The sequence below is a fragment of the Streptomyces sp. NPDC006655 genome, from assembly GCF_040703965.1.
Classification (GTDB): domain Bacteria; phylum Actinomycetota; class Actinomycetes; order Streptomycetales; family Streptomycetaceae; genus Streptomyces.
This window is the reverse complement of sequence record NZ_JBEYJU010000072.1, coordinates 1-46,601: the sequence shown is the minus strand read 5'-3', so window position 1 is coordinate 46,601 and position 46,601 is coordinate 1. Positions and strand designations below refer to the sequence as shown.

Sequence of the window (46,601 nt, the reverse complement as noted above, 5' to 3'; positions counted from 1 at the left end):
GACGGGAGCGCCGGGGAGCGGCGGTGGTGCCGGAGGCGGCGGGCGGCCCCACTCCGCCCGCCCGCCCCCGGTGCGAGATCGCAGGTTCCCCGCTCCAGAGGCCGCACTCCCCAGTTACGGACCTGTTCGGCAGGCACGAGCACCGTGCGATCCCGGGTCTCAGAAGGCGAAGACGCTCGCCCCGTAGGCGTCCCGCATGCAGGCGTTGCCGAAGGTGTGCTCGTAGGAGACGCGCTTGCCCTGCCAGACGCCCTCGACCGTGACCACGACGGGGTCGTAGAGCTTGGTGCACCACACGTCGCTTCTGGGCGCGAGGGCGTCGAAGTCGCCGCCGGCGCCGCGCAGTTCGGCGCAGGCCTGGGCGGCGGCCGGGTGGGTGCCGGAGGGGGCCGGCGCACAGGTGAGGGTCACCGCGCGCTCGGGCGTGGCGGTGGCCGCGTCGCTGCCGTGGCCGGTGGTGAGCACCAGGGCCGAGGGGGCGTAGAGCGAGCTCGGGGCGGCGACGGCGGCCCCGGTCAGGGGTCCGCAGACGGCGGCGGCCGTGAGGCCTAGGGCCGCTGCCCAGCGCGCGGTGGTTCGCATTGTGTGCATCCTTCCGCTCGATTCGACGGGTGCCGCCCTCGGCCCGGTGGGTGCCGGGGCGGCGGGCGCCACTCTGCCGACTCCGCCGCCGAAACACACATCGAACCCACGGGTTTGAGTAACCTTGCGTATTGAATCAGTGGCGCGAAGTCACGGAAATCGAACGCGTCGACCGCTCAACGGAGCGGTTCTTGATCGCTCGAAGCGGCCGGATGGCCGAATCCCCTCGCCTCGTTAATCGTCCTGAAACATTCCGCTTCCGCTCCCGGCGCACCGGAGTCCGACCCGCACATACCGTCGAGTACGGTCGCCACGGCGCGTACTCGACGTGGAGAGGCGGGACGTACGGATGGCGAAGCACTGGGCGGACTTCCAGTACGAGATCTATCTCAACGGGATGACGGGGGCGGTCCCGCGGCTGCCCACCGACCTGACCCGCCTGGAGGAGCTGACCGAGCGGCGGCTCGGGCCCGGCCCGGTCGGCTACGTGGCGGGCGGCGCGGGCGACGGTTCCACCCTGCGCGCCAACCGGGCCGCCCTGGCGCGGCGCCGGATCGTGCCGCGGATGCTGCGGGACGTCGGCGAGCGGGACCTCGCCGTGGAGGTGCTGGGACGCCCGCTGCCGGCCCCGCTGGCCCTGGCGCCCGTCGGCGTGCTGTCGATCATGCATCCGGACGCCGAGCCGGCCGCCGCCCGGGCCGCCGCCGCGCTGGGCGTGCCGTTCATCCTGTCCTCGGCCTCCAGCACGCCGATGGAGCGGGTGGCGGAGGCGATGGGGGACGCCGAGCGGTGGTTCCAGCTGTACTGGGGCAGGGACCGCGAGGTGACGAAGAGCTTCCTCGCGCGGGCGCGGACCGCCGGGTTCTCGGTGCTGGTCGTCACGCTCGACACGCCGTTGCTCTCCTGGCGCCCGCGCGATCTCGACCAGGCGTACCTGCCGTTCCTGCACGGGGTGGGCACCGCCAACTACTTCACCGACCCGGCGTTCCTGGCGGGGCTCGCCCAACCGGTGCACGAGGACCCGAACGCGGCCGTGCTGCACTTCCTCGGCCTGTTCGGCGACCCGAGCCACACCTGGCCCGACCTCGCCTTCCTCCGGGAGCACTGGGACGGGCCGATCGTCCTCAAGGGCGTGCTGCACCCGGACGACGCCCGGCTCGCCGCCGACGCCGGGATGGACGGGGTGGTGGTCTCCAACCACGGCGGCCGTCAGGTGGCCGGTTCGGTGGCCGCGGTCGACGCGCTGCCGCGGGTCGCCGAGGCGGTGGGCGACCGGCTGACCGTGCTCTTCGACAGCGGGGTGCGCACCGGGGACGACGTCTTCAGGGCGCTCGCGCTCGGCGCCCGGGCGGTGCTGCTCGGACGGCCCTACGTCTACGGCCTGGGCCTCGACGGACAGGCCGGCGTGGACCACGTGATCCGTTCGCTGCTCGCGGAGTTCGACCTCACCCTCGCCCTGTCCGGACACTCCACCCCCGCCGCGATCAGCGCGGCCGACCTGGTCGAGGAGTCCGCGTGAGCGCTCCCGGGAACGCCCTCGCCGCCATCCCGCCGACGTCCACGGCACCGTCGTGGGGTCGGCCGGCGAGGATCCGGCGGCGGCGCGCACGGCGCGGGTCCTGATCACCGCGCCGGCCGCGACGATAGGCGTCTGCCCGTCAGGCGGCGCACGTCGCCTGACGCAACCCGCCCTAGTTCCCGGTCAGTTCAGCAGGCCGTGCCGATGGGCCGCCCGAACCGGCGACGGAGAGCGAGCCGGGGCTCTGGGACGGTGCCGGTGCGTCGGTCAGCCAGCGCTGGCTGCTGGTGCGGTCGCGGACCTTGACCACGATGTCGTCACCGGGGTTCACACCGGCCGTGGCGAGGGCGAGGGTCTCGTCCCAGCGGGGCAGCAGCTCGCCCTGCGTGGTCAGGTCGTAGCGGACGTCCTTGCCGCGGCCGGCGTCGGCCTCGGCGCAGGTGCCGAGGATGACCACCCCGGCGTCCGCGTGCGAGTCCAGGCACAGGCCGTCGCCGGCCACGCTGCGCAGTTCCCCGTCGCTCTCGAACGTCCACTGCTGGGTGTTGGCCGTGGAACACACCGCGAGCACGACGCTCGCCCCGGCCTTCGGCTCGCCGTTGATGTCGAGGCAGAGCTGGGCCGCGGCGTTGCGCAGCCGGGTCGCGTGGTCGGCGGCGGGCAGCCCGGCCGTCCCGGAGGTGGGCGTGGCGTCGGGCGTCGCCTCGGGGTCGGTGCCGCCGGGCACCAGTCCCGCGGTCGCGACGGCGTCGCTGCCGTCGCCGCCGCCCGACAGGGCGCTGACGGCGAGGACGGAGGCCAGCAGTCCGGCACCGGCCACTCCGACACTGGTCAGCAGTGTCTTCGAGGACCAGGGGCCGGGCGGGCGGCGCACCGGGATGCGGGCCAGGATCCGGGTGCGGGCCGCGGCGCGCCGCCGGCCGCCCCCTCCGGAGCGCCGGGCGGCGCGGGTCAGCGGCTCCACCTCGCTGCCCTTGCGTCCCGGACGTGAGTCGAGGTAGCGGCGGGCCCCCCAGCCGAGTACCGCCTCGACGAGCAGCAGTCCCAGGCCGTCCTCGACGAACCCGAGCTGCTCGGCGGCGGCCCGGCAGTAGGGGCACTGGGCTAGGTGCTCCTGGACGTCCGGCAGCAGGGCGCCGCCACGACGGATCGGAACGTCGAGCAGCCGGTTGTAGTAGCGGCACTCCTGGGACGGTGCGAGATCGCGGTGCGCGCGGACACAGCCTTCCCGGAATTTCTCCCGGGCGTCCTCCAGCGCCGCCGACGCCGTTGTCGTGTCCATGCCCAACAGACCGGCGGGTACGGTTATCGGCTCGGCCTCGACCTCGCTGTGCCAGAGCAGGCTCTGGGCGAGCGCCGGAAGGCCCAGGAATGAACGCTCCGCGAGGGCGCGGTTTTCCGGCGCGGTGGGCTTGGTGGCGCGCATACCGCGACCACCGGCCGGTTTCCCGAGGTCGGGGAGAACCTCGGCTATTCGGTCCTCGGCGGACCAGTTGGCGACCGTGTCACGGACCGAGAGCAGCAGCCGGGGCCGGATCGCGTCGGCCGTCTCACCGAGGGCCACCCGGTCGAGGACCTGGTGGAAGGCGGCGGCCGCGACCATGTGCGCGACGGGCCCGGAGGCGGCCAGGCAGATGACCGCGTATTCCTGCACGGGCCGCCAGTGCCGGGCCATGAGGAGCGCGGCGGACCGGGAGGCCTCGATGTCGGAGCCGGCTCGCAGCGGGGCGGCGAGGGACTCGTCGGACTCCCCCGCACCACCGCCCGGCGGCGGATAGGGCGGGCGAGGCGGATGGGGGGTGGGCACTGAACGGTTCCTTTGGTGCGGTGGTGCGTACCTCTTCGGTGCGCGGGCGGGGGCGGGAATTCGCCGGCCGGATGTCGGCAGTGTTCCCCAACTGTCGAATTGATCCCGGCCATTACCCCCCGCGTGGATGATTAACCCTCGCACAAGTCTCACACGAGCAACAAGGCGCCTGTACAACATCGACAGCATTGACAGAAAGTCAGAAAGGCGGCGGTGGCTATTGCCCCTTCATGGCCGCATTCACCATTCCGCGCACCCCGTGCGAACCGCGCGCACGCACAGGTCCCGCGCGCACACTCCCGGTCCCCGGGGCCCGGGTGGTCCACTGATGACCGGCCCTCCTCGAAAGGCCCCGCGCAGAACGGCGGCTCTTCTGCGCGAAACAGGCCGCCGGCCCCGTTCCTCCCGCCCTCGGCCGGCGGCCACGGGGAGGGCCGACGGCACGCCGCCGTCAGATGTCGAGTCTGCTGATCCGCACCGCCCCCGAGGGCTGCCCGGGACGGGCGCTGGTCAGGGTCAGCCGGAGTCTGGAGCCCCGTACCGCGGGGAAGGTGACGACGGTCGGGGCGTCCGAGGCGGTCGCCCACTCCACCGCCGTACCGGTGACCGGCCGGTAGGCCGTTCCGTCCCAGACCGCCACCTCCACCGCCGCGGGCAGCGTGTGGGTGGCGTCCACGGTGAAGGAGACCTCGGCCCGGTCGAAGGCGCGGGTCCGCCCGAAGTCGACCGACACCCAGTCCGATGTCCGGGCACCGCTGAACGCGGGCAGCAGGGCGGTGGCGGACTTGGCGAAGGCGTTGGACCAGCCGGTGGTGGGGTCTCCGTCGAGCATGGCGGCCGGCAGGGTGTCCGCGCGTCCGGAGTAACTGGCGTCCGCGTGGGGGTGGTCCGGCGGCGCCGGAAGGTCGGGGCCGAACTGAGGCGCGGGGGTGCCGGCCACCGTGTGGGCCGGGGTGGTGCGCAGGGTCGCGGTGCCCGCGCGCAGGCCGTCCACGCGCGCCGTCACCCTCAGGCGGCCCGCCTCGGTGCCGGAGCGGACGATGGCGAGCGCCTTGCCGCGGAAGGCGGTACGGGTGACGGCCTGGTAGCGCTCGGCGCTCTCCTCACGGCCGTTGTCGAGACCGGCGATCGAGCCGCCGGTCACGCCGAAGGAGATGAGGTGCTCGGCGTCGGGAACCAGCACGCCGTGCGCGTCGACGATCTCGGCGGTCACGAAGGCGAGGGACCGGCCGTCGGCGGCGAGGGACCCGCGGTCGGCGGTGAGGCGTACCGCGTGCGGGGCACCGGCGGTGCGCAGCACGTCGGTGGCGACCACCCGGCCGTCGCGCCGGGCGACCGCCCGCAGCTCGCCCGGCCGGTACGGCACCTTCCAGGTCAGGTGCAGCTTGCCCGTGCTCCCGTTCGGGCTGGTGTAACTGCCGGGGTAGGGGCCGGTGGTGAAGGTCTTGTCGTCCCCGGTGGCCTCGGTGGTCTCCAGGTAGGTACGGCCGTCGGTGGTCGTCTTGGTGTCGAACTCCCGCACGCCCAGGGACTTCCCGTTGAGGAACAGCTCGACGGAGGGCACGTTGGCGTACGCCCACACCTCGACCGTGTCCCCGGGCTCGTGGTTCCAGGTCATCGGAACCAGGTGCACCATCGGCTCGCTCACCCACTGGCTGCGGAAGAGGTGGTACATGTCCTTCGGGAAGCCCGCGGTGTCGACGGCACCGAAGAAGGACGACTTCACCGGGAACACGTCGTACGGCGTCGGCTCGCCGATGTAGTCGATGCCCGACCACAGGAACTGGCCCGCGAACCACTTCCGGTCCCGGTCCTTCTTGTGGCCGTACTCGCCGCTCATCGTCCAGGAGGCCAGGTTGTTGTCGTAGGAGGAGGTCTCACGGCGGCCGGGGGTGTGGTTCTCACCGGTGTTGAGGTGCTCCGGCTCCTGGTACGCGCCGCGGGTCGAGGTCTCCGAGGAGGACTCGGACTCGAAGAGGAAGAGCCGCGGGTAGGCCGCGTGCAGCGCGTCCACGGACCTGGCGGTGTTGTAGTTGAGGCCGAGGCCGTCGAGCTTGGCCAGCATCAGGTCCGCGGCCGAGCCCCTGGACGGCACCCCGTGGTACTTGTTCGAGCCGATGACCACCGGGCGGGTGTCGTCGGCGGCCCTGACGGCGGCGATGATCCGGTCGGCCATGGCGAGGCCGGCCGTGGAGGTGGAGTCGGGGATCTCGTTGCCGATCGACCACAGGACGACGGCGGGTGAGTTGCGGGCGGCCAGGACCATCTCCGTTGCGTCGCGCTCGCACCACTCGTCGAAGAACCTGCCGTAGTCGTACCTGGTCTTGCCGGTCCTCCAGCAGTCGAAGGCCTCCACCATCATCACGATGCCCAGGTCCTCGCAGACCTCGATCATCTGCGGCGAGGGCGGGTTGTGCGAGGTGCGGAAGGCGTTGACGCCCATCGACTTCATGATGGTCATCTGCCTGCGCACCGCGTCGGCGCTGATCGCCGCGCCGAGCGCGCCCTGGTCGTGGTGGAGGTCGACGCCCTTGATCTTGGTGTGCACGCCGTTGAGCGAGAAGCCCTCGTCGGGGTCGAAGCGGAAACCGCGGACGCCGAAGAGCGTGCGGTAGGTGTCGACGGTACGGCCGGCGACCCGCAGTTCGGTGTGCAGGGTGTAGCGGTACGGGCTCTCGAAACCCCACAACCGGGGTTTCTCCAGGCTCAGTTCGTGCGTCTCCGTGGTCTCGCCGGAGCCGGCCACCGTGACCGTGGTGGCGGTACCGGTGACGGTACGGCCGTCGGCGTCGGCGATCCGGGAGACCACCTCGACGTCGGTGCCGTCGCCGGACTCGTCCACCACGGCCGTCCGCACCCGTACGACCGCGCGCTCGGCGGTGATGTCCGGCGTGGTCACGTACGTCCCCCAGCGCGCCACGTGCACGGGGTCGGTCATCACCAGGCGGGCCTCGCGGTAGATGCCGCTGCCCGAGTACCAGCGGCTGCTGGGCAGCTGGTTCTGCACCTTGACCGCGAGGACGTTCTCGGTGCTGCCGTCGGTGTGCAGCAGCCCGGTGAGGTCGAGGGCGAAGCCGGTGTACCCGTAGGGGTGACGGCCCACCTGGATGCCGTTGCAGTACACGTACGAGTCCATGTACACGCCGTCGAACTCCACCGAGATCCGCTTGCCGGCACAGCCGGGCGGCAGGGTGAAGGCCAGCCGGTACCAGCCGAGGCCGCCCGGGAAGAAGCCGGTGCCGCTGGTGGTGCCGTGGTCGGTGGTCGGGGTCTGCTCGATGCTCCAGTCGTGCGGTACGGCGACCTGGCGCCAGGCCGAGTCGTCGTACCCGGGGTCGGCCGCGTCGGCGTAGGCGCCGGTCGGGTCGGTGATGCCGCCCGGGTCGACCAGCGCGAAGCGCCAGCCGTCCCGCAGGGCGACCGTGCGCCGACCGGTGACCTGCGAGGACGTCCCTCCCCCCGGGGCCGCCCAGGCGCCCGGTGCGCCCAGCAGGGCGCCGGCCGTGGGGGCTGCCGTGGCTGCTGCCAGAACCGATCTGCGCGTGACCGTCATGGTGCGGCTCTCCCTCATCAGGGCTCAGAACTACTCACAACTGATCGTGAACAAACAGATTCTGACGGGGTGACATGTGCGGCCGTCAAGGGTCCGGAAGGGTCCGGCGGCGCCTGCGGTCCCGTCGGCCGGTCCTCGTTCGGCACCCCGGACGGCACGCCGCCCCGCCCGGCCGAGCGCCGCCGCTTGCCGGTCGCGGGCGGTCCCGACGCACTACCCTGAACACCAGTGGTGCACCAGTTGACTGTGAGTGTGCGCTTGGGAGTGGCGAGATGAGCCGGGTCTATCCGTTCGACGATGCGGCGACGGCCCGGGCTGTCATCGACGAGAGCGGCACGCTGGTCGAGTGGAACGAGGGCGCGCGACGGCTCCTCGGCCACCCGGCCGACGAGGTCGTGGCCCGGCCCGCAGCGCGGCTGCTCGCCGCTGACACCACACCGCCCACGCCCACCGGCGCCCGCTGGGACGGCGTCCTCGGGCTCCGCCACCGGGACGGCCGTACCCTGCCCGTCTGGCTGCTCGCCCACCACCACACGGCGAACGACGGGCGTCCCGGCCACTGGCTGGTGGTCTCCCCGCTGGACGGCAGCGGTCCGCGCGGCCCGGACGACCCGCTGGGCACCGCGGTCCTGATGCAGTCGCCGTGCGCCGTCGCCGTCTACGACGAGCACCTGCGGCTGCGCCGGGTGAACGAGGCGATGGCCGAGGTCATCGGGCTGCCCGAGGAACACATCCAGGGGCTGCGGATCGTGGAGATCGGCGGCCAGCCGCAGAGCGAGGAACTGGAGCGGAACATGCTCCGGGTGCTGACCTCGGGACGCCCGCTGGACGTCCAGACGTACCTGCGCACCGGCGGCGAGGATCTGGCACACGCCTGGCTGGCCCGGATGGCGCCGATCAGCGACACGGCGGGACGGGTGCGCGGGGTGTGCCTGGCCGCGCACGACTTCACCGAGAACTACCTGGCCAGGGAACGTCTCCAGCTGGTCAACGAGGCGAGCGTACGCATCGGCAGCACCCTGGACGTCACCCGTACGGCGCAGGAACTGGCCGACGTCTGCGTCCCCGCGCTCGCCGACTTCGTCACCGTCGACCTGCTGGACCCGCCGGAGACCGGCGCCGACCTGCCGGTGCGGCTGTCGGCGCCGGTCACGCTGCGCCGCACCGCGCACCGGTCCGTGCTGCCCGGCACCCCCGAGGCGGTGCTGAAACCCGGGCACGCCGAGTCGTACCCGGCCTTCTCGCCGCAGGCCGACTCGCTGATCGCGGGCCGTACGATCGTGGCCTCGGTGCCCTCGGGCGACATGACGAAATGGCTGACCTGGCACAAGGTGCGCCGCGAGCGGGTGCGCGAGTTCGGCGTGCACGCCTCGATGGCGGTGCCGATCCAGGCGCGCGGGGTGACCCTCGGGGTCGCGGTGCTCACCCGGCACCGGCGGCCCGACCCGTTCAGCGCGGACGACGTGCTGCTGGCCGAGGAGATCACCGCGCGGGCCGCCGTCTGCATCGACAACGCCCGCCGCTTCTCCCGCGAGCGCGAGACCGCCCTGGCCCTGCAGCGCAGCCTCCTGCCCCGGACGCTGCCGCACACCGCCGCCCTGCGGGCCGCCTCGCGCTATCTGCCCGCAGCCCGCGCCGGGGTGGGCGGCGACTGGTTCGACGTGATCCCGCTGTCCGGGCTGCGGGTGGCCATGGTGGTCGGGGACGTCGTCGGCCACGGTGTGCAGGCCTCGGCGACCATGGGCCGGCTGCGCACTGCCGTGCGCACCCTGGCCGACATCGACCTGGCCCCGGACGAGCTGCTCACCCACCTCGACGACCTGGTGCTCCGGCTCTCCGAGGAGCAGGGCGGCGAAGGCAGCCCCGGGGAGGTCGGCGCGACCTGCCTGTACGCCGTCTACGACCCGGTGTCCCGGCGCTGCACGCTGGCCCGGGCCGGTCACCCGCTCCCGGTCGTCCTGCGCCCGGGGGGCCGCCTGCACGAGGTGGACCTGCCGGCGGGTCCCCCGCTGGGCCTGGGCGGACTGCCGTTCGAGTCGACCGAGATCGAGTTGCCCGAGGGCACGGTGCTGGCGATGTTCACGGACGGGCTGATCACCTCCCGGCACCGGGATCCGGACACCGGTCGCCGTCTGCTCCACGAGGCGCTGGCGGCGTACAGCGACTCCCTGGACGAGACCTGCGACCGGATCCTGCACGCCCTGCTGCCGTCGGGCGGCGCCGCCGACGACGTGGCCCTGCTGCTGGCGTGCACCCAGAGCCTGCCGCCGTCCCGGGTGGCGACCTGGGACGTCCCGGCCGACCCCGCACTGGTGGCGCGGATCCGCAAGGAGGTCGGGGAGCAGCTGGACGTCTGGAACCTGAGCACCGCCGCCTTCACGGTGGAACTGGTGGTCAGCGAACTGGTCACCAACGCCCTCCGCTACGGCGCCCACCCCGTCCGGCTGCGGCTGATCAACGACCTGACCACCCTGATCTGCGAGGTCTCCGACACCAACCACACGGCACCGCACCTGCGCCGGGCCAAGACCTGGGACGAGGGCGGCCGGGGCCTGCTGCTGGTGGCACAGCTGACGCAGCGCTGGGGCAGCAGGCACACGCCCGAGGGCAAGACGATCTGGGCCGAGCTGTCGCTGCTCGACCAGGACGGGAGCTAGTAGGCGCCGCTCGTGAGGACCACCAGTTGCCGGGTCGCCCTGGTCATCGCCACGTAGCGGTCCACGGCGCCCTCGACGCCCTCGCCGAACTCCTCCGGGTCCACGAGGACGACCAGGTCGAACTCCAGTCCCTTCGACAGCGCCGGGGACAGCGAGCGGACCCGCTCGCCGGCGGTGTGGGCGGGAGCGCCGATCACACACGCGATGCCCTCGGCATGGGTGGCGAGCCAGGTGTCGACGATCGTGTCCAGCTCCGACACGGCGCCGTGCACGACGGGCAGCCCGCCGACGCGGATCGAGGTCGGCACGTTGGCGTCGGGCAGCACGGCCCGGATGACCGGCTCGGCCTCCGTCATGATCTCTTCGGGTGTGCGGTAGTTGATGCTCAGGGAGGTCAGGGTGATCCGGTCGAACCCGACCCGTTCGAGGCGCTCGCGCCACGACTCCGTGAAGCCGTGCCGGGCCTGGGCGCGGTCCCCGACGATGGTGAAGCTGCGGGACGGGCAGCGCAGCAGCAGCATCTGCCACTCGGCGTCGGTGAGTTCCTGGGCCTCGTCCACGACGATGTGCGCGAAGGGCCCGGCGAGCAGGTCCGGGACCGCGGTGGGCAGTTCGGACTCGTCGACCAGGCTGACCTCGGCGTCCGCGCCGCGCAGCATCCGCACCAGGCCCTCGCCGTCGTCACCGTCGGCACCCGAGTCGGCGGCGGCGCCGATCAGGTTGTCGACGACCTGCGCCATCCGCTCGCGCTGTGCGGCGAGGACGGCCTCCTGCCGCTGCCGGCGCCGGGCCGCCTGCGGATCGCCGAGCCGCTGCCGGGCCGCGTCCAGCAGGGGCAGGTCGGACACCGTCCACGCCTGCGCGTCGGCGCGCCGCAGCTTTTGCACGTCGTCCGGGCCGAGCCAGGGGGCGCACATCCGCAGGTAGGCGGGCACCGACCAGAGATCCCCGACCAGGTCGGTCGGCTCCAGCAGGGGCCAGGCCGCGTGCAGGGTCTCGACCAGCTCACCGTCCTGCTGGATCGACGCGCGGAACTGTTCGGGCGTGACGTCGTCACCGGCGTACTTGTCCAGCAGGATGGCGGCCAGCTCGTCCCAGATCTGGTCGCGGGCCTCGTTGTGCGGGGTGCCCGGCGCCGGTGCGCGGAACGCGTCGGCCCAGTCGTCGGCGGTGAGCCGCAGGTCGGCCCAGTCGGTGCTGACCGTCGTCCCCTCGGCGGGCGGCTCCTCGTAGAAGCGGACCGCCGTCTCGATCGCCCTCACCATGTCGGCGGACGCCTTCAGCCGCGCCACCTCGGGGTCGGGCTCGGGTGCCGCGCCGGCTCCCTCGTCGACGAGGTCGGCCAGGACGCAGGTCTGCACTCCCTCCTCGCCGAGGCTGGGCAGCACGTCGGAGACGTAGTTCAGGTAGGGCCGGTGCGGACCGACGAACAGCACGCCGCCGCGCCGGTGTCCGAGGCGGGGGTCGGCGTACAGGAGGTGGGCGGTGCGGTGCAGGGCGACAACGGTCTTGCCGGTGCCCGGGCCGCCGTCGACGACGAGGGCGCCCCGGGATCCGGCGCGGATGATCGCGTCCTGGTCGGCCTGGATGGTGGCGAGCACGTCGCGCATGCGTGGTGACCGGTCGGCGCCGAGGCTGGCCACGAAGGCCGACTGGTCGTCGAGCGCGGCATGCCCTTCGAGACCGTCCGCGGTGAACACCTCGTCCCAGTAGTCGCTGATCCGGCCGTCCGTCCAGCGGTACCTGCGCCGGCTGCGCAGCCCCATCGGGTCGGCGTGGGTGGCCGCGAAGAACGGTTCGGCCACGGGGGACCGCCAGTCGACCAGCAGCCGGCGGCCGTCGGCGCCGGTGAGACCGAGCCGGCCGACGTAGACGGGCTCGGGGTCGTCGGCGCGGACGAAGTGCCCGAGGCACAGATCGAGGCCGAAGCGGCGCAGGGTGCGCAGCCGCCCGGTCAGCCGGTGGACCTCGTTGTCCCGGTCCATCGCGGCCCGCCCGGTGCCGCCCGGCGCCCTGAGCTCGGCGTCGAGGCGGTCGGACAGCTCCGCGATCGACTGCGCGAGACAGTCCGCGACGGCGGCGAAGTGCCGCTCGTCACCGGCGATCAGTGCCGGGTCGGCCTTGGCGGAGAGACGTTCGGGCAGGGCGAAGGCACGGGTGGTCAGGGGGGTCACTGCATCAGCTCCATGGAGGGGCGGTACGACCGGGGGCGCCCACAGCGGGCGCCGGGACACGGCGGGAGTCACGAGTGGAGGGCGAAGGAGTGGAGGGGCGAGGAGTGAAGGGGCGAGGAGTGAAGGGGCGAGGAGCCTGTGGGGGCGAAGGAGTGGAGGGGCCGCACCGGGCTCGGGGCCCGGCGCCCCCCTGTTCACGGCACGTACGGGTTCAGGCGCCGTCCAGCAGCAGCCTCGCCGCCACCGCCGCCCCGTCGGTGCGCATCGTGCGGGCCACCTCGGCGGCGCGGGTGCGCGTCCCGGGGGTGAGGGCCTGCGCGAGGGCGGTCGAGAGGGACTCGACGGTCGGGGCGGGGCCGTCGTGGGCCGCGCCGATGCCCAGTTCGGCCACCCGGGCGGCCCAGTGCGGCTGGTCGACGATCTGCGGGACGACCACCTGGGGCGTCCCGGCCAAGGCCGCGGTCGTCGTCGTGCCCGCGCCGCCGTGGTGCACGACGGCCGCCACCCGCCGGAACAGCGCCTGGTGGTTGACCTCACCGATCACGAAGCAGTCGGCCCCGTCGTCGGCCGCGGCGAGCCCCGCCCAGCCGTGCGCGACGAGCACCCGCCGTCCCTGGGCCCGTACCGCCTCGACGGCCACCTTCGCGGCGTCCGGCGCGCCGCGCAGCGCCATGCTGCCGAAACCGACGTACACCGGCGGCTCACCGGCCGCCAGGAACGCCGACAGGTCCTCGGGCAGCGGACGTTCGTCGGGCAGCACCCACGCCCCGGTCTGGACGAGGTCGAGGTCCGTGAGGTCCTGCCACGGACCCAGGACCGGGTCCGCCGCCAGCCACGCCCGGCCGGTGAGGACGTGGTCGCGGACGTTCTCGACGGGCGGCAGGCCGATCGCCGCCCGGTGGGTGTTGAGCGCCTCGCCGTACAGCGCGTTCACCTTCTCGCCGTCCACCTTCCACAGCGTCCGCAGATCGGCGTCCGGCGGGGCCGGGCGCCCCGGCCGTCCGGCCGGCCGGAAGTGCGAGGACGGCATGCCGAACGGGTGCGGGCAGGCGAACACGTACCGGATGCCCAGCTTCTCCGTCACCGACCGGGCACCGGCCGGCATCAGCCCGCTCGCCACCAGCGCGTCACATCCCTCGGCCGCCGGGGCGACCGTGTCGAAGTGTGCGGCGACCAGCTCGGGCGCGAGCTTGAAGGCGTCCTCGGGCGACGGGTTCGGCCTGGTCACCAGGGCGCGCACGGAGGGCCCGAACGGTACGTGCGTCACGCCCGCGCGGGCCAGCAGCTCCGCGAACTCCTCGTCCGGCGGCGCGCACACCCGTACCTCGGCACCGAGGGAGCGCAGCGCCGCCCCCAGTCCCGCCAACGGCTCGACGTCTCCGCGCGACCCGTATCCCATCAACAGCACACGCATGTCCCGTACCCCCCTAAAAACCGCAGTTCCTGATCTCGGCCTGCGATTCTGCGGGACGAGGGGGGCCTTGCCGCAAGCCCCCCGGTGCGCTATACGTTGAAAAGGGAAAGGGGCCGCACGGATGCGGCCCCTCAGTGCTGTCAGGTCACGGTGCGCTCAGCCACGGCCGGACCTGCTTGCGTGCCTCGTGCAGCCGCGACTTCAGCGTCCCCAGCGGAATCCCCACCCGCTCCGCGACCTCGGCGTAGTCCAGCTGGCAGATGTCCCGGTAGACGAGCGGCGCGACCAGTTGCGGGTGCTCGCGCTCCAGCCGGTCCAGCGCCTCCAGCAGGTCGATGCGGGACCCCGCGATCACGCTGGTGGTGCGCGGGTCGACGTACTGGGCGGGTTCGATGGCCGCCGGCTCCTCCGCCGCCCGCCGCTTCAGGTCCCGGTACTTCTGCCGGGAGCAGTTGGCGACGACCGTGTAGAGCCAGGTGCTGAACCTGCTGCGGCCCTCGAAGGTGGAGATCTTCCGGGAGATCTGCAGCAGCACGTCCTGGGCCGCTTCCTCGGCGTCCTCACGGCACGGCAGGAAGCGTCCGCAGCGCCGTACGACGTCGGGCCGGACCTCGGTCAGCAACTGGTTCAGGGCCAGCTGGTCACCGGCGGCGGCCCGCCGGGCGAGGTCTTCGGTCAGCGCGGCGTCCGGCACGGGAGGTCCCCCTCGAAGTCGATCTCAGGCCAGGCATGATAGTCGTATGCAACCCCTGGAGCGGATCGGCCGCTATCGCCTCGAACGGCGCCTGGGCACCGGTGCCTTCGGGACGGTCTGGCTCGCCCACGACGACCAGCTGGACGCCCCGGTCGCGGTGAAGGTCCTCGCGGACAACTGGTCCCACCGTCTCGACGTCCACGACCGTTTCCTGTCCGAGGCGCGGCTGCTGCGCCGGGCCGACTCCAAGCGGGTGGTGCAGGTCTACGACATCGGCGAACTCCCGGACGGACGGCCGTACTTCGTGATGGAGTACGCCGACGCGGGCACCCTCGCCGATCTGCTCGCCGGCGGCCCGCTGCCGGTGCCCGACGCGCTGCGGCTGACCGCGCTGGCGGCGCGCGGCGCGGCCGACCTGCACGAGGCGGGGATCGTGCACCGGGACATCAAACCGACCAACGTGCTGCTGCGCACCGCGCCGGACGGCACCCGTCGGGTGCTGCTGGCCGACCTGGGGCTCGCGAAGAGCCTGGCGCAGGCGTCGGGGCTCACCCTGGCCGCCGGCTCGGCGGGCTACCAGCCGCCGGAGCAGGCCCAGCCGGGCGCCGGCATCGACGCCCGCGCCGACATCTACGCCCTGGGGGCGGTGGGCTACGAGCTGGTGACCGCGACCGTGCCGGGCGCGCCCGGCCAGGTGGTGCGGCCCGACCGGCTGCGGCCGGACCTCGAGGAGGACGTGCAGCGGGCGCTGATGCGCGCTCTGGAGCCGGACCGGCAGCGGCGCTGGCCCACCGCGCACGCGTTCGCGGACGAGCTGGACCGGCTGGCGGACCGTTCGGCGGCCCGTCGGCCGAGGCGCCTGGACGGGATCCGCCGGCGGCTCAACGCGGTCACGCTGACCCTGGCCGCGGTCCTCGCGGCCGGCGGCACGGCGGCCGCGGTCACGCTGGTGCAGCACGGCGGGACGGCGGGCGACCGGACGCGGGTCGCCGACTCGACCGGGCGCGTGGTCGCCGAGGTGCCCTCGGGGTGGGCGGGCGAACTGCGGGACGCCGGCTGGAACCCGCGGGCCCTGGGGCTGGCGTCGGGTCACGAGCCGGGCCTGGTGGTCGCCGACGACGTGTCCGCGTGGCAGGACCTGACGACCGCGGTGAACGGCGTCTTCATCGGCCTGAGCGAGCACGGGGACGTCGCCGCCGAGGTGACCGCGCTGACCCACTCGGGCTGCCGCTACGAGGGCAGCCGTACCTACACCGGCACCTCGTGGAAGGGCCGGGTGCGGACCTGGAGCGGCTGCTCCGGCGCGGGCGGTTCGATCCAGGAGGCGGCCCTCGGTCCGGCCGACGGGGGCGCCCAGCCCCAGGTGTACGTGCAGGTGCGGCAGAAGGGCGCCGCCGACAGCAGTACCACGGACGGCATACTCCGCTCGCTGCGGGTCACCTGACCCGATGAATCCACGGCGTGCCCCCGAACTTTTCCGCCGTTCGTCCCATCGGATGGGGTGGACGGCGCACGGAGCGCCTCGGGGCACGTCCCGTACGCGTGCCATGACATCCAGGAGTGGTGAGACAGATGGCGCACACGTCCCAGTCCTTGCGGCGCGGGGCGGCCCTGCTCGCGAGCACGGCCGCCGCCCTGGGCCTCCTGACCGCCTGCGGCGACGGCGGTCAGGGCAAGTCCCCGGAGTCGGTGTCGGGCACGGCCGCGCCCGCGACCGACGGCTCGGCGGGTTCGGCCGGCTCGGGCACCGCTTCCGCACCGGACGGCACCGGGGCCTCGCCGACCCCGCGGAACACCGGCACGGCGACCGGTGGGGCGGCGACCGGGGCATCGACGGGCGGCGGCACCACCACCGCGTCCGGTACCCGCTGCCACACCTCCGAGCTGACCGCCTCGGTGGGCCGCAACGACCCCGGGGCCGGGCAGGAGAACTTCCCGATCGTGCTCACCAACACGTCGGGCCGGACCTGCACCGTGCGCGGCTATCCCGGCGCCGCCTTCGTGGACGCGTCCGGCACCCAGCTCGGCCCCGATCCGCAGCGCGAGCCCGGCGCCACCGCGACGACGGTCACCCTCGGGCCGGGCCGGAGCGCCTGGGCGGGGCTGACCTTCTCCAGCCCGGACATCAGCGGTGCCAAAACGGCGACCCCCGCCTCGCTGGTCGTCACCCCGCCGGACGAGAAGGACTCCCTGAAGGTGGCGTGGAAGGGCGGCCCGGTCCCGGTGTCCGGGAACTCCTCCGCGGTGCGCCTGAACGTGTTCAGCGCCGGCACCGGCGCCTGACCACCCCCTGACCGGACCCCGCCGCCCCCTCCCCCCCTGACCGGACCCCGCCGCCCCCTCCCCCCGGGGCGGCGGGGTTCGTCATGTCCGGGCCACGACTGTCACAGACGTGCAACACGCGCGGCCGCCTCCGATCTTTTCCGCCGGACCGCCCATCGAACCCGACGACCACGCAGCAGGCGGCTCCACGAGGGGCCGGCACGACGGAATCGGGGCGGACATGGGCGGCATCTCTCGCAGGCGGGTGCTGACGGCGGGCGCGACGGCGGGGGCCCTGGGTGCCCTCTCCGCGTGCTCGAACGGCAACTGGTCGCTGGGCGGCGGCGGTTCGGCCGACGGCGTGAAGGACGGCGGCGCGAACGGGAGCGCGCCGGCCAGGCCGCTGAAGCTGATCGGCGACGGCTCCACCGCCGACACCGGGGCCCAGCCCCACCAGCCGAAGGCCGCCCGCCTCGCGGCCGGCGCCAAGCCGCCGCAGTTCGTGGTGTTCTCCTGGGACGGCGCGGGCGAACTCAGCAACCAGCTGTTCTCCCGCTTCCGCAAGGTGGCCGCCGACCACGGCGCGAAGATGACGTTCTTCCTCTCCGGCATCTACACGCTGCCGGAGGCCAGGAAGGACCTCTACCGCCCGCCGCGGCACGCGGTCGGCGCCTCCGCGATCGGGTACCTCGCCGACCGGCACATCCACGCCACGCTCCAGCAGGTGCGGGCCGCCTGGCTGGAGGGCCACGAGATCGGCACCCACTTCAACGGGCACTTCTGCGGCTCGGACGGCGTGCGGAACTGGTCCCCCGCCGAATGGCGCAGCGAGATCGACCAGGCCGTGGACTTCGTCACCAAGTGGAAGACGAACACCGGCTTCACCGACCTGGAGCCGCTGCCCTTCGACTACCGCAAGGAGCTGGTCGGCGGCCGCACCCCGTGCCTGGAGGGCCAGGCCAACCTGCTGCCCACCGCGGCCGCGCTCGGCTGGAAGTACGACGCCAGCTCCCCCGGCGGCCTGCAGATCTGGCCGGGCAAGGTGCAGGGCAACCGCATCTGGGACTTCCCCCTGCAGTCCATACCCTTCCCCGGACACTCCTTCCAGGTCCTGTCGATGGACTACAACATGATGTACAACCAGTCCGCCGGCAACCCGCTGGGCGACAAGGCCCAATACGACGCCTGGCGCACGCAGGCCCGGGACAGCTACGTCGCCGGGTTCGAGCGGGCGTACTCGACCAACCGGGCGCCGTTCTTCATCGGCAACCACTTCGAGCGCTGGAACGGCGGCATCTACATGGACGCCGTCGAGGAGGCGATCGGCCGGATGGCCGACCACGACGACGTGCGGTTCGTCTCCTTCAAGCAGCTGGTGGCGTGGCTGGAGGCGCAGGACCCGGCGGTGCTGCGCAAGCTGCGCACGCTGAACCCGGGGCAGGAGCCGACGGGCGGCTGGGCAGAATTCCTGGGCGCAGCGGGTAACCGGTCCTCGTAACCTCGGTCTGCTTTCATGGGCGGGCCGCACTTGATCACGTCCTGAGGAACGCGCCCTGAACACCCCGCTCGCCGAAACCCTGTCCGTCGTCCTGCTCGCCGCCGTGCTCGCGTGGGCCGTGATCCGGCCGCGCGGCCTGCCGGAGGCCGTGCTCGCCGTGCCCGCGGCGGGCATCGTGATCGCCACCGGGGCGATCTCCCTCGACCATGCCCGGGCGGAGGCCGAGCAGCTGGGCCCGGTCGTCGGTTTCCTCGCCGCCGTCCTGGTGCTCGCCCACTTCTGCGACGTGGAGGGGCTGTTCCAGGCCTGCGGGGCGTGGATGGCCCGCTGGTCGGCGGGGCGGCCGGTGCGGCTGCTGACGGCGGTGTTCACGCTGGCGTCGGTGATCACGGCCGTACTGAGTCTGGACGCGACGGTGGTGCTGCTGACGCCGGTGGTGTTCGCGACGGCGGCCCGGTCCGGGGTACGGGCGAAACCGCACGTCTACGCCTGCACGCACCTGTCGAACACCGCCTCGCTGCTGCTGCCCGTGTCCAACCTGACGAACCTGCTGGCGTTCGCGGCCAGCGGGCTGAGCTTCACCCGCTTCGCGGCGCTGATGGTGCTGCCCTGGCTGGTGGCCATCGGCGCGGAGTACCTGGTGTTCCGTAAATTCTTCGCCACGGATCTGTCCTCGGCGGCCCCGGGTGCGAAGGACACCGGCGAGCCGCCCCGGCTGCCGGTGTTCGCGCTGGTGACGGTCGGCTGCACGCTCGCCGGGTTCGTGCTCACCTCGGCGCTGGGCATCGACCCGGCGTGGGCCGCGTGCGCGGGTGCGCTGGTGCTGGCCGGCCGTGCGCTGGTGCGGCGGCGGGCGACCCCGCTGACGGTGGTGAAGGCGGCGTCGCCCGCGTTCCTGGCGTTCGTGCTGGCGCTCGGGATCGTGGTGCGGGCGGTCGTCGACAACGGACTCGCCGACGCGCTCGGGCACGTCCTGCCGGGCGGGAGCGGACTGCCCGCGCTGCTCGGCGTCGCCGCGCTCGCCGCCGTGGTGGCGAATCTGATCAACAACCTGCCGGCGGTGCTCGTGCTGCTGCCGCTGGCGGTGCCCGGCGGCCCCGGCGCGGTGCTCGCCGTACTGCTCGGGGTGAACATCGGACCGAACCTCACCTACGCCGGGTCGCTCGCGACGCTGTTGTGGCGCAGGATCGTGCACCAGCACGACCACGGCGTGGACCTCGGCGAGTTCACCCGGCTGGGGCTGCTCGCCGTGCCGGCCGCGCTGTGCGGGGCCGTGGTGGCACTGTGGGGGGCGCTCCAGGTGGTCGGTGTGTAGACAGGACGCAGACAGGAGGCCATGGAGATGCGGGTGATCGTCTGGCTGGTCGAGGGGACCTGGCCGGCCTCTGTGGACGCGGCGCGCGAGCACGCGCGGGCGGCGTCCGAGGTGGTTCTGCTGCATGTGACCGAGCCGGGGGTGGCCGGGCTCGCGCACGGCGCGTTCTCGGGTCTGCTGGGCCGGGCGGGCTCGGGACCGGACCCGGAGCGGCGGCTGGTGGAGTTCGGCGGGCAGTCCGCGGTGGAGCTGCTCGACGCGGCCGAGGCACGGCTGGGGCTGCCGTGCACCCGGCTGGAGCGGACCGGACGGGTCGAGCGGGAGGTGGTGGCCGCCGCGGAGGGGGCCGGTCTGCTGATCGTCGCCCGGGACGGCGACCGGTCCCGGCTCGGGCCGCACAGCCTGGGCAGGGCGGCCCGCTTCGTCGTCGACCACGCGCCCTGCCCGGTGCTGCTGGTGTGGCCGGAGGGTGCGCCGGACCTGACGACCATGCCGCCCGCGCCGCCGCACCACCACTGAGGCCGCCGCCTCAGCGGTGCTGCCGACCGCCGTAACCACCGCCGTGACCACTGCCGTAGCCCCAGCCACCGCCGTACTGGCCGCCTCCGTAGCAGTAACCCGGGTACTGGGCGCAGGGGTTGTCACCGGGGGTGGTGGTCGACGGTGTCGGCTGTGCGGTCGTCCGTGACGCCGAGGGGCTGGGGGCCGGCGCGGCGGGCCTGGCGGCCCCGGTCGTCGGGGTCCGGGACGCGCTCGGGGCCGGCGTCGGGCTCGTCTCGGCGTCCCAGTTGACGATCTGCATCTGCAGGTCGGGCTGCGAGGTGTCCATCACCCAGTGCTGCGTGCCGGCGTTCGCCCGGGTCTTGACGACCAGGGAACCGCCGCCGTCGGTGGCCGCCGGGGCGAGCGCCAGGTCCTGGTCCCAGCGGGGCACCAGGGCGCCCTGCAGCGTGAAGTCGTAGCGGATGCTCCGGGCGCCGGACCCGGTGGCGCCCGAGCACGGGGCGAGCCGCACGGAGTACCCGAGGTGCGAGTCGAGGCACAGACCGGGGTCGGCGCCGTTGCGCAACTGTCCGTCGGTCTCGTACGTCCACTGCTGGCTGGCGACCGACGAGCACGCGGCGAGTTCGGTCTCGGCGCCCTTGACGGCCTTCTTGCCGACCACGCCGATGCACAGGCCCGAGGCGATGTTGTGCAGCCGGCCGCGCAGGGTGCCCTGGGTGGTCCGGCCGGTGCCGGCCCAGGAGGGGCCGGAGGTGGAGCTGCCGTTGCCGGGCTTGGCCGAGGGCCTGGCCGCGGGCGTACCGGAGTCGTCGCCGGTGCCGAGCACCGCCCACAGCACCAGCGGCAGGACGACCAGGCCGCTCACGGTGCCGACGGCCGCCGTGAGGGTGCGGCGGCGCGCCCGGCGGGCGGCACGCTGTTGGGTGCGCCGGGAGGCGGCGGGGTGCACCACCAGGTCCTTGCCGGCGGCCGCCGCGGGGGCGAAGGCCTCACCCCCCGCGACGACGTCCTCGGGTACGGGCGCCGGTTCGGCGGCCTCCCCGGTGCGGCCGGCCCGGGACTCCACGTAGCCGCGGGCGCCCCAGCCGAGCACGGCCTCCGCCAGGGCGAGGCCGAGGCCGCCGTTGAACCGGTGGAGCTGGTCGGCGGTGTACCGGCAGTGCCGGCAGCCGTTCAGGTGCTGCTGGAGGTCCCGGTCGACGTCCGCCCCGCCGCGCCGGAAGGTCACGTCGATCATCCGGACGTAACGCTGGCACTCGTCCTCGTGGGCGAGTTCGCGGTGCACCTGGAGGCACTCCTCGCGCAGTCGCTCACGGGCCCGGCGCAGTTCGACCCGCGCGTCCTGTTCGTCGAAACCCAGCAGTGCGGCGGGCGTCGACAGCGGTTCCGACTCGACCTCGGTGTGCCACAGCACGGCCCGCGAGGACTGGGTCAGGCGCTGGAAGGCACGGGAGAGCAGCCGCCGGTTCGCGGGCGGCAGCAGCCGCGCGGCGGCCCGCTCGCCGGTGCCCGCGCGCAGTTCGGGGTGCAGGAGTTCACCCCGGCCGTCGTTGTCCCATTCGGCGGCGATGCGGCGGACCGTCACCAGCAGCTGGGGGCGCCAGGCGGCGGTGGGGCCGGCCTGGCGCAGGGACTCGCCGAAGAGCCGGGTGAACGCGGCGGTGGTGAGCATGCCCGCGCCGCGCGTCCCGTCGGTGCACAGACGGGCGTAGGCGAAGGCCGCTTCCCAGTGCCGGTCGAGCAGTTCCCCGACGGGGTGCAGGGCGGGCGCGGTACCGGTCCACTGCTTCAGCTCGGAGCTGAGCTGCTCGTCGGTGACGTCGAACGGCCGGGCGGGGGTTGGGGAATTCCCCAGGCCTGCGTCATTCACGGCTGCATTCCTTCCAGACGCAACGCGGGATGCGGTCCATACCCTCTGGTATGCGACCGGCACACGGCCCGGCCGACAGCATGACCGGACGGGCCTGTAGGGGGTTCGGCGCTCGCATGTCCGCCGTCGGCAGCTCTTGTGAAGCGTGGGGGGCGAACGGGAGCGGCCTCGCGCATGCAGGGAGAAAACAATTGTCCGCATGCCGACACGGCACACCTTTGCACAGGCCAGCAGGGCAGAACAAGGGATCTTCGGGTTTTGCGCAGTGCCCTGGCGGCGCGCCGAATTGACGAATCGTCAATGAGCGGGTTCGGGCCCTGCCACCGTATCGGCGCCGAAATTGCCACGAGGATTCACAGCCGACCCGGGCAACCACGACTCCAACCATTGGAACACGTCCCGACCTGCGTCACCCGTCCGTCCGCCGGCGTTCAGGAACCAATGATGGGTGGATTCAAAGGCGTTCACCGGAACGGTAGGCACCGGGCGGGACACCGTGGCTTTCGCGGAAAACCCGGTTGAAGTGGAACGGGCTGGGAAATCCGGACGCGGCGGCGATCCGCTCGACGGTCAGGTCGGTGCTCTCCAGCAGGCGGGCGGCGTGCCGCAGCCGCGCCTCGCGCACCGCGCGCATCGGGGACGTGCCGGTCTGCTGGGTGAACAGGTGGGCGAACCGGGACGGTGACAGCGAAACCCGCGCCGCGAGCGTGCCGACGGTGTGCGGGGCGCCCGGGTCTGCGGCGATCAGCTCCTCGGCGCGCCTGACCCGTCCGTCCCGCTCGTCCGGACCGCCCGGCGCCCGGTGCGCCCCGGCCACCGCGAGCAGGACGACCTCCTCCAGCGAACACAGGGCGAGCTCACGCGCCGCGCTCCCGTGGGCGACGGCGACACCCGCCGCGCCCGCCTCGACGGCGCGGTCCTCCCCCGGTGGACCCGCGATCGCCCCGCCCCCTTCGGGTGGTGCGCCGGTGCCGGTCCAGCGGGAGTCGGTGAGTATGCGCTGGAAGGCCGCTTCGATGCGGGTGTGGCTGCCGTCCGGGGCGGCGACGGCGTACACGCCGTCGCCGAGGGCGCACGGGCCCAGCCACTGGACCCAGGCGGGGCGGGCCCGGCAGTGGGTCCACCAGAAGCCCCAGCGGCCGGCGCCGGGGTCGACCGCGTAGCTGTGCGGGGCGCCGGGCGCGAGGACGACCAGGTCGCCGGGGCGGGCCCGGGTCCGGACGGCTCCCTGCCGGACCAGGCCCGCGCCGTCCGTGGTCCAGATGAGCAGCCAACTGGTCGACCCCTGCGGGCGGTTGATCCGGTACCCGGCCTCCTGGTGGTAGCGGCCGGTGACGACCGTGCCCGGGGGCGGGGCCGGGGCAGCGGTTGTGGGCAAGTCCTCAGCGTTCATGGGCATCCTCTCCCCCGGCGCGTCCGCCTAGCGTGACAGCCCGGGGGAGCCGAACGAGGAGGACGGTCATGACGGTCACGGGCAACGGCACCACCATCCTGCGGCAGTTCGAGGAGGACGGCTTCGCCGTCGTGAGAGGTCTGTTCGGGGCGGCCGAGATCGACGCGCTGTGCGCGGAGTTCGCGGCGCTGCACGCGGCCGGGCGGCCCGTGCCGGGGCACTTCGAGCCGGGACCGACGGCGGACCCGCTGCACCGCTATCCGAGGGTGATGCACCCCCACGAGATCAGCCCGCTCGCCCGGCGGTTCCTGCTGGACGCGCGGCTGCGGATGATCCTGGAGGGGCTGCTCGGGGAGGAGGTGCTGGCCGCGCAGAGCATGTTCTACTTCAAGCCGCCGGGCGCCCGGGGGCAGGCCCTGCACCAGGACAACTTCTATCTGCGGGTGGAGCCGGGGACCTGTGTGGCCGCCTGGGTCGCCTGTGACGCGATCGACCGGGAGAACGGGGGCCTCGAGGTGGTGCCGGGCACGCACCGGATGGACCTGTTCTGTCCCGAGGAGTCGGACGAGCGACTGTCGTTCGCCCGGGAGTACGTGGCACCGCCGGAGGAGCTCGCGGCGGTGCCGGTCGACATGGCGCCGGGGGACGTCCTGTTCTTCAACGGGAGCCTGGTGCACGGTTCCGGGCCGAACCGCTCCGCCCAGCGGTTCCGGCGGTCGTTCATCGGGCACTACGCGGGACGGTCGGCGGAGCGGATCGGCGGGTACTACCGGACGTTGACCATGCGCGGGGAGAGGGTCTCCCTGCCGGAGAGCGAGGGGGCGGGGCCCTGCGGTACGTCGCGGTTGTGACGCGCTCGCGGGGGCGGCCCCTCAGTGGCCGGCGATCGGGTGGGGTCCGTAGGGGCGCTCCAGTTCCGCCAGTTCCTTGTCGCTGAGGCGCAGTTCGACCGCCGCCACCGCGTCGTCGAGGTGGTGCGGCTTGGACGCTCCGACGATCGGGGCCGTCACCGTGTCCTGGTGGAGGAGCCAGGACAGGGCCACCTGGGCGCGGGAGACGCCGCGGTCGTCGGCGATGCGGGTGACCGCCTCGACGATCGCGCGGTCGCCCTCCTGGTAGAGCGTGCTGCCGAAGTCGTCGGTGGAGCTGCGGCCGGTGACCGTGCCCCAGTCCCGGGTGAGGCGGCCGCGGGCCAGCGGGCTCCACGGCAGCACGCCCACACCCTGGTCGGCGCAGAGCGGCAGCATCTCCCGCTCCTCCTCGCGGTAGAGGAGGTTGTAGTGGTCCTGCATGGAGACGAACCTGGTCCAGCCGCCCAGCTCGGCCGTGTACTGGGCCTTGGAGAACTCCCAGGCGTACATCGAACTCGCCCCGATGTAACGCGCCTTGCCCGCCTTGACGACGTCGTGCAGCGCCTCCATCGTCTCCTCGATCGGCGTGGCGTGGTCGTAACGGTGGATCTGGTACAGGTCCACGTAGTCGGTGCCGAGGCGCTTGAGGCTGTGGTCGATCTCGGTGAGGATCGCCTTGCGGGACAGGCCGCCGCCGTTGGGTCCGGGGCGCATCCGGCCGTGCACCTTGGTGGCGAGCACGATCTCGTCACGCCGGGCGAAGTCGCGCAGGGCCCTGCCGACGATCTCCTCGCTGGTGCCGTCGGAGTAGACGTTGGCGGTGTCGAAGAAGTTGATGCCCGCCTCCAGCGCCTGCCGGAGGAGCGGGCGGGACGCCTCCTCGTCGAGGGTCCACTCGTGGTTGCCGCGGTCGGGCAGGCCGTAGGTCATGCAGCCGAGGCAGATCCGGGACACGTCCAGACCGGTGCGGCCGAGCTTCACGTACTCCATCGTTGTCTCCCACCGTCGAGATCACGTTCTCCAGGCGAGCGTACGTCGGCCGCCGGGCGGTCTCCTGTCACGCGGGCGGGAACCGGTCGCCGTCAGCCACGCTCCAGCAGTTCCAGCACCCTCTCCCAGGCGAACTCGGGGCGCCCGCCGTCGGTTTCGGCCGTCGTGGCATACGGGTCGACGAAGCGGACCCCGAGCCCGCGCAGCCGCGCCACGCTCTCCTGGTAGGCGGGGTGCGCGGCCAGCGCGTCGGCGACACAGGGCAGCACGGCGATCGGGACGTCCAGACCGAGGGCCTCGCACAGGGTGCCGACGGCGAGGGTGTCGGCGAGCCCGGCGGCCCACTTGTTGACGGTGTTGAAGGTGGCGGGGGCGACGGCCACGGCGTCCGGCGCTGGGAACGGGCGGGGGTCGGCGGGCCGCCGCCAGGCCGAGCGGATCGGACGGCCGGTGCGCGCCTCGGCCTCGGCGGTGTCGAAGAACCCGTTCATGGCGACCGGCGTGGCGATCACCCCGACCTCCCAGCCGCGGTCCAGGGCCGCCGTGATCAGCCGGCCGACGCCGGCGGCGACCCCCGCCGCGCACACGACGAGGTAGAGGAAGGGCGCACGGGGCTCATCGGTCATCCGGGCACTGTATGCGGGGGCTGCCGCAAGGGACACGTCCGGCCCCGGGTCGTCAGCCCGTGCCCGGCGAACCCCCACGACTCGTTCCCGTACGACCGCCACCACGGGCCGTCCTGGTCGTGGCGTCGGCCGACGCCGGGCCGCGGCGCTGCCGGGGTCAGGCCGTGGCGAGGGCCGTGAGGGTGGCGCGGGCCCTGGTCAGGGAGGTTGCCGAGGCCGCTGCCGCGGCGGCCGGGTGGGGCAGCACGTCGACGCGGGTCAGCTCGGCGGCGACCGGGTGGATGCGGTCCTGGCGGACGCCGAGCCTGCCCAGCCAGGCCCTCAGGTAGGGGGTCTGGAAGTCCAGGTCGGTCCGGCCGGTATCGGGACCGTAGGCGCCGCCGCGGGCCATGGCGACGACCACCCGGCTGCCGGCCAGCAGGCTCTCCCCCGTGTCCGGGTGGGTGAAGGCGCCGGGGAAGGTCACCCGGTCGATCCATGCCTTCAGGGCGGCGGGCACCGCGAGGTTGTACATGGGGACGCCGAGCAGCACCGTGTCCGCGGCGGCCAGTTCGGTGACCAGCGGCAGGGTCAGCTCCCACTCGCGGGCCTCGGCGGGGGTCTCGATCAGCGCGGGCACCTTGGCCGGCGGCACGAAGCCCTCGCGCACCACCCGCCGGCCCAGGGTGGGGAAGGCCGCGGTCAGCGGGGGTACCGGCGCGGTGGCCAGATCGCGGTGGCGGTACTCGGCGGCCGGGTGCCGCTCGCGCCAGGCGCGGGCGAAGTCCGCGGTGAGGCGCCTGGTCACGGAGTCGGCGGTCGCGTCGGCACTGGAGTCGATGTGCAGCAGCATGGGGTGGTCACCTCGGTCGGGTCGGATGCGTCGACGGGGTGACGGAGCACGGGACGGAAAGGTGACCCATGGACGCGCACGACGAACTGGCGGCGGAGTTCGAAGGGCGACGGGAGCGGCTGCGGGCCATCGCGTACCGCATGCTCGGTTCGGCACCGGACGCCGAGGACGCGGTCCAGGAGACCTGGCTGCGCCTGGGCCGGACGGGCGGCGGCGGGATCGACAACCTCACCGCGTGGCTGACGACGGTGGTCTCCCGGATCTGCCTGGACATGCTGCGCGCCCGTACCGCCCGTCGTGAGGAGCCGTACGGCGCGGGCCTCGCGGAGCGGGCCGCCGGGGAGCAGGACGGGCCCGAGGAGGAGACGGTGCTCGCCGAGTCCGTGGGGCTCGCCCTGCTGGTGGTGCTGGGCACCCTGAATCCGGCCGAACGGGTGGCGTTCGTGCTGCACGACCTGTTCGCGGTGCCGTTCGAACAGATCGCGGCGATCACCGACCGGTCGCTGCCCGCCGCGAAGAAGCTCGCCAGCCGGGCTCGGCACAAGGTGCGCGGCACGCCCGCGATGCCGACGGCCGAACAGGCCGGGCAGCGCAGGGTCGTGGAGGCGTTCCTGGCCGCCGCCCGCGGCGGCGACCTGGGCGTACTCCTCGGTCTGCTCGCCCCGGACGTGGTCCGGCGTGCCGATCCCGCGGCCCTGCCGCCGGGGGTGGCGGCGGAGCTGCGGGGTGCCCGCGCGGTCGCCGAGGGCACCGTGCTGCTGCGCCACCGCGCCCGGTTCGCGGTACCGGCCCTGGTCGACGGTCGGGTCGGCCTCCTCGTCGCGCCGCGCGGCCGCCTGCTGCACGTCCTGCGGGTGACCGTCGAGGGCGGCCGGGTGACGGCGTACGAGGTGATCGCCGACCCGGCCCGGCTCCGGGGCCTGGAACTCGCGGTACTGGACCCGCCGACAGCCTAGGGGCCCTCTAGCTCCTCGAGCGTGATGGCCTGGACCGGGCAGGCGCGGGCCGCCTCCTTGACCAGGGGGTCGCCGCCGCCGTCGGCCATGCCGGGCTGCAGGGCGCTGAAGCCGTCGTCGTCCTGGGTGAACACGTTGGGGGCCGTCAGGGCGCACTGCCCGGCGCCGATGCAGACGTCCCTGTCGATGTCGATCTCGATGTGCATGGCAGAAGCCTCTTACCAGGTCACGGGGAGTTGCAGCATCCCCTGGATCGTGTCGCCGGGTTTGAAGGGGATCGTCTCCGGGGGTGCGGCGAGCCGCAGGTCCGGCAGCCGCTCCAACAGGCTGGTGAGCGCGATCTCCAGCTCGGCGCGGGCGAGGTTCTGGCCCAGGCACTGGTGGATGCCGAAGCCGAAGCCCACGTGGTGCCGGGCCGGGCGGTGCCAGTCGAGGGTGTCGGGGTCGTCGTAGACGGACTCGTCGCGGTTGATGACCGAGGTCGCGAAGAGCACGCCGTCGCCCTCGCGGATGGTGGTGCCGGCCACCTCGATGTCCTCCAGGGCGACCCGGAGCAGGCCGTCGGTGATGGACAGCATCCGCATCAGTTCCTCGACGGCGGCGGGCATCAGCGTGGGGTCGGCGCGCAGTTCGGCCAGCCGCTCGGGGTTCCGGAGCAGGGTGAAGGTGCCGAGCGAGATCATGTTGGCGGTGGTCTCGTGCCCGGCGACCAGCAGGATCATGGCCAGCGAGAGGAGTTCGCCCCGCTCCAGCTCGCCGCTCGCGAGCCGCTCGTGGACGAGTTCGTCGAGGACGCCGTCGCCGGGGACGGCGTCCCGTTTCCGGCTGTCGACCAGGGTGCCCAGGTAGTCCTCCAGCGCGGTGCGGGCGGCCATCGAGTCCTCGGCCGTCGGCCCGCGCAACAGCCGCCTGGACTGCGCCTCGAAGAACTCGTGGTCGGCGTACGGGACGCCGAGCAGGTCGCAGATGACCATGGACGGCACGGGCAGGGCGAAGGAACTCACCAGGTCGGCGGGCGGCCCCTCGGCGATCATCGTGTCGAGCAGCCCGTCGACGATCCGCTGGATGGACGGGCGCATCCGGGTGGCGCGTTTGACGGTGAAGGCCGGGATCATCATCCGGCGCTTGATCTGGTGTTCGGGGTCGTCCGTACCCAGCAGGGCGACCCTGCGGTCGCGGATCCCGGCGGCCCGTTCCGTCGGGATGGGGAACGCGGGCCGTCGGCGGTCGCTGGAGAGCCGGGCGTCGGAGAGCAGCGCGCGGGCCGCGGCGTGTCCGGTGACCACCCAGACGGGGCGGCCGTCGAACAGGGTCGCGCGGGACAGCGGCCGGTCCTCGCGCAGGGGATCGTAGGCGGACGGCGGGTGGTAGGGGCACGTGCGGTCCTGCGGCCAGGCCACGGCTGCGGCCGGCGCGGGGGGCGTCACTGCCCTCAGGTCCGTCAGTTCGTTCATGGAAGACCTCGCAGACGAGAGTCGTACGTCGTGCCGATCTTCATTAGATGCTTCAGGCACCTATGGGACGACCGCAAGTTCGGCCAGATCGGTGAACCGGCCGATCTGGCCGAACCACGTGCGGTCGGGGGACGGTTCCGCGCCGAAATTCGCTTGCCGGTACGGCGGCGCGGACCACAGGATCTGCGCATGACCACTCCTGACGCCCGCATGCCGCTGACCGCCACCGTCCGTACGGTGCCGGGCCGGCAGCAGCCTGCACGCCCCTGGAGGCCCGAGCCCGCACGCCCGTGACGGCCGCGCTCGTCGCCGGCCTGCTCGCCGGGTACGGGATCGCCGTCCCGGTCGGCGCGGTCGGCACATATCTAGTGTCCCTCACGGCCCGCACGTCCCTGCGGACCGGCGTCTGCGCCGCGCTCGGCGTCGCCGGCGCAGACGGTCTGTACGCGCTGCTCGCCGCGGTCGGCGGTGCGGCGCTCGCGGCCGCGCTGCTGCCGGTGCTGACGCCGCTGCGCCTGCTCTCGGCGCTGGTCCTGGTGGCCCTCGCGGTGCGCGGGGCGGTCCTCGCGGTGCGCCAGTACCGAAAGCGGCCCCCGGCGACCCGGGCCGAGTGGCCGGTACCCGGCCCCGGACGGGCGTTTCTCGGCCTCCTCGGGATCACTCTGCTCAACCCCACCACGGTGATCTACTTCGCGGCCCTGGTGGTCGGCACCCGTTCGGCCGCCGCCCCACCGGCGCTTGATCAGGCCGTGTTCGTCCTCGCCGCCTTCGCCGCGTCCGCGAGCTGGCAACTGGTGCTGGCGGGCGGCGGCGCCCTGCTCGGCCGGGCGCTGACCGGGCACCGGGGGCGGCTGGTCACGGCGCTCCTGTCGAGCTCCATGATGCTGGGCCTCGCCGTGCGGGTGGCAGTGGCGCCCGGCTGAGGCCGGCCACGCCCGGGGCCGGTGTCGTGCGGATGAATCCGGGGCACTCCCGGTGTTGAATCATGCTGTCAGTGACGGAAGAGACGAGGGGACGGACCTCATGCCTCTTGAGGGCGAGTACGAGCCCAGCCCGACCGCGTGGGTACGGGAGCAGGTCGAGTTGTACGAGAGCTCGGGCGGGAAGGAGGGCAACACCCTGATGGACACCGGGCTGCCCGTCATCCTGCTGACCACCCTGGGTGCGAAGAGCGGCAAGATCCGCAAGACCCCGCTGATGCGGGTGGAGCACGACGGGAAGTACGCGGTGGTCGCCTCGCAGGGCGGCGCTCCCAAGCACCCTGTCTGGTACTTCAACGTGAAGTCCGAGCCGCATGTCGAACTCCAGGACGGGACGGTCAAGCAGGACATGACCGCCCGCGAGGTCACCGGCGCGGAGAAGGCCGAGTGGTGGGAGCGCGCCGTCGCCGCGTACCCGCCGTACGCGGACTACCAGAAGAAGACGGACCGGGAGATCCCGGTCTTCGTACTGGAGCCGCGGTAGCCGGTGGTGGGGCCGGGAGGGGGAGCCGACGGTTCCGGGAATCCTTTCAGGCCGGGGACCGTCGGAATTTAGAATAATCTGTTTCCGGGAGGCATGGACCGGCTCAGGGCCGGGCAGCCGAATGTCAGGCCCCGCCGCGTTCCCCCGTCGCGGCGGGGCTTTCCCGTGCCTCCTGTGCGGAGCGGTCGGTGACGTCCAGGAAGATGTGGTCGGTCTCGGCGAACGCCCCCGCGAGGGAACCCTTGATGCGCACCAGGACCTCCTCCACCCGTTCGCTGTCCAGCCCCGGCACCAGGTCGACCCGGGCCGCGACGAGTGTCGAGTCCAGTCCCAGCTTCATGGTGAACAGGGCTTCCACGGTGTCGATCTCCGGCTCCTCGGCCAGCCGTTCCCGGATCCTGTCGCTCAGCTCCGGGTCCGCGGCCTCCCCGATCAGCTGGGTGCGGGCTTCGGCGCCGAGCCGGTAGGCCACGTACACCAGCAGGACGCCGATGGCCAGCGAGGCCGACGCCTCCCAGACGACCTGCCCGGTGACCATGTGCAGGGCCATGCCGACGATCGCGAGGAGGACGCCGATCACCGCGGTGCCGTCCTCGGCGACCACCGTGCGCAGCGCCGGGTCGCGCAGTCCGCGGTGCTCCCGGCGGGCCTGGAGCACCGCCCTCGCCAGGGACGCGCCCTCCGCGAGCAGGGCCACGCCGAGCACGATCAGGCCCGCCACATAGCCGCTCAGGGTCTCGTCCGCGCCGTCGCGCAGCGCCTCGACGCCCTGGAAGACGGAGAAGCAGCCGCCCATCACGAAGATCCCGACGGCCGCGAGCAGGGACCAGAAGAACCGCTCCTTGCCGTAGCCGAAGGGATGCCGGGCGTCCGGGGGGCGGCGGCTGCGGCGCAGGGCGGCCAGCAGGAACACCTCGTTGAAGCTGTCGGCGACCGAGTGCGCGGCCTCGGAGAGCAGTGCGGGCGACCCGGCGACGACTCCGCCCACGGCCTTGGCGGCCGCGATCACCAGGTTGGCCGCGAGCGCCACGAACACCGTCAGGCGGGTCCTGCTGTCGGAGGTCGACCGGTTCGCGTCGTCTTTCGATTCTTCTTTCGATGAAGTCCCACTCACGACCGCCGACTGCCCCGGTGTGCGCTGATCACACCGTGCGGGCGGGGGAAATCGGGCACCATCGGGGGCATGGAGGAGACATGAGCGACGACGGCAACAGCGCACTCGGGCACAAGGCGTTCTCCCGGTCCCGCAGCCACTTCTCGGACCGGATCACCGCGGACGGGCGGGACGGCTGGCCGGTTGCGGCCGGACGCTACCGGCTGGTGGTGAGCCGCGCCTGCCCGTGGGCGAGCCGCGCACTGGTCGCGCGGCGGCTGCTCGGTCTGGAGGACGCCCTGTCGCTCGCGGTCGCCGACCCGGTCCAGGACGACCGCAGCTGGCGCTTCACCCTCGACCCGGACGGCCGTGACCCGGTGCTCGGCATCCGGTACCTCAGCGAGGCCTACGACCGCCGCGAGACCGGATATCCGGGCGGCGTGAGCGTGCCGGCCGTCGTCGACGTGCCGAGCGGACGGCTGGTCACCAACGACTACCAGCAGCTGACCCTGGACCTGGCCACCGAGTGGACGGCGCTGCACCGGCCGGGCGCCCCCGACCTCTACCCGCAGCGGCACCGGGACGAGATCGACACCGTGATGGCGGAGGTGTACGAGGACCTCAACAACGGCGTGTACCGTGCCGGGTTCGCGCACACCCAGGAGGAGTACGAGGAGGCCTGCACCGGGGTGTTCCGGCGGCTCGAAGCGCTCGCCGGGCGACTGGCCGGGCAGCGCTACCTGGTCGGGGACACCATCACGGAGGCCGACATCCGGCTGTTCACCACACTGGTGCGGTTCGACGCCGTCTACCACGGCCACTTCAAGTGCAACCGCTGGAAGCTGGCGGAGCAGCCGGTGCTGTGGGGGTACGTCAGGGACCTCTACCAGACACCGGGATTCGGTGACACCGTCGACTTCGACCACATCAAGCGCCACTACTACCAGGTCCACACCGGGATCAACCCGACCGGGATCGTGCCCCTCGGCCCGGACGCCGCCGGGTGGCTGACGCCCCATCACCGGGAGGAGCTCGGCGGCCGGCCCTTCGGTGACGGGACACCGCCCGGCCCGGTGCCGGCGGGCGAGGAGATCCCGGCGTCGGGGCGGCCCTGAGAAAGCGGAGGCGGCCGTGGCCCGGAGCGGGAAGCAGCCGAGCCCGCGAGGCGGTGCGCGGCGCGGACGACGCGCGGGACCGCTCCCGGACCGGGTCCCGGACCGGGACCGGGACCGGGACCGGGACAGCGGCCGGGGCGAGGTGCTGCCGGCCGCGGCGCAACAGGGCGCCGTGTCCGCGGTGGCGCGCAGCTCCGTGGGCCGCACCGGGGCGACGGCCGTCGGGCGCTCCACGGGAGTGTGGCCGACGGCCGGCACCGGCGGCCGTGACGAGCGGGTTCAGCCCTGCTTGGGGGCCGCGGTCGGTACCAGGCGCAGGGTGAAGGAGTGCCCGGCCGGGTCGGCGTACCCCCGTTCCTCGTACGGCCCGGCCGGGTCCTTCGTCTCGATCGGCCGTCCGCCGAGGCCGACCACCCGGCGCTCCGCCTCGTCCAGGTCCTCGACCAGGAGCACGAGATGGGCCTGGAGGGAGTTCTCGGGGCGGGGCCAGCTGGGCGGGGTGGCGTTGACGTCACGCCGGAAGGCGATCCGGACCCCGTCGGCGGCGCGGATCTCGATGAGGTTGGCGTTCGCGTCGCTCTCCTCCCCCTCCAGCAACTGCCGGTAGAAGTGGGCGAGTTTCTCGGGTTCGGCGCAGTCGAGCACCACGACGGCCGCGGTCACCAGTGCCATGCTTCCTCCCTGGAAGGTCTCCCCGTGCGTCTGTCCCCGATGACCGCTTTCAGTCGGCGCCGGCCACGGCATGACGTACGGGCGCCCACGCGCCGGGCGACCGGCGGTACGCGGCGCGCTGGACGCCTGCGAGGCGGCGCGGGCCGCCAACGGATCCGGCGACACGCGGTCCCACCTGGCACATCTTCAGGTCGCCCGGCCGGCCGGCGGACCGCCCTTCGCCCGGCGCGGCCGGACCGGCGTACGTGAACCGCCCCGGACGCGCACGTCGCGCACACACGCCGGGGGCGCGCGAGTGTACGCGGCTCAGGAGGCGTGAGCAGTAACACACATCACGGCCGGGCCACGCGTAGATCATTTACGCTCTGGGCAGCCTCGTAGCGCTTCACGGCTCAACTTTCGAGCCACGAAGGCCAGTTCGAGTGCACGGGTGGCCGACAGGCCACCCGTCCGCAGGGACGGGGGGACTCTGCGCTCTGTCGCCCGGAAGGAAACACATGCCCCAGGACGTCACCTTCGACCTGCCCTTCGACACCCCCGTCAGCGAGCGGCCGGAGTACGCGCGCAACACGTCGGAGGAGCTGCCGCGGGCGGCCGTCCTGACGCGTCCGTACACCTGGGCTGAGACGGCGACGCGGGTGCCCGTCCGCTAGCGGCGGCGCTTCGACGAGAACCGGCCGTTCGTGGGCGGCCGGCGGTGTCGAGCCCGCGTCCGCCACGGACGGGCTGTTCGCCGCGTCCGACGGCCCGGCACGGAGCGGTGCGGCCTCGAAGGGCCGGGTGACCCGCTCCACTTCCCCGGCCTGCCCCGCGGCAAGCCGTGAACCAGGCGCGCTCGGCGCGCTCGTCCGCTTCCCGGAATCGACCGGCCGACGACCACGGTCGGTCGATTCCGTTGCCCTGACCACAGTTCGAAGGAGACAGGTGTGCATTCCCAGGGTGTAGGTGCTGTTCCCGAGGCGTCCGCCGACAGCTCGGTCCCGGCGCAGCCGGGCACCGGGATCCAGCCCGCTCAGGCAGGAGAGATCCTGGCCGGCCTCCTGGCGCGACGCGTCAACGGGAGCACGGAGCAGTACCGGAGGTGCCAGAACGCCGCCCGGCAACGGCTGGACGCACTCGGCTCCCCGCACCCCGGCACCACGCTGCGGGTGGAGGGGGCCCTCCACCTGGCGCAGCGCGCCCTCCTCCCGCCCGACGAGGAGGGCCACGCCAGGCTGCGGCACCTCGACACCAGCCTGAGCCTGATCGAAGCGGCCTTCCCCCAGGTCGGCACCGATGCCGAACTCTGCCGGCTGACCTGCCTGATGCTGGAAGGGGCCTGGCGGACCCGCGCGCTCACCCCGCCGCGCGAGGAGGAGCAGACCGCCGCCTGCGCCTGCCTCCTGTGCCGTCGGTTGCCCACGCCCCCGGCCCGCACGCCGGCCGACTACCGCTGGCGGCAGAGCGCCGGTCGCCCCCTCGCCGTCAAGAACTGGCCCTACCGCCGGGAACTCGACAGTGTCCTGACCGGTGGCTGGTCCTGGACGCGGCAGATGAACGACCTCGAACAGGACTTGGGCCACCGCCACCGCTTCGAGGACGACATCCTCGTCTTCCACGAGTACAAACGCGTGATCGACACCATCGACACCACGCGCCTCACCCAGCACGTCGAAGACCGCCTGGCCGAGAACTTCAGCGCCAACAGCGCCCGGGCCCTGGTCTCCGGGCTCTTCGCGGCCCACAAGCGGTCCGTCGACGAGTACTGGCTGCGCCAGCACCACGCGGGCAGCGTGGTGCTCCCCCAGACCAACCCGCTCGGCCAGAGCACCTATTCGATCCTGCAGATGCTGGACTGCCTGTTCTGGCACGTCGCGCCCGACACCGAACTCTGGCAGGAGGAGAACCTCGCCTCCCTGCTGCTGTGCCGCGTCATCGACGACATGGCCGACGTCCGGGCCGACGCCCTCACCGGCGAGATCAGCAACTTCTGGCTCGCCGAGATGCCCACCCACACCAAGGCCCTCTACGCCGCCTGCGCGATAGCCATCGTCAAGTACGGCTGCATGCCCGAGGCGCACCGCCCGATGTGGAACACCTGGCTGATGACCACCACCATCGTCTGGATGGGGCTCACGGGCCGCCACGCCCTGTGGTTCGACGGGATCACCCAGGGGCTCCCGCCGGCGGACGGATGCCCGCTGTGCGACCTGCAGCCCGACTCGTGCAGCGGTCTGCTCACCCACGGCACCACGCTCACCGTCTCCCCGCGGCCCACCGTGCCGGCCCTGAGCCCCCGGACCGCCGAGCTGTCCGCGCGCTGCCGCGCCCAGCACCCCGGGACATGGGCCCTCTTCGATGCCGAACTGCACGCCTTCGAGGCGCTGCACGGCCCCTGGTACGGCGACACCGACAGCACCTGGGAGATCCTGCGCCGCACCTACATCGCCGCCGTGGAGGCGTCGAGCGCCGCGGCGACCCCGGACCGCGCCCGTGAGATCCAGCAGGACGCCGGCGTGGTCGGCTCGGAGAGGTTCCACGCCCTGCACGACCCCGGGACCGGGCGGGAGGACACCGCGCTGCTGGCCTACATGTTCGCCTGCGCCCACCCGCACTTCCTCTGGAACGCCACGGGGTACCGCCCCTCGGGCGTCCAGGGCGACTGGCTCGACGGCTGACACCTCGTCCGGGGGCGGGAAGAGACACCGCTGCCCGGTCGGGTGACCGACCGGGCAGCGGGGCGTTGGCGCCTACTGCGCCGGGAACTCGACCGGCAGGCTGTCGAGCAGGGACATCCAGGTGGACGCGGTCTCGGTGAGCTCCTCGGGCGGCACGGCGAGCCGCAGCCCCGGCAGCCGGTGCAGCAGGACGTCCACCGCGATCTCGATGATGGACAGTCCGATGCTCTGCCCCGGGCACTCGTGCGGGCCGGCGCTGAACGCCAGGTGCGACCCGTTGCCCTGGACCGAGACGTCCGGGTCGGGCCGGACCTCGGGGTCGCGGTTGCCCGGTGCGAGGCCGAGGACGAGCAGGTCGCCCTCGGTGATGTGGTGGCCGCCCAGTTCGACGTCGCTGACGGCGAAGCGGCCGGGCAGGACGGACAGCGGCGGCGAGTTCCACATGACCTCCTCCACCAGCGCGGAGACGGTCAGCTGGCCACTGGTCAGGCCGGAGAGCCGGGAGGCGTCCGTGAGGATCAGTTGCAGCACCCGGGACAGCAGGTTGCTGGTCGTGCTGTGCCCGGCCATCAGCACCAGGCGCAGATGGCTGACCATCTCGTCGTGGTCGAGGGCCGCGGGGTGCTCCAGCAGGCCGGTGGTGAAGTCGGAGCCGGGCTCGGCGCGCTTGCGCTCGACGAGGTCGCCGAGGATCTCCCTGATGATGCCGTCGTGCAGGATCGCGTCCTCGCCGCCCTGGAACACCATGGCGCTGGACTCGACCAGCCGACGCCCCTCCGCCTCGGAGAGGCCGAGGACGCGGGTGAGGATCAGCATCGGCAGGTAGCCGGCGTAGTCCGCCACCAGATCGGCGCGGCCGTCCTGCGCGAACGCGTCGATCTGCTTGTTGGCGAAGTGCGTGGCGTGCCGCCTGATCCCACGGCCCACGGCGGCCTGCAGTCCGTCGTTGACGGCACCGCGCAGGCGGCGGTGCGCCTCCCCGTCCTGGGACACGCAGTCGGGGCGCCAGGCGACCATCGGGACCAGCGGATGGTTCTCCGCGATCCGGCCCTCCCGCCAGTCCCGCCAGATCCGCGCGTCCCGGGCGAACTGGCGGGGATTGTCCAGGACCCGGCGGCTGTCCCGGTAGCCCAGCACCAGCCAGGCACCGATGTCGCCCTCCAGCAGCACCGGTGCGACGGAGCCGTGCTCCTTGCGCAGCCGCTCGTAGATGCCCTGCGGGTCGGTCGCCGCCTCCGGCCCGTACAACCGGGTCAGTTCGGCCGAACCGTGCGCGAACGGGCAGCCGCGGGGAGCGTCGGGACCGTCGTGGTTCTGCTCGGTCATCGGGGCTCCAGTGCGACGGCGGAGCGTTCCTTCAGATGACGTATCAGGGTGATCAGTACGTCACGGCTGGAGGCCCGGTCCCGGGCGTCACAGGCCACGATCGGGGTGTGCGGGGAGATGTCCAGGGCGTCCCGGATCTCCTCGACGGGGTGTTCCTTGCAGTCCGGGAAGACGTTCAGGGCGATGACGAACGGCACGTTCTGCCGCTCCATCTCCTCGATCGCCCGGAAGCTGGAGGCCAGCCGCCGGGTGTCCACCAGGACCACGGCCCCGAGCGCGCCCTTGAACAGGCCGTTCCACAGGAACCAGAACCGCTCCTGTCCGGGGGTGCCGAACAGGTACAGCATCAGGCTCTCGTTGAGGCTGATCTTGCCGAAGTCGAGGCTGACCGTGGTCTCCGCCTTGTCCGCGACGCCGATGAGGTTGTCGACGCCGACGGTCGCCTGGGTGAGGGTCTCCTCGGTGGTGAGCGGCTTGATGTCACTGACGGAGCGGACCATGGTGGTCTTCCCGGTGCCGAACCCCCCGGCGATCATCACCTTGACCGATCGGGTCCCCCCGGCACCGGGGTCGCCGGGATGGTCAAAGCCTTTCAAGTCCACTGAGTACCTCCTGAAGGAGCGCGAGGTCAGGCCCGCGTCCGGCGTGGTGCGCCGGAATGGGATCACGGGCTTCAATACGGCCTGCGTCCAGCAGATCCGCCAACAGCACCGCGAGAATGTTGAAGGGCAATCCGAGATGGGCGGTGAGTTCGGCCACCGACAGCGGATCACGGCAGCGCCGGACTATCTCCTCGTACTCGTGCTGCATCCCCGGGACGGGGGCGGTGCGAGAGACGACGAGGGTGGCCACGTCGAGGCTCGACGCCGCCCCGCCCGGTCCACTGCGTCCCCCGGTGAGGACGTAATAACGCTCTAGACCGGACGGGTCCGTGGGCCGGCGGGGAGCACTCATCCAGAGTGCTCCTCCAGGCGCGGAGAGGTGCCGAGCAGCTCGCCCATCCGCCGGGACAGGTCCCTCATCTGATGCCCGAGCAGCCCCTGGTCGAGTCCTTCACGGGCGAGGACCCCGAGATACGTCTCCACACCGGCCCGTACGACGAAGAGGTGACCGCCGTCGACCTCGATCATCGCCAGCCGCAGTTGCCCCGCGTACTTGGGGAACTGCTCGGCGACCGGCTGGGCGAGCGCCTGCAGCCCGGCCACCACGGCCGCGAAGCGGTCCACGTCGTCGGGGTCCTCGGCGCCGAAGGAGGTGATCGCCTTGCCGTCGCTGGAGGCCACGAGGGCGAAACGGATCTCCGGGATGCTCTCCACCAGATCACGGAGCGCCCAGCTCACGTCGGTTCCCTGTTGCGTCATGTGGACTAGTCGCTCTCTTCAGTGCGGTGCTCGGCGGACCCGCGTCCGTCGGCGGCGTCATCGGCGCCGTCCGGGGTCGCGAGTGCCACGTCGTCTTCGTCTCCGGTCAACTCGGCCTCGCTGTGGACCGCTTCGTCGGCCGCGGGCGCGCGGCCCGCGGTGGCGAAGGCGGCCAGGCCCGCGAAGGACTCCTCGGGCGGGACCGCGGGGAACGCCGTGCCCTGGGTGCGGGCGGTGCGCTCCTGCGGCTGCTCCTCCTCGCGGCGCCGGCTGCGCCGCCGGGGCAGTCCGCCCGGGGTGGTGTCCTGGATCTCGCCGGACTCCGGCTGGGTGACGGTTTCGACGGCGACCGGGCCGTGCGCCTGCACCGGGGACGCGGCGGCGGGGGCGGCCGTCGCGGGGGCCGGGGCGGCGGAGGCCGCGGGCAGCGGGCTGAAGTACTTGTGCGGGACCACGACGACCACCGAGGTGCCGAGCCAGGGCGAGTCCGCGAAGGTGACCCGGATGCCGTAGCGGCGGGCGAGGACGCCGACGACCCGCAGGCCGATGCTGGCGTCCTCGGAGATGCCGCCGAGACCGGGGCCGGCCGCGGTGCCGGCCAGGGAGTGCTCGGCCTCGCGCTTCTTCTCCTCGCTCAGGCCCTTGCCGGAGTCCTGGATCTCGATACCGACGCCGTTGGGCACCTCCTTGCCGGACACGACGACCGGCTCGGTGGGCGGCGAGTAGCGGGCCGCGTTGTCCAGGAGGTGGGAGAAGATCAGCGTCAGGTGGTCCACCAGACCGCCGTCGACGCCGAGTTCGGGCAGGTGTCGGACCTCCACGCGGTGGAAGTCCTTGATCCGGCCGATGCCGCCGCGGACCACGCTGAGCAGTCGCTGGGGCTCCTGCCACTGCCGGCCCGGGCGGTCCGAGCCGCCGAGCACACCGATGCTCGCGGCGAGCGAGTCGGCGGGGCCGAGTTCCTGGTCGAGCTCCATGAGACCGCGGGCCACGGCGGGCAGCCGGCCGTGTTCGCCCTGCATCTCGTGCAGGCGGCCGCGCAGCTTGCTGGTGAGGACGTGGATGCGGTTGCCGATGCTGATCACGGCCTGCTCGGCGGAGGTCGAGCGGTTGAACTCCTCCTCCACGCTGATCAGAGAGGTGCGCAGGATCCGGCGCAGGTCGGCCTGGAGGTCCTTGTCGACCTTGGCGCACTGGTCGGTCGCCGGCAGCAGGTCGTCGATGGCGTCGCCGTCGCGCAGCCGCTTGAGCGCGTCGGGCAGCTGCTGGTCGGCGAGCCGGGAGATCGCGCTGCGCTGGTGGGTGACCTGCTCCTGCCAGGCCTCGGCCTGCTCGGCGAGCTCCGCCTCGGCGGCCCTCACCTGTTCGGCGAGCCGTTCCTCGTAGGCCCGCGCCTGGTCGGCCAGTTGGGCGTCGTAGTGGGCGGTCTGCTCGCCGAGCCGGGACTCGAAGGCGGACGCCTGCTCACCGAGCTGGGCCTCGAAAGCGGCCGCCTGCTCGTTCAGCCGGCCCTCCAGCGTGGCGCGCTCGGCCGCGAACTTCCGTTCCAGGCCAGAGACATGCTGCTGCCACTGCTGGGAGTACTCGGCCTGCGAGCTGCGGAACGAGCTCTCGGCGCTGCGCAGCCGGCGCTGCGAGCGGATCAGCAGTCGTACGCACACGAGGCTGGCCGCGGTGGCCGCGGCGCCCGCGACGGCCGCGGTTATTCGCTCGGAGCTCATGAACGTGGCGGCGACCGTCCCTCCCCCTAAGGCCAGTGGCATCAACCACCAGCTGTACCAGGCGACAGGGGCCCGCGCCGCCGGCGGCGGAGTGGCGAGTTCCATCTGCATCCTTCGAAGCAACACAATCGAACAACAGCGAACAGGGGCAGTGTGCGAAGGCCGCACTCATGAGCACGCACGGCGGGACGAAACCCCGTGGGGTGCGTCAACTCGCTGTGACGCAGTGGAGCTTATCGGGTTTGAACCCCAAAGGATCAACCTCGGCAAGTAGATGAAGTGAGGGTTCCGTCACGCTCCGCCAGTCGACGCGACATCGACAAATGCCCATCGCAGCAAGGGACTTGTCGACAAGTACATCCCTGAGCGCCCGGCGGCGACCCCGGACCCTGCTGGACATCCGTCCAGCTATAGTGGACACCTGTCCAAGAGTGGAGGAGGATCCGCCGATCATGGAAGTCCTGGCGAACGTGCTGGTCGGGCTGGTGGCCGCACTGCACGCGTACATCCTGGTGATGGAGATGTTCCTGTGGCGGAGAACCCCGGGGATGCGCTTTCACGGCTTCGACGCCGAACTGGCCCGGCGGACCGCGCCGATGGCGGCCAACCAGGGGCTCTACAACGGCTTCCTCGCGGCCGGCCTGGTGTGGGGACTGGTCGCGGCCGACCCGACGGGCTTCGCGGCACAGGTGTTCTTCCTGTCCTGCGTGGTCGTCGCCGGGGTGTACGGCGCCGCCACCGCCAACCGGCGGATCCTGTTCGCCCAGGCACTGCCCGGGGCGCTCGCCCTGGCCGCCGTGCTCGCCGCCCGGTGACCGGGCCGGCGCCCCGTCCGGCGCCCGTGGACCCGCGGGCCGCCCGCACCCGGGCGCGGCTGCGGGCGGCCCTCCTGGCGGAGTGCGCCGAACGGCCGCTGGCGGAGGTGGGGGTGGCCGCGCTGGTCCGCCGCGCCGCGGTGGGCCGGGCCACGTTCTACGTGCACTACGACGGCTTGGAGGCGCTGGCGGTCGACGCCTGCGCGGATGTCGTACGGGAGGCCGTGGACGCCTTGCACGCCTGGCGGGGGCGGCCCGACCCGGTGCACGCGCCGCCGGCCCTGCGGGACTTCTTCGACGGGCTGGTTCCGCACGCGGCCCTGTACCGGGAGCTGCTCGCGCCGGGCGGCGGCGGCCCGCTGGGCCGCGTGCTGCACCGGGACCTGCGGGCGCGCAGCCTGGCCGAGCGGGAACTGGCGGGAGCGGCGGACGCCCCCCTGGTGGCCTCGGCGGTGGCCGCCACCTTCGCCGGGGTGCTGGCCGACTGGCTGCACGGCCTGCTGGACGCCGCCCCGGCCGAGGTGGCCGACCAGGTCTGGCAGTTGCTGGTCGCGCTGCACATGAGCCGCTGAGGCCCGGCCGCGGGCGGCACGCGAGCCTGGCACGATCCCATCGAAGGTTGACCTCCGTGCCATTTCCCGGACGGGCGCCTCCCGGCAGGCTGGGTGACCATGAACGATGTGAACACGATGCGTGCGGTCAGTCAGGACGTCCTCGGCGGTCCCGAGGTGCTGAAGGTGGTCGAGCTGCCCCGGCCCACGCCGCGCCCCAACGAGGTGCTGGTCCGGGTACGGGCAGCCGGGCTCAACCCCACCGACTGGAAGCACCGGGAACTCGGCGCCTTCCTGGGCGAGCCGCCCTTCGTCCTCGGCTGGGACGTCTCCGGCACGGTCGAGGAGACCGGGGTCGGTGTCGCGGCCTTCGAGCCGGGTGACGACGTCTTCGGGATGGTGCCCTACCCCTTCGGGCACGGCACGCACGCCGAGTACGCGATCGTGCCCGCCCGGGCCCTGGTGCCGAAGCCGGAGGTGATCGACCACGTGCAGGCGGGCGCGCTGCCCCTGGTGTCGCTGACGGCCTGGCAGGCGCTGGTGGAGTACGCCGACGTGCGGCCCGGACAGCGGGTGCTGGTCCACGCGGCGGCCGGCGGCGTCGGGCACGTGGCGGTGCAGATCGCCAAGGCGCGCGGCGCGTACGTGATCGGCACGGCCAGCGCGGGCAAGCACGACTTCCTGCGGGAGATCGGAGTGGACGAGCCGGTCGACTACCGGTCCGTGGACGTCACGCAGGCGGTCCGGGACGTGGACGTGGTGCTGGACACGGTCGGCGGCGACACCTCGACGGCCTCGCTGCGGGTGCTGCGCCGCGGCGGCACACTGGTGTCGATCCTGCCGGGCGGCTCACCGCAGTTGTTCGAGGAGGCCGAGCGACTGGGTGTGCGCGCGGTGCGGATGCTGGTGGACGCCGACCGGGCCGGCATGCGGGCGGTCGCCGAGCTGGTGGAGTCGGGCAGGCTGCGCGCCACCGTCGCGGGCACCTTTCCGCTGGCCGATGCCGCCAAGGCGCACGAGCTGGGCGGCACCGGCCGGACCACGGGCAAGCTGGTCCTCGTGATCGACTGAACCGGACGGGTCAGAACGTGAGCACGGGTTTGATCGCCTTGCCCGTGCTCATGTCCCGTACGGCCCGGTCGATGTCGGCGAACGGGTAGGTGGTGATCAGCCGGTGCAGCGGCAGCCGCCCCTCGCCCACCAGCCGGACCAGGGCCGGGATGAACGCCTGCGTCTCGCTGTCGCCGAGGGTCAGGCCGACGATCCGCTTGCCGGCCAGCAACCCGTTGACGTCCAGGGGCACCTCGGTGCCGAACGGCGGGGCGCCGACGACGGCCAGGGTGCCGCGGGCGGCGAGCGCGTCCACGCCCTGGCGCAGTACGCCGACGTTGCCGGTGGTCTCCACGACGCCGTCGGCGCCCGCTCCCCGCGAGATCCGCCGGACGGCCTCCACGATGTCCTGCCGGGTCGCGTCGACGGTGTGCGTGGCGCCCAGTTCCGCGGCGAGTTCGAGGCGTTCGGGCACCCGGTCGACGGCGACGATCGTGGTGGCGGGGGTGAGCGCGGCCGCCATGACCGTCGAGAGGCCCACCGCCCCGGTCCCCAGGACGACGACCGTGCTGCCGGTGGCCGGCTCCAGCACGTTCCACACGGCGCCGACCCCGGTCTGCACCCCGCAGCCGAGCGGGGCGATCGTCTCCAGCGGCAGGTCCGTGGCCACCTTGACCAGGCTGCGCTCGTCCACCAGCGCCCGCTCGGCGAAGGAGGACTGGCCGAAGAAGTGGCCGCCGAGCGGCTCGCCCGCCCGGCTGACGGTGTGGCTGCCGTCGGCGCGCCGGCCGCCGATCAGGTTGAGCGGCAGCCAGGTGGCGCAGTACGCGGGATGGCCGCCGTGACAGTTGCGGCAGGCGCCGCAGGAGGTGAAGGACAGCACGACGTGGTCGCCCGGGGCGACCCCGGTGACGGCGGAACCGACGGCCTCGACGACCCCGGCGCCCTCGTGGCCGAGGACGCCCGGGAGCGGGAAGGGCAGCCCGCCGCTCGCCACCGAGAGGTCGGTGTGGCACAGACCGGTGGCCACCATGCGGACCAGCGCCTCACGGGGGCGGGGCGCGTCGAGTTCGACGTCGGTGAGGGTGAAGGGCGCGCCGCCGGACTCGACCACGGCGGCTCGGGTGGTGAGGGACATCGCGTGATCTCCTGATCCCCTGGGCTCAGCCGAGCGAGACGACGACGGACTTGACCTTGGTGTAGGCGTCGAGGGCCTCGGGGCCGTACTCGCGGCCGAAGCCGGACGCCTTGACGCCGCCGAAGGGCACGGCGGGGTCGAGCAGCGCCCAGTCGTTGACCCAGACGATCCCGGCCTGGAGGCGGGCCGCGACGCGGTGGGCGCGGGCGAGGTTGCCGGTCTGGATGCCGGAAGCCAGGCCGTACGGAGTGGAGTTGGCGAGGGCCACGGCGTCGTCCTCGGTGTCGAAGGGCTGCACGGTGAGCACGGGGCCGAAGATCTCGTCCTGGATCACCCGGGAGTCGTTCGGCAGATCGGCGATGACGGTCGGCCGGTAGTAGAAGCCGCCGTTCAGGTCGAGGCGTTCGCCGCCGCAGACGATCCGGCCGCCCTCCTTGCGGGCGAGCTCCACGTACTCCTCGACCTTCCGCAGGTGCTTCTCCGCCGCCATCGGCCCGACCACGGTGGCCGCCTCCCGCGGGTCGCCGACCGGGACGCCGGGGACCGCCTCGGCGAGGATCCCGAGCAGCGTGGCGTAGACCGGGCGGGCGACCAGGAGCCGGGGGCCGCCCATGCAGAACTGGCCGGTGTTGAAGACGAAGGCCTTGATCACCGCGGCGACGGCCTTCTCCAGATCGGCGTCCTCGAAGACGAGGTGGGCGGCGTTGCCGCCGAGTTCCACGGTGACCGGCTTGAGGGCGTGGCCCGCCGTGGCCGCCACGTGCCGGCCGATGGCGGTGGAGCCGGTGAAGGCGACCTTGTCGACGCCCGGGTGGCCCAGCAGGGCCTCGCCCGCGACCGATCCGGCACCGGTGACGACGTTGACCACCCCGTCGGGGACGCCCGCCTCCTTGAACAGGCGGGCCATGTACAGGGCACTGAGCGGGGTCTCGTCGGCGGGCTTGTGGACGACCGTGTTGCCTGCGGCGAGGGCCGGGCCGATCTTGGAACCGGCCAGGATCAGCGGGAAGTTGAAGGGGGTGATGGCGGCCACCACGCCGACCGGTTCGCGTCGGGTGTAGGCGAGGGCGTTGAGCGGCACGTCGCGGACGGCGCCGTCCAGGGTGTGGGCGAGGGCGGCGAAGTGCTCGTAGTCGTCCGCCGCGTTGGTGACGTCGACGGCGGTGGCCAGGGTGATCGGCTTGCCGACGTCCAGGCTCTCCAGGGCCGCGATCTCCGCGGCGTTCTCCCGGATCAGCTCGGCGATCCGGTGCAGCACCCGGCCGCGCTCCCGGCCGCTGAGTCCCGGCCACTCCCCCGCGTCGAAGGCCTCCCGCGCGGCCCGCACGGCGGCGTCCACGTCGGCGGCGCCCGCCTCCGCGACGGTGGTGACCACCTGGCCGGTGGCCGGGTCGGTGACGTCCGTGCGGGCCCCGTCGGCGGCCTCCCGCCACTGTCCGCCGATGAAAAGCAGGCCGGGTCCGGCCTCGAAGGTGGTCGTCATTGCCCACTCCCAGCACTGATAGCCAAGACTTCAACAAACAGGTTTCCTGTTGGTCCGCAGTCTGATTACAGACAGGATTCCTGTCAATGCTCTAGGGTGCACGCATGGTCGGTACAAAGACTCGCCCCTCGCTGCTGTACATGGTCAAGCAGGTGGAGCTGGTGGTGCGCTCGCACCTCGACGAGCTGGTGAGGCCCGCGGGCGTCACGGCGCTGCAGTACACGGCCCTGACCGTGCTGGAGCGCCATGACGGCCTCTCGGCCGCCCAGCTGGCGCGCGACTCGTTCGTCACCGCCCAGTCGATGGCCGACCTCGTACGGTCGCTGGAGGGCCGGGGCCTCGTCCGCCGGGAGCGCAACCCGCGCAACCGGCGGGAGCTGCTGATCCTGCTCACCGACGCCGGACGCGAGCTGCTCGCCGGGGTGGCCGGTCAGGTGCGGGAACTGGAGGAGCGGATGGTCCGGGACCTCACCGCGCATCAGGAGGAGCAGTTCCGGCAGGCGCTGAGCAAGGCGTGGCACGCGCTGTCCTGAGCAGCGCGAGCGCCGGGACACCGGGGGCGGTACCGCTCCCACGTGCCCGTTCCCGTACTGTCGCACACGCCACAGAAAATGGCGTGGCGAAGCAGCAGACATATGTCAATCGAACATGCTGGAATTCCCTCCATCGAGGGTAACTTGCAGGGCGGGGAACGGAATTGACCGGCCGGGGTGGGAGGTGATGCCGTCATGCGCCAGGACCCCCCGGGGGCTCCCCTGCCGCTCACCCGGCACCTGCGTGTGCACGAGGAGCACGGCCACACGGTGCTGGAATTACGCGGGGAGATCGACATCGCCGCGGCGACGGAGATCGCCCCGCACCTGGACCGGGTGACCGCCCGGGACGGCTCCCGGGTGGTGATCGACCTGCGGCACGTCGAGTTCTTCGACTGCTCCGGGCTGCGGCTGCTGTACCGGGCGCGCAGCCGGGTGCTCGAACACGACGGCCAACTGCGGCTGGTGTGCACCCACCCGCTGACCCTGCGGGTCCTGAAGGTGACGGGCCTGTCCCAGCTGCTGCCCCCGCTGGCGACGCTGGACGCGGCCCTCGGGCGGCCCGGGGCCACGTCCGGCACCCTGTGACGGTGCCGGTGTTCCCGTGCGGTTGCGTCCGCCGGGGATCTAGGGCCCTTCTGATGGATCTCCGCGGCGTCGCGAGGCAGATA

General features: G+C 73.0%; 42 protein-coding genes and 1 pseudogene. 20 read left to right on the top strand and 23 right to left on the bottom strand.

The genetic code is table 11. The features are described from left to right. Nucleotides 1–159: 159 nt before the first annotated feature. Nucleotides 160–582 carry a subtilase-type protease inhibitor gene (locus AB0958_RS32025; RefSeq protein WP_366893969.1) on the bottom strand — a complete coding sequence of 141 codons (423 nt, stop codon included), beginning with the start codon at nt 580–582 and terminating at the stop codon, nt 160–162. Between the two features lie 349 nt (nt 583–931). Between AB0958_RS32025 and AB0958_RS32020 the strand changes: the two genes are divergently transcribed. After that, nucleotides 932–2,101: a lactate 2-monooxygenase gene (locus AB0958_RS32020; RefSeq protein WP_366893968.1), complete on the top strand. Its 1,170-nt coding sequence runs from the start codon at nt 932–934 to the stop codon at nt 2,099–2,101. A 172-nt stretch (nt 2,102–2,273) separates the two neighbouring features. Here AB0958_RS32020 and AB0958_RS32015 read toward each other — a convergent pair whose 3' ends face one another. Next, a complete protein-coding gene (locus AB0958_RS32015) occupies nt 2,274–3,908 on the bottom strand; it encodes an RICIN domain-containing protein (protein ID WP_366893967.1) in 1,635 nt (544 codons plus the stop codon). 451 nt (nt 3,909–4,359) lie between these two features. Next, nucleotides 4,360–7,461: a glycoside hydrolase family 2 TIM barrel-domain containing protein gene (locus AB0958_RS32010; RefSeq protein ID WP_366893966.1), complete on the bottom strand. Its 3,102-nt coding sequence runs from the start codon at nt 7,459–7,461 to the stop codon at nt 4,360–4,362. A 272-nt stretch (nt 7,462–7,733) separates the two neighbouring features. Between AB0958_RS32010 and AB0958_RS32005 the strand changes: the two genes are divergently transcribed. Then, nucleotides 7,734–10,118, top strand: coding sequence for a SpoIIE family protein phosphatase (locus AB0958_RS32005; protein WP_366893965.1), 2,385 nt, complete (start codon nt 7,734–7,736; stop codon nt 10,116–10,118). On the opposite strand, the gene helR is transcribed toward AB0958_RS32005, so the two are convergent. The 3 genes from helR to AB0958_RS31990 form a co-directional block, all read right to left on the bottom strand. Next, on the bottom strand, nt 10,115–12,292 hold the full coding sequence (gene helR / locus AB0958_RS32000; protein WP_366893964.1) for an RNA polymerase recycling motor ATPase HelR: 2,178 nt from the start codon (nt 12,290–12,292) through the stop codon (nt 10,115–10,117). The genes AB0958_RS32005 and helR overlap by 4 nt on opposite strands. Before the next feature lie 211 nt (nt 12,293–12,503). Further along, the gene (locus AB0958_RS31995) at nt 12,504–13,706 is read right to left on the bottom strand and encodes a glycosyltransferase (RefSeq protein ID WP_366893963.1); all 1,203 of its coding nucleotides are present in this window, start codon (nt 13,704–13,706) and stop codon (nt 12,504–12,506) included. A 145-nt stretch (nt 13,707–13,851) separates the two neighbouring features. After that, nucleotides 13,852–14,400 (bottom strand): RNA polymerase sigma factor, encoded by a 549-nt coding sequence (locus tag AB0958_RS31990; protein WP_366893962.1) that lies wholly within the window; start codon nt 14,398–14,400, stop codon nt 13,852–13,854. 46 nt (nt 14,401–14,446) lie between these two features. Here AB0958_RS31990 and AB0958_RS31985 point away from each other — a divergent pair, with 46 nt between their 5' ends. From AB0958_RS31985 to AB0958_RS31965, 5 genes are all read left to right on the top strand, one after another. Then, nucleotides 14,447–15,844, top strand: a complete 1,398-nt coding sequence (locus AB0958_RS31985; protein WP_366893961.1) for a serine/threonine-protein kinase — start codon at nt 14,447–14,449, stop codon at nt 15,842–15,844. A gap of 128 nt (nt 15,845–15,972) precedes the next feature. Beyond that, nucleotides 15,973–16,683: a DUF4232 domain-containing protein gene (locus AB0958_RS31980; protein WP_366893960.1), complete on the top strand. Its 711-nt coding sequence runs from the start codon at nt 15,973–15,975 to the stop codon at nt 16,681–16,683. A 220-nt stretch (nt 16,684–16,903) separates the two neighbouring features. Continuing rightward, nucleotides 16,904–18,160, top strand: coding sequence for a hypothetical protein (locus AB0958_RS31975; RefSeq protein ID WP_366893959.1), 1,257 nt, complete (start codon nt 16,904–16,906; stop codon nt 18,158–18,160). 55 nt (nt 18,161–18,215) lie between these two features. Continuing rightward, complete coding sequence (locus AB0958_RS31970) at nt 18,216–19,475, top strand: arsenic transporter (RefSeq protein ID WP_366893973.1); 1,260 nt, start codon at nt 18,216–18,218, stop codon at nt 19,473–19,475. Nucleotides 19,476–19,502: 27 nt separating this feature from the next. Next, nucleotides 19,503–19,994, top strand: a complete 492-nt coding sequence (locus AB0958_RS31965) for a universal stress protein (RefSeq protein ID WP_366893972.1) — start codon at nt 19,503–19,505, stop codon at nt 19,992–19,994. Between the two features lie 10 nt (nt 19,995–20,004). On the opposite strand, the gene AB0958_RS31960 is transcribed toward AB0958_RS31965, so the two are convergent. Together AB0958_RS31960 and AB0958_RS31955 are read right to left on the bottom strand one after the other, a co-directional pair. Next, nucleotides 20,005–21,849, bottom strand: a complete 1,845-nt coding sequence (locus AB0958_RS31960) for an RICIN domain-containing protein (RefSeq protein WP_366893958.1) — start codon at nt 21,847–21,849, stop codon at nt 20,005–20,007. A 454-nt stretch (nt 21,850–22,303) separates the two neighbouring features. After that, entirely contained in the window at nt 22,304–23,242 is a 939-nt protein-coding gene (locus AB0958_RS31955; protein ID WP_366893957.1) for a helix-turn-helix domain-containing protein, read from the bottom strand. A 68-nt stretch (nt 23,243–23,310) separates the two neighbouring features. Here AB0958_RS31955 and AB0958_RS31950 point away from each other — a divergent pair, with 68 nt between their 5' ends. Continuing rightward, nucleotides 23,311–24,093 carry a phytanoyl-CoA dioxygenase family protein gene (locus tag AB0958_RS31950; protein WP_366893956.1) on the top strand — a complete coding sequence of 261 codons (783 nt, stop codon included), beginning with the start codon at nt 23,311–23,313 and terminating at the stop codon, nt 24,091–24,093. Between the two features lie 21 nt (nt 24,094–24,114). Here AB0958_RS31950 and AB0958_RS31945 read toward each other — a convergent pair whose 3' ends face one another. The 4 genes from AB0958_RS31945 to AB0958_RS31930 all read right to left on the bottom strand — a co-directional run bounded on the left by AB0958_RS31945 (nt 24,115) and on the right by AB0958_RS31930 (nt 26,541). Then, nucleotides 24,115–25,083, bottom strand: coding sequence for an aldo/keto reductase (locus tag AB0958_RS31945; protein ID WP_366893955.1), 969 nt, complete (start codon nt 25,081–25,083; stop codon nt 24,115–24,117). Nucleotides 25,084–25,175: 92 nt separating this feature from the next. Continuing rightward, nucleotides 25,176–25,709 (bottom strand): flavoprotein, encoded by a 534-nt coding sequence (locus AB0958_RS31940; RefSeq protein ID WP_366893954.1) that lies wholly within the window; start codon nt 25,707–25,709, stop codon nt 25,176–25,178. Beyond that, on the bottom strand, nt 25,706–25,870 hold the full coding sequence (locus AB0958_RS31935) for a DUF1348 family protein (protein WP_366893971.1): 165 nt from the start codon (nt 25,868–25,870) through the stop codon (nt 25,706–25,708). The genes AB0958_RS31940 and AB0958_RS31935 overlap by 4 nt, the downstream gene beginning before the upstream one ends. After that, nucleotides 25,867–26,541, bottom strand: coding sequence for an NAD(P)H-dependent oxidoreductase (locus AB0958_RS31930; RefSeq protein WP_366893953.1), 675 nt, complete (start codon nt 26,539–26,541; stop codon nt 25,867–25,869). Before AB0958_RS31930 ends, AB0958_RS31935 begins: the two co-directional genes overlap by 4 nt. A 68-nt stretch (nt 26,542–26,609) precedes the next feature. Between AB0958_RS31930 and AB0958_RS31925 the strand changes: the two genes are divergently transcribed. After that, nucleotides 26,610–27,497, top strand: a complete 888-nt coding sequence (locus AB0958_RS31925; protein WP_366893952.1) for a sigma-70 family RNA polymerase sigma factor — start codon at nt 26,610–26,612, stop codon at nt 27,495–27,497. On the opposite strand, the gene AB0958_RS31920 is transcribed toward AB0958_RS31925, so the two are convergent. Continuing rightward, nucleotides 27,494–27,697, bottom strand: coding sequence for a ferredoxin (locus tag AB0958_RS31920; protein WP_366893970.1), 204 nt, complete (start codon nt 27,695–27,697; stop codon nt 27,494–27,496). The genes AB0958_RS31925 and AB0958_RS31920 overlap by 4 nt on opposite strands. Before the next feature lie 18 nt (nt 27,698–27,715). Beyond that, entirely contained in the window at nt 27,716–28,951 is a 1,236-nt protein-coding gene (locus AB0958_RS31915; protein ID WP_366893951.1) for a cytochrome P450, read from the bottom strand. Between the two features lie 290 nt (nt 28,952–29,241). On the opposite strand from AB0958_RS31915, the gene AB0958_RS31910 reads away from it, so the two are divergent. Both AB0958_RS31910 and AB0958_RS31905 read left to right on the top strand, forming a co-directional pair. Further along, nucleotides 29,242–29,874, top strand: a complete 633-nt coding sequence (locus AB0958_RS31910) for a LysE family transporter (RefSeq protein ID WP_366893950.1) — start codon at nt 29,242–29,244, stop codon at nt 29,872–29,874. Between the two features lie 100 nt (nt 29,875–29,974). Then, complete coding sequence (locus AB0958_RS31905) at nt 29,975–30,415, top strand: nitroreductase family deazaflavin-dependent oxidoreductase (protein WP_366893949.1); 441 nt, start codon at nt 29,975–29,977, stop codon at nt 30,413–30,415. A gap of 124 nt (nt 30,416–30,539) precedes the next feature. On the opposite strand, the gene AB0958_RS31900 is transcribed toward AB0958_RS31905, so the two are convergent. After that, nucleotides 30,540–31,529 carry a cation diffusion facilitator family transporter gene (locus AB0958_RS31900; RefSeq protein ID WP_366893948.1) on the bottom strand — a complete coding sequence of 330 codons (990 nt, stop codon included), beginning with the start codon at nt 31,527–31,529 and terminating at the stop codon, nt 30,540–30,542. Between the two features lie 80 nt (nt 31,530–31,609). On the opposite strand from AB0958_RS31900, the gene AB0958_RS31895 reads away from it, so the two are divergent. Together AB0958_RS31895 and AB0958_RS31890 are read left to right on the top strand one after the other, a co-directional pair. Then, complete coding sequence (locus tag AB0958_RS31895) at nt 31,610–32,623, top strand: glutathione S-transferase C-terminal domain-containing protein (RefSeq protein ID WP_366893947.1); 1,014 nt, start codon at nt 31,610–31,612, stop codon at nt 32,621–32,623. Nucleotides 32,624–32,741: 118 nt separating this feature from the next. Continuing rightward, nucleotides 32,742–32,894: pseudogene (locus tag AB0958_RS31890) on the top strand (DUF4235 domain-containing protein); the annotation flags it as partial. Between the two features lie 8 nt (nt 32,895–32,902). Here AB0958_RS31890 and AB0958_RS31885 read toward each other — a convergent pair. After that, nucleotides 32,903–33,295 (bottom strand): VOC family protein, encoded by a 393-nt coding sequence (locus AB0958_RS31885; RefSeq protein ID WP_366893946.1) that lies wholly within the window; start codon nt 33,293–33,295, stop codon nt 32,903–32,905. Nucleotides 33,296–33,792: 497 nt separating this feature from the next. On the opposite strand from AB0958_RS31885, the gene AB0958_RS31880 reads away from it, so the two are divergent. Together AB0958_RS31880 and AB0958_RS31875 are read left to right on the top strand one after the other, a co-directional pair. Continuing rightward, nucleotides 33,793–33,948 carry a hypothetical protein gene (locus AB0958_RS31880; protein ID WP_366893945.1) on the top strand — a complete coding sequence of 52 codons (156 nt, stop codon included), beginning with the start codon at nt 33,793–33,795 and terminating at the stop codon, nt 33,946–33,948. A 273-nt stretch (nt 33,949–34,221) separates the two neighbouring features. Beyond that, entirely contained in the window at nt 34,222–35,952 is a 1,731-nt protein-coding gene (locus tag AB0958_RS31875) for a hypothetical protein (protein WP_366893944.1), read from the top strand. A gap of 72 nt (nt 35,953–36,024) precedes the next feature. On the opposite strand, the gene AB0958_RS31870 is transcribed toward AB0958_RS31875, so the two are convergent. Genes AB0958_RS31870 through AB0958_RS31850 form a run of 5 tightly spaced genes read right to left on the bottom strand, consistent with a single transcriptional unit; the run spans nt 36,025 to nt 40,465 of the window. Continuing rightward, nucleotides 36,025–37,278: a cytochrome P450 gene (locus tag AB0958_RS31870; protein ID WP_366893943.1), complete on the bottom strand. Its 1,254-nt coding sequence runs from the start codon at nt 37,276–37,278 to the stop codon at nt 36,025–36,027. Continuing rightward, nucleotides 37,275–37,880 carry an ATP/GTP-binding protein gene (locus AB0958_RS31865; protein ID WP_366893942.1) on the bottom strand — a complete coding sequence of 202 codons (606 nt, stop codon included), beginning with the start codon at nt 37,878–37,880 and terminating at the stop codon, nt 37,275–37,277. The genes AB0958_RS31870 and AB0958_RS31865 overlap by 4 nt, the downstream gene beginning before the upstream one ends. Then, a complete protein-coding gene (locus AB0958_RS31860; protein WP_132892406.1) occupies nt 37,861–38,232 on the bottom strand; it encodes a DUF742 domain-containing protein in 372 nt (123 codons plus the stop codon). Before AB0958_RS31860 ends, AB0958_RS31865 begins: the two co-directional genes overlap by 20 nt. Beyond that, a complete protein-coding gene (locus AB0958_RS31855) occupies nt 38,229–38,639 on the bottom strand; it encodes a roadblock/LC7 domain-containing protein (protein ID WP_046733906.1) in 411 nt (136 codons plus the stop codon). The genes AB0958_RS31860 and AB0958_RS31855 overlap by 4 nt, the downstream gene beginning before the upstream one ends. A gap of 5 nt (nt 38,640–38,644) precedes the next feature. After that, on the bottom strand, nt 38,645–40,465 hold the full coding sequence (locus AB0958_RS31850; protein ID WP_366893941.1) for an ATP-binding protein: 1,821 nt from the start codon (nt 40,463–40,465) through the stop codon (nt 38,645–38,647). A gap of 347 nt (nt 40,466–40,812) precedes the next feature. On the opposite strand from AB0958_RS31850, the gene AB0958_RS31845 reads away from it, so the two are divergent. From AB0958_RS31845 to AB0958_RS31835, 3 genes are all read left to right on the top strand, one after another. After that, nucleotides 40,813–41,175: a DUF1304 domain-containing protein gene (locus tag AB0958_RS31845; RefSeq protein WP_366893940.1), complete on the top strand. Its 363-nt coding sequence runs from the start codon at nt 40,813–40,815 to the stop codon at nt 41,173–41,175. Beyond that, nucleotides 41,172–41,747: a TetR/AcrR family transcriptional regulator gene (locus AB0958_RS31840; RefSeq protein WP_366893939.1), complete on the top strand. Its 576-nt coding sequence runs from the start codon at nt 41,172–41,174 to the stop codon at nt 41,745–41,747. The genes AB0958_RS31845 and AB0958_RS31840 overlap by 4 nt, the downstream gene beginning before the upstream one ends. 99 nt (nt 41,748–41,846) lie before the next feature. Beyond that, nucleotides 41,847–42,797 carry an NADP-dependent oxidoreductase gene (locus AB0958_RS31835; protein ID WP_366893938.1) on the top strand — a complete coding sequence of 317 codons (951 nt, stop codon included), beginning with the start codon at nt 41,847–41,849 and terminating at the stop codon, nt 42,795–42,797. Between the two features lie 10 nt (nt 42,798–42,807). On the opposite strand, the gene AB0958_RS31830 is transcribed toward AB0958_RS31835, so the two are convergent. Both AB0958_RS31830 and AB0958_RS31825 read right to left on the bottom strand, forming a co-directional pair. Continuing rightward, nucleotides 42,808–43,914 (bottom strand): NAD(P)-dependent alcohol dehydrogenase, encoded by a 1,107-nt coding sequence (locus AB0958_RS31830; protein WP_366893937.1) that lies wholly within the window; start codon nt 43,912–43,914, stop codon nt 42,808–42,810. Between the two features lie 25 nt (nt 43,915–43,939). After that, nucleotides 43,940–45,397 (bottom strand): aldehyde dehydrogenase family protein, encoded by a 1,458-nt coding sequence (locus AB0958_RS31825; RefSeq protein WP_366893936.1) that lies wholly within the window; start codon nt 45,395–45,397, stop codon nt 43,940–43,942. 104 nt (nt 45,398–45,501) lie between these two features. Here AB0958_RS31825 and AB0958_RS31820 point away from each other — a divergent pair, with 104 nt between their 5' ends. Both AB0958_RS31820 and AB0958_RS31815 read left to right on the top strand, forming a co-directional pair. Beyond that, a complete protein-coding gene (locus tag AB0958_RS31820) occupies nt 45,502–45,930 on the top strand; it encodes a MarR family transcriptional regulator (protein WP_366893935.1) in 429 nt (142 codons plus the stop codon). 195 nt (nt 45,931–46,125) lie between these two features. Further along, complete coding sequence (locus tag AB0958_RS31815) at nt 46,126–46,518, top strand: anti-sigma factor antagonist (RefSeq protein WP_366893934.1); 393 nt, start codon at nt 46,126–46,128, stop codon at nt 46,516–46,518. Nucleotides 46,519–46,601 lie beyond the last annotated feature (83 nt).

Coding starts and splice junctions, on each gene's coding strand:
- AB0958_RS32025 (WP_366893969.1), bottom strand. CDS start 582: ATGCGAACCACCGCGCGCTGGGCAGCGGCCCTAGGCCTCACGGCCGCC.
- AB0958_RS32020 (WP_366893968.1), top strand. CDS start 932: ATGGCGAAGCACTGGGCGGACTTCCAGTACGAGATCTATCTCAACGGG.
- AB0958_RS32010 (WP_366893966.1), bottom strand. CDS start 7,461: ATGACGGTCACGCGCAGATCGGTTCTGGCAGCAGCCACGGCAGCCCCC.
- AB0958_RS32005 (WP_366893965.1), top strand. CDS start 7,734: ATGAGCCGGGTCTATCCGTTCGACGATGCGGCGACGGCCCGGGCTGTC.
- AB0958_RS31995 (WP_366893963.1), bottom strand. CDS start 13,706: ATGCGTGTGCTGTTGATGGGATACGGGTCGCGCGGAGACGTCGAGCCG.
- AB0958_RS31985 (WP_366893961.1), top strand. CDS start 14,447: ATGCAACCCCTGGAGCGGATCGGCCGCTATCGCCTCGAACGGCGCCTG.
- AB0958_RS31980 (WP_366893960.1), top strand. CDS start 15,973: ATGGCGCACACGTCCCAGTCCTTGCGGCGCGGGGCGGCCCTGCTCGCG.
- AB0958_RS31975 (WP_366893959.1), top strand. CDS start 16,904: ATGGGCGGCATCTCTCGCAGGCGGGTGCTGACGGCGGGCGCGACGGCG.
- AB0958_RS31965 (WP_366893972.1), top strand. CDS start 19,503: ATGCGGGTGATCGTCTGGCTGGTCGAGGGGACCTGGCCGGCCTCTGTG.
- AB0958_RS31955 (WP_366893957.1), bottom strand. CDS start 23,242: ATGAACGCTGAGGACTTGCCCACAACCGCTGCCCCGGCCCCGCCCCCG.
- AB0958_RS31950 (WP_366893956.1), top strand. CDS start 23,311: ATGACGGTCACGGGCAACGGCACCACCATCCTGCGGCAGTTCGAGGAG.
- AB0958_RS31945 (WP_366893955.1), bottom strand. CDS start 25,083: ATGGAGTACGTGAAGCTCGGCCGCACCGGTCTGGACGTGTCCCGGATC.
- AB0958_RS31940 (WP_366893954.1), bottom strand. CDS start 25,709: ATGACCGATGAGCCCCGTGCGCCCTTCCTCTACCTCGTCGTGTGCGCG.
- AB0958_RS31930 (WP_366893953.1), bottom strand. CDS start 26,541: ATGCTGCTGCACATCGACTCCAGTGCCGACGCGACCGCCGACTCCGTG.
- AB0958_RS31925 (WP_366893952.1), top strand. CDS start 26,610: ATGGACGCGCACGACGAACTGGCGGCGGAGTTCGAAGGGCGACGGGAG.
- AB0958_RS31915 (WP_366893951.1), bottom strand. CDS start 28,951: ATGAACGAACTGACGGACCTGAGGGCAGTGACGCCCCCCGCGCCGGCC.
- AB0958_RS31905 (WP_366893949.1), top strand. CDS start 29,975: ATGCCTCTTGAGGGCGAGTACGAGCCCAGCCCGACCGCGTGGGTACGG.
- AB0958_RS31895 (WP_366893947.1), top strand. CDS start 31,610: ATGAGCGACGACGGCAACAGCGCACTCGGGCACAAGGCGTTCTCCCGG.
- AB0958_RS31885 (WP_366893946.1), bottom strand. CDS start 33,295: ATGGCACTGGTGACCGCGGCCGTCGTGGTGCTCGACTGCGCCGAACCC.
- AB0958_RS31880 (WP_366893945.1), top strand. CDS start 33,793: ATGCCCCAGGACGTCACCTTCGACCTGCCCTTCGACACCCCCGTCAGC.
- AB0958_RS31870 (WP_366893943.1), bottom strand. CDS start 37,278: ATGACCGAGCAGAACCACGACGGTCCCGACGCTCCCCGCGGCTGCCCG.
- AB0958_RS31860 (WP_132892406.1), bottom strand. CDS start 38,232: ATGAGTGCTCCCCGCCGGCCCACGGACCCGTCCGGTCTAGAGCGTTAT.
- AB0958_RS31855 (WP_046733906.1), bottom strand. CDS start 38,639: ATGACGCAACAGGGAACCGACGTGAGCTGGGCGCTCCGTGATCTGGTG.
- AB0958_RS31850 (WP_366893941.1), bottom strand. CDS start 40,465: ATGGAACTCGCCACTCCGCCGCCGGCGGCGCGGGCCCCTGTCGCCTGG.
- AB0958_RS31845 (WP_366893940.1), top strand. CDS start 40,813: ATGGAAGTCCTGGCGAACGTGCTGGTCGGGCTGGTGGCCGCACTGCAC.
- AB0958_RS31835 (WP_366893938.1), top strand. CDS start 41,847: ATGAACGATGTGAACACGATGCGTGCGGTCAGTCAGGACGTCCTCGGC.
- AB0958_RS31830 (WP_366893937.1), bottom strand. CDS start 43,914: ATGTCCCTCACCACCCGAGCCGCCGTGGTCGAGTCCGGCGGCGCGCCC.
- AB0958_RS31825 (WP_366893936.1), bottom strand. CDS start 45,397: ATGACGACCACCTTCGAGGCCGGACCCGGCCTGCTTTTCATCGGCGGA.
- AB0958_RS31820 (WP_366893935.1), top strand. CDS start 45,502: ATGGTCGGTACAAAGACTCGCCCCTCGCTGCTGTACATGGTCAAGCAG.
- AB0958_RS31815 (WP_366893934.1), top strand. CDS start 46,126: ATGCGCCAGGACCCCCCGGGGGCTCCCCTGCCGCTCACCCGGCACCTG.